Annotated in this window: 52 protein-coding genes and 1 pseudogene (2 of these 53 running past the window's edge); 35 read left to right on the top strand and 18 right to left on the bottom strand. The window is 63.2% G+C overall.

The window, feature by feature from the left end:
• Positions 1-2,256, bottom strand: the 5' portion of a protein-coding gene (locus tag AB6802_RS24285; protein WP_371012719.1) for a sulfatase-like hydrolase/transferase. 159 nt of this gene lie to the left of the window's left edge; the window shows 2,256 of its 2,415 coding nt (coding positions 1-2,256); it begins with the start codon at positions 2,254-2,256; the stop codon falls past the left edge of the window.
• A 42-nt stretch (positions 2,257-2,298) separates the two neighbouring features.
• Positions 2,299-4,185, bottom strand: coding sequence for a glycosyltransferase family 2 protein (locus AB6802_RS24280; protein WP_371012718.1), 1,887 nt, complete (start codon positions 4,183-4,185; stop codon positions 2,299-2,301).
• A gap of 557 nt (positions 4,186-4,742) precedes the next feature.
• Between AB6802_RS24280 and AB6802_RS24275 the strand changes: the two genes are divergently transcribed.
• Positions 4,743-5,651 (top strand): glycoside hydrolase family 26 protein, encoded by a 909-nt coding sequence (locus AB6802_RS24275; protein WP_371012717.1) that lies wholly within the window; start codon positions 4,743-4,745, stop codon positions 5,649-5,651.
• Positions 5,652-5,780: 129 nt separating this feature from the next.
• Positions 5,781-6,299 (top strand): DUF995 domain-containing protein, encoded by a 519-nt coding sequence (locus AB6802_RS24270; RefSeq protein ID WP_371012716.1) that lies wholly within the window; start codon positions 5,781-5,783, stop codon positions 6,297-6,299.
• A 39-nt stretch (positions 6,300-6,338) separates the two neighbouring features.
• Here AB6802_RS24270 and AB6802_RS24265 read toward each other — a convergent pair whose 3' ends face one another.
• Together AB6802_RS24265 and AB6802_RS24260 are read right to left on the bottom strand one after the other, a co-directional pair.
• Complete coding sequence (locus AB6802_RS24265) at positions 6,339-6,788, bottom strand: DNA polymerase III subunit chi (protein WP_371012715.1); 450 nt, start codon at positions 6,786-6,788, stop codon at positions 6,339-6,341.
• Between the two features lie 11 nt (positions 6,789-6,799).
• Positions 6,800-8,323: a leucyl aminopeptidase gene (locus AB6802_RS24260; RefSeq protein WP_371012714.1), complete on the bottom strand. Its 1,524-nt coding sequence runs from the start codon at positions 8,321-8,323 to the stop codon at positions 6,800-6,802.
• Between the two features lie 389 nt (positions 8,324-8,712).
• Between AB6802_RS24260 and lptF the strand changes: the two genes are divergently transcribed.
• From lptF to AB6802_RS24215, 9 genes and pseudogenes are all read left to right on the top strand, one after another.
• On the top strand, positions 8,713-9,909 hold the full coding sequence (lptF, locus tag AB6802_RS24255) for an LPS export ABC transporter permease LptF (RefSeq protein ID WP_371012713.1): 1,197 nt from the start codon (positions 8,713-8,715) through the stop codon (positions 9,907-9,909).
• Between the two features lie 2 nt (positions 9,910-9,911).
• Positions 9,912-10,994: an LPS export ABC transporter permease LptG gene (gene lptG, locus AB6802_RS24250; RefSeq protein ID WP_371012712.1), complete on the top strand. Its 1,083-nt coding sequence runs from the start codon at positions 9,912-9,914 to the stop codon at positions 10,992-10,994.
• On the top strand, positions 10,994-13,417 hold the full coding sequence (locus tag AB6802_RS24245) for an LPS-assembly protein LptD (RefSeq protein WP_371012711.1): 2,424 nt from the start codon (positions 10,994-10,996) through the stop codon (positions 13,415-13,417). Before lptG ends, AB6802_RS24245 begins: the two co-directional genes overlap by 1 nt.
• Positions 13,418-13,583: 166 nt before the next feature.
• Entirely contained in the window at positions 13,584-14,507 is a 924-nt protein-coding gene (locus tag AB6802_RS24240; protein WP_371012710.1) for a SurA N-terminal domain-containing protein, read from the top strand.
• A 191-nt stretch (positions 14,508-14,698) separates the two neighbouring features.
• Positions 14,699-15,727 carry a 4-hydroxythreonine-4-phosphate dehydrogenase PdxA gene (gene pdxA / locus AB6802_RS24235; protein ID WP_371012709.1) on the top strand — a complete coding sequence of 343 codons (1,029 nt, stop codon included), beginning with the start codon at positions 14,699-14,701 and terminating at the stop codon, positions 15,725-15,727.
• Between the two features lie 9 nt (positions 15,728-15,736).
• Positions 15,737-16,585 carry a 16S rRNA (adenine(1518)-N(6)/adenine(1519)-N(6))-dimethyltransferase RsmA gene (gene rsmA / locus AB6802_RS24230; RefSeq protein ID WP_371012708.1) on the top strand — a complete coding sequence of 283 codons (849 nt, stop codon included), beginning with the start codon at positions 15,737-15,739 and terminating at the stop codon, positions 16,583-16,585.
• A 73-nt stretch (positions 16,586-16,658) separates the two neighbouring features.
• On the top strand, positions 16,659-16,952 hold the full coding sequence (locus AB6802_RS24225; protein ID WP_371012707.1) for a DUF1330 domain-containing protein: 294 nt from the start codon (positions 16,659-16,661) through the stop codon (positions 16,950-16,952).
• A 63-nt stretch (positions 16,953-17,015) separates the two neighbouring features.
• Positions 17,016-17,324 (top strand): type II toxin-antitoxin system RelB/DinJ family antitoxin, encoded by a 309-nt coding sequence (locus AB6802_RS24220; RefSeq protein WP_371012706.1) that lies wholly within the window; start codon positions 17,016-17,018, stop codon positions 17,322-17,324.
• Positions 17,321-17,658, top strand: a pseudogene (locus AB6802_RS24215) (type II toxin-antitoxin system RelE/ParE family toxin). The gene AB6802_RS24220 and the pseudogene AB6802_RS24215 overlap by 4 nt, the downstream one beginning before the upstream one ends.
• A 92-nt stretch (positions 17,659-17,750) precedes the next feature.
• Here AB6802_RS24215 and gmk read toward each other — a convergent pair.
• The 7 genes from gmk to fabD all read right to left on the bottom strand — a co-directional run bounded on the left by gmk (position 17,751) and on the right by fabD (position 24,369).
• Positions 17,751-18,425 carry a guanylate kinase gene (gene gmk / locus AB6802_RS24210; protein ID WP_371012705.1) on the bottom strand — a complete coding sequence of 225 codons (675 nt, stop codon included), beginning with the start codon at positions 18,423-18,425 and terminating at the stop codon, positions 17,751-17,753.
• Between the two features lie 5 nt (positions 18,426-18,430).
• Positions 18,431-19,321, bottom strand: coding sequence for a YicC/YloC family endoribonuclease (locus AB6802_RS24205; protein WP_371012704.1), 891 nt, complete (start codon positions 19,319-19,321; stop codon positions 18,431-18,433).
• Positions 19,322-19,477: 156 nt separating this feature from the next.
• Positions 19,478-20,734, bottom strand: coding sequence for an endolytic transglycosylase MltG (mltG, locus tag AB6802_RS24200; protein WP_371012703.1), 1,257 nt, complete (start codon positions 20,732-20,734; stop codon positions 19,478-19,480).
• A gap of 162 nt (positions 20,735-20,896) precedes the next feature.
• Complete coding sequence (fabF, locus tag AB6802_RS24195; protein WP_371012702.1) at positions 20,897-22,159, bottom strand: beta-ketoacyl-ACP synthase II; 1,263 nt, start codon at positions 22,157-22,159, stop codon at positions 20,897-20,899.
• 35 nt (positions 22,160-22,194) lie between these two features.
• The gene (locus AB6802_RS24190) at positions 22,195-22,431 is read right to left on the bottom strand and encodes an acyl carrier protein (RefSeq protein WP_006203723.1); all 237 of its coding nucleotides are present in this window, start codon (positions 22,429-22,431) and stop codon (positions 22,195-22,197) included.
• Between the two features lie 199 nt (positions 22,432-22,630).
• Positions 22,631-23,368 (bottom strand): 3-oxoacyl-[acyl-carrier-protein] reductase, encoded by a 738-nt coding sequence (gene fabG / locus AB6802_RS24185; RefSeq protein ID WP_371012701.1) that lies wholly within the window; start codon positions 23,366-23,368, stop codon positions 22,631-22,633.
• Between the two features lie 59 nt (positions 23,369-23,427).
• A complete protein-coding gene (gene fabD / locus AB6802_RS24180) occupies positions 23,428-24,369 on the bottom strand; it encodes an ACP S-malonyltransferase (protein WP_371012700.1) in 942 nt (313 codons plus the stop codon).
• 273 nt (positions 24,370-24,642) lie between these two features.
• Here fabD and AB6802_RS24175 point away from each other — a divergent pair, with 273 nt between their 5' ends.
• From AB6802_RS24175 to AB6802_RS24165, 3 genes are all read left to right on the top strand, one after another.
• Positions 24,643-26,571 carry an LTA synthase family protein gene (locus AB6802_RS24175; protein ID WP_371012699.1) on the top strand — a complete coding sequence of 643 codons (1,929 nt, stop codon included), beginning with the start codon at positions 24,643-24,645 and terminating at the stop codon, positions 26,569-26,571.
• A gap of 453 nt (positions 26,572-27,024) precedes the next feature.
• The gene (locus AB6802_RS24170) at positions 27,025-27,648 is read left to right on the top strand and encodes a hypothetical protein (RefSeq protein WP_371012698.1); all 624 of its coding nucleotides are present in this window, start codon (positions 27,025-27,027) and stop codon (positions 27,646-27,648) included.
• On the top strand, positions 27,645-29,555 hold the full coding sequence (locus AB6802_RS24165; RefSeq protein ID WP_371012697.1) for a caspase domain-containing protein: 1,911 nt from the start codon (positions 27,645-27,647) through the stop codon (positions 29,553-29,555). The genes AB6802_RS24170 and AB6802_RS24165 overlap by 4 nt, the downstream gene beginning before the upstream one ends.
• A gap of 316 nt (positions 29,556-29,871) precedes the next feature.
• Here the strand turns inward: AB6802_RS24165 and AB6802_RS24160 are convergent, their stop codons facing one another.
• A complete protein-coding gene (locus AB6802_RS24160) occupies positions 29,872-31,500 on the bottom strand; it encodes a pilus assembly protein TadG-related protein (RefSeq protein WP_371012696.1) in 1,629 nt (542 codons plus the stop codon).
• 573 nt (positions 31,501-32,073) lie between these two features.
• Here AB6802_RS24160 and rpsF point away from each other — a divergent pair.
• From rpsF to AB6802_RS24095, 13 genes are all read left to right on the top strand, one after another.
• Positions 32,074-32,559: a 30S ribosomal protein S6 gene (gene rpsF / locus AB6802_RS24155; RefSeq protein ID WP_371012695.1), complete on the top strand. Its 486-nt coding sequence runs from the start codon at positions 32,074-32,076 to the stop codon at positions 32,557-32,559.
• Positions 32,559-32,807 (top strand): 30S ribosomal protein S18, encoded by a 249-nt coding sequence (gene rpsR / locus AB6802_RS24150; protein WP_006203718.1) that lies wholly within the window; start codon positions 32,559-32,561, stop codon positions 32,805-32,807. Before rpsF ends, rpsR begins: the two co-directional genes overlap by 1 nt.
• Before the next feature lie 205 nt (positions 32,808-33,012).
• Positions 33,013-33,597, top strand: coding sequence for a 50S ribosomal protein L9 (gene rplI, locus AB6802_RS24145; protein WP_371012694.1), 585 nt, complete (start codon positions 33,013-33,015; stop codon positions 33,595-33,597).
• A 235-nt stretch (positions 33,598-33,832) separates the two neighbouring features.
• Positions 33,833-35,128, top strand: coding sequence for a class I SAM-dependent methyltransferase (locus tag AB6802_RS24140; protein ID WP_371012693.1), 1,296 nt, complete (start codon positions 33,833-33,835; stop codon positions 35,126-35,128).
• A gap of 70 nt (positions 35,129-35,198) precedes the next feature.
• On the top strand, positions 35,199-35,522 hold the full coding sequence (locus AB6802_RS24135; protein ID WP_371012692.1) for a YnfA family protein: 324 nt from the start codon (positions 35,199-35,201) through the stop codon (positions 35,520-35,522).
• Between the two features lie 3 nt (positions 35,523-35,525).
• Complete coding sequence (locus tag AB6802_RS24130) at positions 35,526-36,491, top strand: small ribosomal subunit Rsm22 family protein (RefSeq protein WP_371012691.1); 966 nt, start codon at positions 35,526-35,528, stop codon at positions 36,489-36,491.
• Positions 36,492-37,094: 603 nt separating this feature from the next.
• Positions 37,095-38,585 carry a replicative DNA helicase gene (locus tag AB6802_RS24125; RefSeq protein WP_371012690.1) on the top strand — a complete coding sequence of 497 codons (1,491 nt, stop codon included), beginning with the start codon at positions 37,095-37,097 and terminating at the stop codon, positions 38,583-38,585.
• A gap of 15 nt (positions 38,586-38,600) precedes the next feature.
• Entirely contained in the window at positions 38,601-39,206 is a 606-nt protein-coding gene (locus tag AB6802_RS24120; protein ID WP_371012689.1) for a hypothetical protein, read from the top strand.
• Positions 39,206-40,609, top strand: coding sequence for a DNA repair protein RadA (gene radA, locus AB6802_RS24115; RefSeq protein WP_371012688.1), 1,404 nt, complete (start codon positions 39,206-39,208; stop codon positions 40,607-40,609). The genes AB6802_RS24120 and radA overlap by 1 nt, the downstream gene beginning before the upstream one ends.
• 47 nt (positions 40,610-40,656) lie before the next feature.
• The gene (locus tag AB6802_RS24110; protein ID WP_371012687.1) at positions 40,657-41,349 is read left to right on the top strand and encodes a CvpA family protein; all 693 of its coding nucleotides are present in this window, start codon (positions 40,657-40,659) and stop codon (positions 41,347-41,349) included.
• A 111-nt stretch (positions 41,350-41,460) separates the two neighbouring features.
• Complete coding sequence (purF, locus tag AB6802_RS24105; RefSeq protein ID WP_371012686.1) at positions 41,461-42,942, top strand: amidophosphoribosyltransferase; 1,482 nt, start codon at positions 41,461-41,463, stop codon at positions 42,940-42,942.
• Between the two features lie 57 nt (positions 42,943-42,999).
• Complete coding sequence (locus AB6802_RS24100) at positions 43,000-43,743, top strand: SDR family NAD(P)-dependent oxidoreductase (RefSeq protein ID WP_371012685.1); 744 nt, start codon at positions 43,000-43,002, stop codon at positions 43,741-43,743.
• Positions 43,744-43,868: 125 nt separating this feature from the next.
• A complete protein-coding gene (locus AB6802_RS24095; RefSeq protein WP_027165524.1) occupies positions 43,869-44,093 on the top strand; it encodes a hypothetical protein in 225 nt (74 codons plus the stop codon).
• A gap of 146 nt (positions 44,094-44,239) precedes the next feature.
• Here the strand turns inward: AB6802_RS24095 and AB6802_RS24090 are convergent, their stop codons facing one another.
• On the bottom strand, positions 44,240-44,746 hold the full coding sequence (locus AB6802_RS24090; protein WP_371012684.1) for an OsmC family protein: 507 nt from the start codon (positions 44,744-44,746) through the stop codon (positions 44,240-44,242).
• Positions 44,747-45,045: 299 nt separating this feature from the next.
• On the opposite strand from AB6802_RS24090, the gene AB6802_RS24085 reads away from it, so the two are divergent.
• The 3 genes from AB6802_RS24085 to AB6802_RS24075 all read left to right on the top strand — a co-directional run bounded on the left by AB6802_RS24085 (position 45,046) and on the right by AB6802_RS24075 (position 48,539).
• Positions 45,046-46,545 (top strand): S10 family peptidase, encoded by a 1,500-nt coding sequence (locus AB6802_RS24085; RefSeq protein ID WP_371012683.1) that lies wholly within the window; start codon positions 45,046-45,048, stop codon positions 46,543-46,545.
• A 133-nt stretch (positions 46,546-46,678) separates the two neighbouring features.
• On the top strand, positions 46,679-47,566 hold the full coding sequence (locus AB6802_RS24080) for a DMT family transporter (protein WP_371012682.1): 888 nt from the start codon (positions 46,679-46,681) through the stop codon (positions 47,564-47,566).
• A gap of 70 nt (positions 47,567-47,636) precedes the next feature.
• Entirely contained in the window at positions 47,637-48,539 is a 903-nt protein-coding gene (locus AB6802_RS24075) for a DMT family transporter (RefSeq protein ID WP_371012764.1), read from the top strand.
• Between the two features lie 131 nt (positions 48,540-48,670).
• On the opposite strand, the gene AB6802_RS24070 is transcribed toward AB6802_RS24075, so the two are convergent.
• Complete coding sequence (locus tag AB6802_RS24070) at positions 48,671-49,522, bottom strand: LysR substrate-binding domain-containing protein (RefSeq protein WP_371012681.1); 852 nt, start codon at positions 49,520-49,522, stop codon at positions 48,671-48,673.
• A 111-nt stretch (positions 49,523-49,633) separates the two neighbouring features.
• Between AB6802_RS24070 and AB6802_RS24065 the strand changes: the two genes are divergently transcribed.
• Positions 49,634-50,041, top strand: a complete 408-nt coding sequence (locus AB6802_RS24065) for a 4-oxalocrotonate tautomerase family protein (RefSeq protein ID WP_371012680.1) — start codon at positions 49,634-49,636, stop codon at positions 50,039-50,041.
• Here the strand turns inward: AB6802_RS24065 and AB6802_RS24060 are convergent.
• Both AB6802_RS24060 and AB6802_RS24055 read right to left on the bottom strand, forming a co-directional pair.
• Positions 50,016-50,585 (bottom strand): RES family NAD+ phosphorylase, encoded by a 570-nt coding sequence (locus AB6802_RS24060; protein WP_371012679.1) that lies wholly within the window; start codon positions 50,583-50,585, stop codon positions 50,016-50,018. The genes AB6802_RS24065 and AB6802_RS24060 overlap by 26 nt on opposite strands.
• A complete protein-coding gene (locus AB6802_RS24055) occupies positions 50,582-51,067 on the bottom strand; it encodes an antitoxin Xre/MbcA/ParS toxin-binding domain-containing protein (RefSeq protein ID WP_371012678.1) in 486 nt (161 codons plus the stop codon). Before AB6802_RS24055 ends, AB6802_RS24060 begins: the two co-directional genes overlap by 4 nt.
• 221 nt (positions 51,068-51,288) lie before the next feature.
• Between AB6802_RS24055 and AB6802_RS24050 the strand changes: the two genes are divergently transcribed.
• From AB6802_RS24050 to AB6802_RS24040, 3 genes are all read left to right on the top strand, one after another.
• The gene (locus AB6802_RS24050; protein ID WP_371012677.1) at positions 51,289-53,511 is read left to right on the top strand and encodes an AMP-binding protein; all 2,223 of its coding nucleotides are present in this window, start codon (positions 51,289-51,291) and stop codon (positions 53,509-53,511) included.
• Between the two features lie 140 nt (positions 53,512-53,651).
• Entirely contained in the window at positions 53,652-54,449 is a 798-nt protein-coding gene (locus tag AB6802_RS24045) for an SDR family oxidoreductase (RefSeq protein WP_371012676.1), read from the top strand.
• On the top strand, positions 54,446-55,129 hold the full coding sequence (locus AB6802_RS24040; protein ID WP_371012675.1) for a TetR/AcrR family transcriptional regulator: 684 nt from the start codon (positions 54,446-54,448) through the stop codon (positions 55,127-55,129). The genes AB6802_RS24045 and AB6802_RS24040 overlap by 4 nt, the downstream gene beginning before the upstream one ends.
• Here AB6802_RS24040 and pssA read toward each other — a convergent pair.
• Together pssA and AB6802_RS24030 are read right to left on the bottom strand one after the other, a co-directional pair.
• Complete coding sequence (pssA, locus tag AB6802_RS24035; protein ID WP_371012674.1) at positions 55,126-55,941, bottom strand: CDP-diacylglycerol--serine O-phosphatidyltransferase; 816 nt, start codon at positions 55,939-55,941, stop codon at positions 55,126-55,128. The two genes, AB6802_RS24040 and pssA, sit on opposite strands and share 4 nt — an antisense overlap.
• A gap of 3 nt (positions 55,942-55,944) precedes the next feature.
• On the bottom strand, positions 55,945-56,670 hold the full coding sequence (locus AB6802_RS24030) for a phosphatidylserine decarboxylase (protein ID WP_371012763.1): 726 nt from the start codon (positions 56,668-56,670) through the stop codon (positions 55,945-55,947).
• 141 nt (positions 56,671-56,811) lie between these two features.
• Between AB6802_RS24030 and AB6802_RS24025 the strand changes: the two genes are divergently transcribed.
• Positions 56,812-57,230, top strand: the 5' portion of a protein-coding gene (locus AB6802_RS24025) for a lysozyme inhibitor LprI family protein (protein WP_371012673.1). Its footprint extends 316 nt past the window's final position; 419 of the gene's 735 nt are visible here — the first part of the coding sequence; its start codon is at positions 56,812-56,814; its stop codon lies beyond the right edge, outside the window.

Here is a 57,230-nt window from a genome sequence, read left to right as displayed (position 1 = left end):
GTTCCGATCGCCGCCTTTGCCATCTCCGGCCCACAGATCGTTGATGAAGCGAACCTCTATCCTCCTCGGATCAGGCACGCTGCTGATATCGATATCGAAGGGCTTGGTCTGAGAGGACGCCGCCTGCAGTTCAGCGACGATCGCTTTGGGTGTCGATGCTGTGCTTTCCTTGCCCGGAATATCGAAGCGGCCAAGCGACTTGCCATTCACAAGAACTTCAAGTGTCGGGGGACCCTGGTAGCTGGTGCCCGCCGCGTCGAACTCGAGGCTGGCAACCGAACATAGCGACTTGTCCTTCCTTTCCGAGGCAACCATCTCGGCGACCCGCCGCCTTTGCGACTGCACCCATTGGGCAATTGGTTGGATCAGGGCATCCCTGGCGCTCTCATCGCCGGCAAAAAGGTTGGATTTTTCTCCAGGATCGCTCTTGAGATCGTATTGTTCCAACTTGCCGGTCGAAGAGTTGAACAGGACTTTCCGGTCGTTCTGCCGGTAGCCGAACTGATATCCATTCCAGGGCGCGAAGAAGAAGGTGCGGTTCGGGCGCTGCTCACTGAACAGGCTGTGTCCCTGCCAGGATTTGGGGAGCGGATAACCAAGCACGTCAAGGATGGTCGGCGCCAGGTCGACGATTCCGCCAATCGAATGATCGACTTCGTCATGGAACAGCTGCCGGTTGATCAGGATCAGTGGAATGTGGACGTTCTCCTCATAGAGGGCGCTTGCATGAACATAGGTGCCGTGCTCACCGAAGGCTTCGCCGTGATCGCCGAGAATAACGACAAGAGTGGAATCCAGCTTTCCGGATTGCTTCAGGGAATCGAGAACCTCTCCAAGCGCGGCGTCGCCAATCTTCAACGCGGTGAGATAGGCATTGAACTTCTCGTCATCGGAATAGTGGCTTTCGGTTCCAGCTGTGGATGCGAGAGCGTGCGCCGAAAACATAGGATTGTTGACGATGTACGGGTAATGCGTCATCGCCGTGAACATGATCCCAAAGAACGGCTTGTCGGTTTTGACGTTCATCCAATCAGAGATCGACTGCGCGGAGCAAAAGTCGCTGATATAGTCGAAATTCTTCCATTCCTTGGTACTGAGTTTGAAAGTGGGTTCCGCGCACTTTTGCCCTCTGAAGTCCTGGACAACGTCGAGGCCCTTGTTGAGAAGAAACTCGTCAACGCGCTGGAAGCGCGAATCCGCGCTCCAGAAGAAGGCCGTGCGAAAACCTTTCGCCGACAATGTGTTGGAGATGGAATCCAGTCGCAGGTAAGGGTGGCTGTAAGTCATCCCGTAATACGAGATGTCGTTGTACATCGAACTGAAAAGTGAGAACAACGTGTAGTTGGTGGATGGCGCATGGGCATAAATATTGTCGAAGCGGATCGAACTGCCCGCATAGCTTTTTATGGTAGGCGTGACCGGGTACTTGCCTCCGAAAGTTTCCACATATCGCGCCGGCACCGATTCCATCATGAACACCAGCACATTCTTTACCGGGTTCGGTGAAGGTGCCTTGAAACGCGACGTTTCGGCAGGCCGCTCGCCGACCGTGGCGACGTCGGCTTCGTCGGCGTTCGTCTTCATCGTTAGAACGACCGGCGTTTCGTTGAACAACGCCGATGCCGCGAAATGAACGATCGGGTTCTCGATCTTTGCGGAAGGCAAGCCTTCCGCCCTTACATAGGATCGCGTGCCGAAGAGGGCGGCCGCGAAACAAAGCAAGACAGCCGCGAGCACGAACCGGTGCGCGGCAGGCCTAAGTCCCAATGAAAGCCTGGCAGCTATTTGCCCGAGCGCCAGCACCACCAGCACCGAGGCGGTGATGATCGCGAGATCGTGCAGATTGAAGGCATCGCCCATTGCATTCTGGGCGTCCGCGTTCTGGAGGAAATCGCCGTAGACAAGCCACTGAAAAGTAAATGGCTCGCCGAGGATCTTGACGAGATTGATGTTGGCGAAGCCCCAGCATAGGGAAACGGCTACCGTGACATAAAACAGACCGAGGATAGCGCCGGTCGCCAGCCGACTGGCCCTGACGCCAACCAGCAACAGCAACGTGACCGCGGCAAGGCTCGCAAGAAAAAGAAGGTCAAGGTAGCTCGACGCCACGCCTACGGGCACCGCTTTAAGGAAACCCTCGAACGTCGTTTGCGGGTCGACGACACTGCTTCTGAAAGACCCAAGAAGCAACCATGCAAACAACACGGTGAAAATGACGATCGCCCCGGCGCGAGCGAAGCGAGTGTGGTTGTCCAAGGATGGCTTCCCCGTGCGGTAAGGGCTTGTTGTACTGGTGGCTTATCTGAGACTATTGTTGTCCCAGCGTGGGTCGAAATAAAAGTTGCGTGAGCGGATGTCGCCCATGCCGGCGCCGGAAACGACGTAGGCGATCCTGACGATGCGCAAGCCGCCGGCGCCCTGCTGCAGGCCGTAAATACCCTCAAGCCCGCGGTCGTAGAACCCAGCCGCGGGGACGCCAAGCGCGACCAGTGCCAGTGATGCATGCAGGGCAAATTTCGCGGCGTTGGCGCGCAGCGATATCCTGTTCTCCGAGATGTGCCTGGCGATGACGACCAGCACCAGCAGGCCGTAGAGGAACGCGTTGAAGGTCGCGAACCAATAGAAGCCCGTCGCCTCGAATGGATGTTTCACCAAAAGCACTGGCAGGGCAGCGCCAACCGCCAGCGCCACATAAGGCGCAAAAGCGCGTGCCGGCAGCAGATGTTTCGGGCCGCTGCCCTTCGGCGTGACGCGGAAGTCGACAAAGGATTTGGTGACGTAGTCCCGGATTGCCGACAGCGTGCCCCATAGAACCCATGGCCAGCGCGCGAAGAACAAAAACAGCGTGCCTTCCCAGCTCAGCGTTTTCGCTGTCATCGGCCGCGACAGACCGAAGGCCTTCAGCACGATGACCAAGCCGACCAGCGCCAGCGAGTTCGGCAGATAGTAACAGACAAACTCGGCATACATGACATTGGCGAAGTTGCGCCCCGTAAGCAGAGCGTAGATCGGCATGGCGTACATCATCAGCGCGAAAACCGCGAAGAGCGGATACCAGAGCTGGCAGAACAGGAACTGAAACTTCAGCCGCGGCGGCAGCTTGTGGAAGTAGTGCGGCGTGTATTCAAGCAAGATGGTCATCAGGCTGCGCGACCACTGGAATTCCTGGGTGACAAGGTCGGCAAAGGTCTGCGGACCATCGCCATTGGCGATGGCGTCGATTGCATGCACGCCGCGCCAGCCGGCGGCATTGATCAGCATCGAGGTGGAATGATCTTCCGCCAGTTCCGGACCAAGGCCACCCGCCTCGCATAGCGCCCTTGTCCTGACCGCATAGTGCGAGCCGATGCAGAGCGGGGCGCCACCGCCTGTGTGGCCGGACTGCAAGGGACCATGGAACATGCCCTCCGGGAACAGACGTCCGCGCGCGGCCCAGCTTTCATCGGCATTGTTGTCGCAAATGCTGGGCGCCGAGACATAGCCCACGGCGGGGTCGGCGAAGGGGTAGAGGATTTCTCTCAGATAGGTCGGCGACGGCACATGATCGGCATCCATCTGGGCGACGAAGTCGTAGCGGTCATAGCCGTAGTGGTCGTAGAAGAAGGCGAGATTGCCTTCCTTGCAGCGGGTCCGGCGCGGCCAGGTCTTGCGGTGATAATCCTCGCGCCCTCGCCTGGTCGAAATCAGCACGCCATGCGCATTGCACCATTGAACGGTCGCCTCCGATGGATCCTCGTCGGCAAGCCAGGTATCGTGCGGGTAATCCTGCGCCAGCATTGCCTCCAGCGTGCGCTGAACGACGGCAAACGGCTCGGACGGCGCCTTGGTGACCACCATGGCGACGCGGGAGCCCTCCGGAATGGTGCGCAGCTTCGACGGCTTTCTGGATGCATGCACGTTGAGCAGGAAATACATCGGCATCAGCGTCAGCCATGCCAGCACGATCGTGGCGAAGGCATATGGCCCAACGTGCTCGACGTGGGCGGGTTTCAGCCACCATGACCAGAAGACGACAAGCGTGACGAACCAGAAGGCGAGACCAAGCCGCAGGATCAGTTGCTGGCGACCGGTGAGTACCGGCACAAGGTAAGGGCTTTCGGGGCATATGCCGGTCGGCGCCGGATCCGGCTTGCCCGATGGCCCTGTTTTGCCGCCGACAATGCCGGCATCCACTGATACGCCCATGCTACCCGCCGCCTTACGCATCCGGCTAAACCGGCTGAACCAACCCGGCTATAGAATCAGCGCATGCTAATGCGAAGTCAACCGGATTAAGCTTGCGTTAACCAAGCGTCTTCAGAACTGGTTAACCTAAGGCTTTGACTTCACAGCCCTTTGGCGCAATCGCGATGGCCAGGCCAGCGATCCTTCGCCGGCTTCGAAGAGGACGGCCCGACCGCCCAAGGCCAGGCTGTCAGCCCCGCCCGTTAACCCTGTCAAGAGCAACAAGGTTAAGTAACTGTTAATTACGCTTGACTCCAACGTGTCATAGGCCCTTATATCAGCAAGGGTTAATATCGTAACGTTGACGCGAATTTGTGAGTATCGCGGCGACCTTCTCTCTGGGTCTCAAGGCCTTGGAGAGATCACCTTTGTGGACGGCCCTGCGTAGAATGCGCCCGTCCCAGTCGCTCAGAAAACCCGCGGTTCACGTCGGCCGACCGATTGGTGGGTTCGCGTTCCGGTGACACCGGAACGCGTGGCGCTTCGACATCTAGTCATGTCGAAGCAAGGAGGCGGATATGAGATACTTCACTGCTTTGTGGTCAGCATTTCTGATCGGCGGCCTTGCCATGCCGGCTTCGCCGGGATCGCCCGCCGGTACGGATCCGGTACAGACGAATTCGGCGGCGTCGGCGTTCGGTTCTTACGACCCGTATGGGGATTTCACGAACGACAAGACGGCGAGCATCGAGGAGCTGTTCTTGCCCTGGGAAGACGTCGATCTATCGACGCTGCCGCTGGCCGATGCCTACGCCCTTCAACGTGGCCGCTCGCTGCTGATCACCATCGAGCCTTGGACCTGGTCCAAGGACTGGCGCATCACTCCGCCCGAACTGCGCGATGGCATATTGGGCGGCAAATATGACGCCAACATGCAGGCGATCTGCAGCCTGGCTGGACAGATGAAGAGCCCGGTCACCATCCGCTGGGCACAGGAAATGGAAGACAAGAACGGCCGCTTCACTTGGGCCAACTGGGCTCCCAAGGATTGGATCGCCGCTTACAAGCGGGAGGTCGATGTTTGCCGCAAGGTTGCGCCCGCGGCGAAATACATGTGGTCGCCCAAGGGTAGCGAGGGCCTCGAGAAATACTATCCCGGCGACGACTATGTCGATGTGATCGGCCTGTCGGTGTTCGGCCTGCAGAAGAAGGACAATGACGAAGTCGGCCGCGACCGTACCTTTGAAGAGACGCTGAAGCCGGGTTACGACCGCGTGGCGAACTTCAAAAAGCCTGTGATCGTGGCCGAGCTCGGCTATGTCGGCAAGCAGGAATACGTGGCGAAATGGGCGGAAGACTCGCGCAAGTCCTATGCGGAGTTTCCAGCTCTGACCTCGGTCGTCTACTTCAACCAGAAGGAAGTGTGGCCGTGGCTCGGAGGCTACGGGTTGCCCGATTGGCGGGTTACCCAGCACGTCCTGCCGTAAGGCGCGCAAAAGCAATACGTCCCGGCTTCGACCGGGACGGTCTCCCGGTCTTCAGTTCAAAAGTGATCCTTTTCCAGGGGTAACTCTGGAAGCGTTTGGCGTGGCGTGAATCATAAGCGGAGTAGAGTCGTGAAACGGGTATTGAGTAAGTTAGCCGGGGCAGCGATCGCTTGCGCCGTTTTTGTCTTCGCCTCACAGGCTCCTGTGATGGCCAAGACCGCGGACCGGATCGCCGAGCAGGCGAAAAAGGCCGCTGTCGTTCCGGACGAAGGCGTCTACAACATCTATCAGAACCATTCTTGGCTGTGGGGCAAGAACGGTGCCGGGTTCTTTGCCGTCAGGCAGCGGGCCTTCGACGCCTGGACCTCCGACAAGGGCAAGCAGGGCTATGGCGAGGGAATATGGTTCCTTCCCGGTGGCGGAAAGCTATGCTACCGCGCGACTTGGCACGGCTCCTGGGGCGCCTCGAGCTCAATGAGCTGTTTCGAACACCGCCAGGCAGGCAGGGTGATCTACCAGCGCAAGTCGCCAAACGGCGACTGGTACGTGTTCAGGAGTTCGCACCGCAATCGGGATGACGTATTTACGAAGGTCAAGTACGGCGACTACGTGACCCGGAAACAGAAACGGATCAAGGCAAGGCATTAGAGCCCCGGCCAACCGACAGGCCGTTCGGCTGCGATTGCGCTAGGCCTTGCGCTCCCACCTCCGGTCGGGCGTCTGCTGCCAATAGGTCACGGCGTGGCCGGCATTCTTCAACGTCTTCCAATGCGTGCGCGCGTCTTCGAGTTGCGCCGTGTCGTGGCCGTCGAACAGGAAAACCGCTCGCTCGTAGCCTGAAAGCTCGGGCGGCGCCGCGCCGTCGACCAGGAAGCGGATCTGCGCGGCGTTGGCATTGCCATCGCCCGTGGTGAGCAGGATCGGCTGCTCGGCCGGATGAGCCTCACGATCGGTGGCGTGCGCGAGGAAGGAATCGTCGCGGAAAATCCACAGATGCTGATCGAGCGCGTCGCGCCGCTCCTCGGTGCCGGTCTGCACCACCACATGCCAACCGCGATCGACGCTGCGCTCGAGCAGGCCCGGCAGCGCTTCTTCCAGCGTCGATTCGGTCAGGTGGTAGAACAGGATGTCGGCCATCCCCGGAAGCCCTACCCTTCGTAATGATCGCGCACAAGCCGGTCGAGAAGACGCACGCCGAAGCCGGAACCCCAGGACTGGTTGATTTCGCTCGACGGCGCGCCCATCGCGGTGCCGGCGATGTCGAGATGCGCCCAGGGCGTATCCTTGACGAAGCGTTGCAGGAACTGCGCGGCAATGATGGCGCCGCCATAGCGGCCGCCGATGTTCTTCATGTCGGCATTCTTGGAATCGATCAGCTTGTCGTATTCGGGGCCAAGCGGCATGCGCCACAGCCGCTCCTGACTCGCCTGACCGGCATTGAACAGCCGGCCGGCGAGTTCGTCATTGTTGGAGAACAGGCCGGCGTAATGCTGCCCGAGCGCGACCATGATGGCGCCGGTCAGCGTCGCCAGGTTGACCATGAATTTCGGCTTGAAGCGATCGTTGGTGTACCAGAGCGCGTCGGCCAGCACGAGGCGGCCTTCGGCATCGGTGTTGAGCACCTCGATGGTCTGGCCCGACATCGAGGTGACGATGTCGCCGGGGCGCTGGGCATGGCCGTCGACAGCATTCTCGACCAGGCCGATAACGCCGACGACGTTGGCCTTGGCCTTGCGCGCGGCCAGCGCATGCATCAGCCCGGTGACGGCGGCGGCACCGCCCATATCGCCCTTCATGTCCTCCATGCCGGAGGCCGGCTTCATCGAATTGCCGCCGGTATCGAAAGTGACGCCCTTGCCGATGAAGGCGACCGGCGCGTCCTTGGCCTTGCCGCCATTCCAGCGCATGACGGCCATACGGGCGCCGCGTGGCGACCCTTGAGCGACGCCGAGCAGCGAACCCATGCCGAGCTTCCTCATCTCTTTTTCGGTGAGGATCTCGACCTCGACGCCGAGCGCTTCCAACTGTTTGGCGCGGTCGGCGAATTCGATGGGACCGAGCGCATTGGCGGGCTCGTTGACCAGATCGCGCGCCAGCAGCACGCCGTCGATCACCGCCACCTCGTCGGCGAAGGCCTTTTTCGCGGCGGCCGGGTCGGCGCAATGGATCGTTACCTTGGCGGCCTTCGCGTCGATTTTTTTGGCGCCCGCGCCTTTTGCCTCTGACTGCCCATCGTCCTTGTCCTTCCTGGTCTTGTATTTGTCGAAGGAATAGCTGCGCAGCAGAATGCCGGCGGCAAGGCTCGCCGCCTGGCACCCATCGGGCTGCAAGTCCGGCAGGTCGAGGACGACGGCGACTTCGCTCGCCTTGCGCAGCGCGGCGGCAACGGCGCCGCCGAGCTTCAGCCAGGCATAATCATCGAGGCTCGCCGCCTTGCCGGCACCGATCGCCACCAGCCGGTCGAGGGAGGAGCCTTGCGGCGCCAGCACCTCGGCCGAACTTGCGAACTTGCCGGAGAAATCGGCGACCGGAAAGGCGCGGGCCAGCGCGCCGGCGGGATCGCAGGCGAGCGCTGCTTCGCCAAGCCCGCCGCCGTCGGCCGCAAATACGAAGGCGCTGCCTTTTTTGGGCGCGGCGAATTTGGCGAAGGCGATGGTGGGTCTCAACGTCATCAGGTCCTGCTTTCGGGGATGGCCGTAAGGTGCCGGCAAAGGGAATTTCTAGCGTGCAAGAGGTCGTGCAAAAGGTTCGGCAAGCGTGCGCGACATTTGGTCGTTTTCAGCCATTTGGCAAGACTTTGGCCAAAATCCCTGTCTATATCAGCGCCGTCGACGACAAAGGATTCGCCTCGGCACGACCTTAGTTTCCTGCCGCAACCTGCTGTTAACCATCAATGTTTTGCATTTCTTATCCATTGGCGCGGACACTCCGCCGCGCCGGGGCACGCGGTGTGGGGCGACAAACCGGAAGAAGCCGCCGATGACCCAGTTGTGCGCGCGCCGCCGGATCACTACTTTGTCGGCGGGCATGATGCCGTTCGGCAAAATCGAGAAAAGCCTTCATGAAGGTCGTTGAACGTTACATCATGCGCCGCGCGCTGACGATGTTCCTGGCGGCGCTGGTCTGGACGCTGGCGATCGTTTGGACCACACAGGTGCTTGCCAAGATCGACCTCGTCACCGACAACGGCCAGTCGGCGCTGACTTTCTTCGAGGTCGCCGCGCTCATCATCCCGTCGATCATCCCGATCGTGGTGCCGTTCGCGCTGGTGGTGGCGGTGGCGCAGACGCTGAGCGTCATGAACACCGATTCGGAGCTGGCGGTGCTCAGCGCCGCCGGCGCGTCGCGCTGGACGATCGCGCGGCCGATCCTTTTGCTGGCGATCGCGGCCTGCGCCTTTTCCTTCATCGTCGACAACGGCATCGACCCTTATGCCAGGCAGAAGAACCGCCAGCTGGTCGCAGCCTCGCGCGCCGATCTTTTGTCGCTGATCATCCAGGAGGGCACCTTCCGCAAGATCGACGAAGGCCTCTATCTGCAGATCGGCGAGCGGCTTCCCGGCAACAGGCTGGGCGGCATCTTCGTCGCCGATTCGCGCGAGGAAGGCGCCAGCCTCACCTACTACGCCAAGAGCGGCAGCATCGTCGAACAGAAGGGCGAGAAAGTGTTGATGATGAATGACGGCGTCATCAACCGCAAATCGGTGACCGGCGACCTCTCGGTCATCCGCTTCACCTCCTATGCCTTCGACATGTCGGCCTTCATGTCGGCGGCCAACGACATCACGCTGCTGCCCAAGGACCGGACGACGCAATATCTGCTCAATCCGAATCCCAACGACAAGATGTTCCAGCGCGACCCGGGCAGCTACCGGGCCGAGCTCAACCAGCGATTCGCCGAATGGTCCTATTCGCTGGTGTTCGCGCTGATCGCGCTGGCGGTCGCCGGCGACGCGCGATCGCATCGCGAGGCACGCATCAATCCGCTGATCACGGCAATCTCGATCGCGCTGTTCGTGCGGTGGCTGGGCTTCTTCGCCGCCGGCAAGGCGGACAAGGTCTGGTATTTCACCTATCTGCTTTACGGCATACCGCTCATCGCCTCCATCGTTTCGATCTGGTTCATCGTCTCCTCGCGCAGCATGGAGTTGCCGGCAGCGTGGGCCGACTGGCTTACCAATCTCGCCGGCCGCGCCAGCAGCAACTGGGCGGCGTTGAAGCTCTGGTTCGTCCGGCGCACTTCCGGCCAGGGAGCTTGACGATGGGCTGGACGCTGGGCCGCTATTTCTTCTTCCGTTACGTCACCATCACCTTCTGGTTCTTCCTCGGCCTTTTGGCGTTGGTGTTCCTGATCGACTTCACCGAGCTTTCCGGCCGCACCACCGGACTGCCGGGCTTCACCTACGGCACGGCTTTCGCGATTTCGGCGCTCAGGATGCCGATGATCATGCTGCAGACGGTGCCGTTCGTCGGGCTGTTCTCGGCGATGGCGACACTGGTTTCGCTCAACCGTCGCTACGAGCTGGTGATCGCGCGCTCGGCCGGGGTCTCGGCCTGGCAATTCCTGTTTCCCTGCTGCATCGGCGCGCTGATGTTCGGCGTGCTGTCGGTCGCCGTGATCAACCCGATCGCCGCGCACGGCTTTTCCTGGTCGGAGCAGATGGAAAACGGCCTCAGGGCCGGCAAATCGAGCACCGTCACCACCACCGAAACGCCCTGGCTCAGGCAGAAGACCGAATCCGGCGACACCATCATCGGCGCCCGCGCCATCCTCAATCAGGGGCTGGAGATGGCGGACGCGGTGTTTTTCATCCTCGACCCGCAAGGCAACATCGCCGAGCGCAAGGATGCCGCCAAGGCCTTCCTGCGCGACGGCTACTGGGAACTGCAGGACGTCAAGATCTTCAAGGGCGGCAATATCCAGACGCTGGCATCCGACAAGGTGCCAACCAATCTGCGGCCTGAATTCGTGCAGGAGCGACTGGCGCGCCCGGAAACCATCCCCTTCTATGAGCTGCCGCGCAAGATCGAGGTTGCCCGCTCCTTCGGGCTCAAGGCAAATGCCTTCGCCATGCAGTTTGATTCGCTGGTGGCGTTGCCGTTCCTTCTCGTCGCCATGACGCTGATTGCGGCAACAGTTTCAATGCGATTTGCGCGAATGGGGCAGTCGGCGACGATGATTCTGGGTGGCGTCGTGGCCGGCTTTCTGCTTTATGTCGTTTCGGTACTGGTCAAGGCATTCGGTGTCGCCGGATTCGTGCCTACAGTGGTGGCTGCATGGGTTCCGGTTGTCGTGGCTATGTTCTTTGGGGTGACGTTTCTGCTATACAAGGAAGACGGCTAGTGAGGGAGGCTGGATTGCGCAGCCATAGGCAGGCCGGTTTGGCACGCCTCTATGGGGCGACCGCCTTGGCATGTCTGCTTGCTTGCGTGGTGCCGGCGGTACCGGCGCTGGCACAGCAGATCACCGCCGCGCCCGTCCCATCCGGCTCGCAGATGCTGCTGGCCGCCGATACGCTTGTCTATGACAACGACAAGCATACGGTGACCGCCGTTGGCGCCGTGCAGATCGACTATGGCGGCAACAAGCTCGTCGCCCAGCGCGTGGTTTACAACCGCGACACCAAGCGCCTGGTCGCCAGCGGTGCGGTCGAGCTGATCAACAGCGACGGCACCAAGGTCAATTCCGAGCATATCGACATTACCGACGATTTCGCCGACGGCTTCGTCAACGCGTTGCGCGTCGAGACGATCGACAAGGCCTATTTCGCCGCCGAGAGCGCCGAGCGCATGGGCGGCGTGCTGACCACCTTCCACAACGGCGTCTATACCGCTTGCGAACCCTGCGAGGACAAGCCCAACAGCGCGCCGACATGGCGCGTCAAGGCGCGCAAGATCATCTGGAACGGCGAGAAGAAAACCGTCCGCTTCGAGAATGCGAATTTCGAATTCTTCGGTTTCCCGCTCGCCTATCTGCCGGCCTTCGAGATCGCCGACCCGACGGTGAAGCGCAAGAGCGGTTTCCTGCTGCCAGGTCTCGTCTTCAACGACCATCTCGGCACCGGCGTCAAAATCCCCTATTATTTCGCCCTCTCCCCGACCTATGACCTGACCGTCACCGGCAGCGGCTACACCAAGCAAGGCTTCATGGGCGAGGCCGAGTGGCGCCAGCGCTTCAACAACGGCCAGTACACGCTGAAGATCGCCGGCATCAACCAGAACGACCCCAACGCGTTCATCGATTCCGGCCGGCGTGTCGTCGATTCCGGCGATGCAGGCGATCCGAACAAATTCCGCGGCATGATGGGCACCAAGGGCCAATTCGCCATCAATGATCGCTGGGACTTCGGCTGGGACGCGCTGCTGCAGACCGACAAGAATTTTTCGCGCACCTACAACATCGACGGCTACACCGACACCGTCCACCAGTCGTCGATCTATCTGACCGGACTGCACGACCGCAATTATTTCGACATTCGCGCGATGCGCTTCGAGGTGCAGGAAGACACGCTGTCGAGCGACCCGACGGCGCGCGCCGCCAAGCAGCCCTGGGTGCTGCCATCGTTCGATTATGCGTATATCCCCGATATGCCGGTGGCCGGCGGCCAGCTGTCGTTCAACGTCAATGCCCGCGTCATCAGCCGCGACCGGCTCGACGCGGTGCTGGCCAACCCTCTTGACAAAGATTCCATCAACAATGTGCGCGGCATCGAAGGCCAGTCCAGCCGGCTGACCGCCGAAGCCGAATGGAAGCGCACCTTCACAACCGATGATGGCCTGCAGCTGACGCCGCTGCTCGCGTTCCGCGGCGATGCCGGCTATGTCAACGCCAATTCCGCGTCGATCGCCGCCGTCAACCAGATGGCGACGAATCTCGGCGAAGACGCGGATATGCGCACATCGCTCGCGCGCTACATGGCGACGCTCGGCCTCGAGGCGAGCTGGCCGCTGCTGTTCTCGATGGCAAATTCCAGCCACGTCCTCGAGCCGACCGCGCAGGTGTTCGTGCGTCCGAACGAGCAGTATGTCGGCGGGCTGGCCGTGCCTAACGAGGACGCGCAGAGCTTCGTCTTCGACGCCACCACGCTGTTCGAGCGCGACAAGTTCTCAGGCTATGACCGCATCGAAGGCGGCACGCGCGCCAATGTCGGTTTCCGCTACTCCGGCGCCTATGACAGCGGCTGGGGCACCAATGCGATCTTCGGCCAGTCCTATCAGCTCGGCGGCGAGAACTCCTTCGATGCGCCGGATCTGGTCAATGTCGGCGCTTATTCGGGCCTGCAGACTTCCAAATCCGACTATGTCGGCCTGGTCGGCTTCAACAGCCCGAGCGGCTTCTCCGGCTCGGTCAGCGGCCGTTTCGACGAACAGAGTTTCGAGGTCAGGCGCGCCGAAGTGAAGGCCGCCTATTCGGGCCTGCCGATATCACTCAGCGCCAAATACGCCTTCATCCAGGCGCAGCCCGACTACGGCTTCACCACCGATCGCCACGAGGTCACGCTCGGCGCCTCGGCGCATCTCAGCCAGAACTGGCGGCTGTTCGGCACTGGCACTTACGACCTCGAACAGAACGTGCTGGTCAATGACGGCGTCGGCTTTGCCTACAACGATTCCTGCTTCACCTACATCATGACCTACTCGCAGACCCGCGATATCGTCACCAAGGAAGTGTCGCAGAATATCGGCTTCAACCTGTCGTTCCGCACGCTTGGCGATTTCGGCTCCTCAACCAGCGCGGTCGATAAATTCCAGTCGAACTCGAATTGACGCCGCGGGCCTTGATTTGGCGTGTGATCCTTCGAAAATGACTTGATTCGCGGGTCATATGCCGGCGACATCGTTTCGCCGCATAAGATGGGCATGGGGTTGACCACACAGCGCATACGTTCGGAGGACGTGCGGCGCCATCGTGGTGGGAAAATGGGAAGGTGATATGAGGAAATACCTGTTTTCAGCAGGCTTCGCGCTGCTGGTGGCGGCAACCTCGGTTTCGATGGCGGCAATGACGCCACCCGCATTCGCCAGCGGGGTTAAATATATCGTCAACAACATGCCGATCACCACCGGCGACATTCAGCACCGCGCGGCGTTTTTGAAGCTGCAGCACAAGAAGGGCGATGCCGGGCAAGAGATGATCGAGCAGACGCTGCGGCTGGCCGAGGCCAAGCGGCTCGGCATCCGCATCTCCGACCAGCAGGTCGATGCCGCCTACCAGCGCTTTGCCTCGGGCAACAAGATGCCGCTGGCCAAGCTCGACGCCGTCATGACGCAGTCGGGCGTCACCAAGGAGCATTTCAAGGAATTCATCCGCGCGCAGATGGCCTGGAACCAGGCGCTCAGCGCCCGCTACCGTTCCGGTGACGGCGGCGCGGTGACCGAACAGGACGCGGTGCGGCGCATGCTCGATAAAGGCGGCTCCAAGCCGACCGCCATGGAATATATGCTGCAGCAGGTGATCTTCGTGGTGCCGGCTTCCGAGCGCAGCGCCACGCTTGCCAAGCGCAAGCGCGAGGCTGACGCCATGCGCGCGCGCTTCAACGGCTGTGCCACCACCCGCGAATTCGCCAAGGGTCTGATCGACGTCACCGTGCGCGATCTCGGCCGCGTGCTGGCGCCGCAATTGCCACCGGACTGGGCCGAGCAGATCAAGGCGACCAAGGTCGGCGGCGCGACGGTGACGCGCGAGACCGATCGCGGCGTCGAGTTCATCGGCATCTGCTCCTCGCGCGAGGTTTCCGACGATAAAGCCGCGCAGATGGTGTTCCAGGCCGAAGGCAGCAACGACAAGGACGCCGACGCGCTCAGCAAGAAATATGTCGACGAACTGCGCAAGAGCGCCAAGATCGTTGAACGCTAGAGCGTTTCACCGTTTCAAAGAAACGGCGAAGCGCTCTAACTCGTTGTTTTGACGCAATTCCGGACGGAAAGCCGCTCACACTTTTCCTGGAATTGCTCCAGGGTGGGTCACCGTTTCGCGAAAACGTCGAACCACTCTTTGATTTAACGCCACTCCTGGCGGAACGAACGGCCTGGCGCAAACGGCATAAGATGAGCAAGACCGATGCGCCGCTGGCGCTCAGTGTCGGCGATCCTTCCGGTATCGGACCGGAGATCGCCATTGTCGCCTGGCAGGCGGGCGACAGCGCCGGCGTGCCGCCCTTCTACCTGCTCGCCGACCCCGACCTGATCGAGGCGCGGGCGCGCCGGATCGGCGCCGCGGTGACGATCGCCGAGACCTTGCCGGGGCATGCGGCGCATCATTTCGCCCGGGCGCTGCCTATCGTGCCGCTCCATGCCCGCCATGTCGACAGTCCGGGAGAGCCCGATCCTGCCAATGCGGCCGGTACCATCGAGGCCATCGACCGCGCCGTCGCCGACTGTTTCGCCGGCCGCGCCGCAGCAATAGTCACCTGCCCGATTGCCAAGAAGCCGCTCTATGATGCCGGCTTCGGCTTTCCCGGCCACACCGAATATCTCGCGCATCTGGTCTCGCGCCACACCGGCGCCGAGGTGATGCCGGTGATGCTCTTGGCCGGGCCCGAACTGCGCACCGTTCCGGTGACCATACATATCCCGCTGGCGGATGTGCCGAAGCGGCTGACAACGGAGCTTATCGTCGCCACGGCGCGCATCACCGCCGCCGACCTTCGCGACCGCTTCGGCATTGCGCGGCCAAGGCTTGCCATTGCCGGGCTCAACCCGCATGCCGGCGAAGGCGGTGCGATGGGATCGGAGGATCTGGCCATCGTCCAGCCGGCCGTCGAGATGCTCAAGGCCGAAGGCATCGATGCGATCGGACCGCTAGCCGCCGACACCATGTTCCATCCGCGCGCGCGCGCCTCCTATGACGCCGCGCTCTGCATGTATCACGACCAGGCGCTGATCCCGGCCAAGACGCTGGCCTTCGACGAGGCGGTCAATGTCACGCTCGGCCTGCCCTTCATCCGCACCTCGCCCGACCACGGCACCGCCTTCGACATCGCCGGCAAGGGCATCGCGCGCGCCGACAGCCTGATCGCGGCGCTCAGGCTGGCGCGCCGGCTGGCCGACAGCGGCCGCCAAGCCGCGGCCGAATGAGGACGTGAGGTGAACGAGGGGCGCACGACCATCGACGGCCTGCCGCCGCTGCGCGCGGTGATCGAGCGCCACGGCCTGCAGGCAAAGAAGGCGCTCGGCCAGAATTTCCTGCTCGACCTCAATTTGACGAGCAAGATCGCGCGCGCGGCGGGCGACCTCGGCGCAGCGACCGTGATCGAGGTCGGACCTGGACCCGGCGGGCTGACCAGGGCGCTGCTGTTGAACGGCGCACGCCGCGTCATCGCCATCGAGCGCGACGAGCGCTGCCTGGAGGCGCTTGCCGAAGTCTCCAACCATTATCCTGGACGGCTGGAGGTCATTCCCGGCGATGCGCTGAAGACGGATTTTTCCGCACTTGCCGCCACGGCGGACGGCGCTCCGGTCAAGATCGTCGCCAACCTGCCCTACAATATCGGCACCGAGCTTCTGGTCCGCTGGCTGACGGTGGCCGACTGGCCGCCCTTCTACCAGTCGATGACGCTGATGTTCCAGCGCGAGGTGGCCGAGCGCATTACCGCCGGCCCGGAGAGCGATGCCTATGGTCGGCTCGGCGTGCTCGCCGGCTGGCGCACCGAGGCCAGGATAGCCTTCGACGTGCCGCCGCAAGCCTTCACGCCGCCGCCCAAGGTCACCTCCTCGGTCGTGCATGTGGTGCCGCGCGCCACGCCCCTGCCCGCTGACGTCAGAAAGCTCGGCCGCATGACCGAGGCGGCCTTCGGCCAGCGCCGCAAGATGCTGAGGCAAAGCGTGAAGAGCATGGGCGGCGAGGCGCTGCTCGCCCGCGCCGGCATCGACCCGACGCGCCGCGCCGAGACGCTCAGCGTCGAGGAATTCGTGCGGCTGACGAATTCGGTTTGATCGCCGCTGCCGCGGCGCTGGTATCCAGAGACTCGCGACATAGATAGGCAGGCGAAACAGCCTGGAGCCTGCGATGCCTGCCTATGTCATTTCCGACGTCACAATCCGCGACGAAGAGACAATCGAAATCTATCGAGCCCGCGCGGCTGCTTCCATCGCAGCGCATGGCGGACGCTACCTGGTTCGCGGCGGCGAGGTAGAGACGCTGGAAGGCAATTGGAAGCCCGGCCCGCTGATCGTCGTCGAATTCCCCGACATCGAAACGGCGCGACGCTGGTATCGCTCGGACGAATACGCAGCCGCGCTTGAGGTCCGCGATGCAGCGCTTAGCCGCAACCTCATTCTGGTCGATGGGATCAAGGTGTGATGCGCAACGAAGGTATGGCAATCGTCATTCAAACGCATTACATTGTTGACAAAGGAGATCGCCATGCCGGCGAACGCACTTGTCCAGACGCGTATCGATGCCGACATCCGGGATCGGGCCTCCGCAGTGCTCGAAAGTATGGGGCTGACGGTGTCGGATGCGGTGCGGATTCTGCTTACCCGAACCGCCAACGAAGGTGCGCTACCCATCGATCTCGTCACAAACAACGAGGCCTACGACGTATGGTTTCGCGCCAAGGTGCGAGAGGCCCTCGATGACACGCGACCCGACATCCCCGACGAACAAGTCGAGGCGCATTTTGCTGAAAGACGCGCGGCTGCGCGTCGCAAGGCTGGTGAACCTAGATCTTGAAAATCGTCTGCTCGCCATTCGCGTTATCGGACCGCGACGGGATTTTTACGCATGTCGAGGCTGACAACCCCGCCGCCGCGATCGCCATCGATGCGCGAATTGTCGCCGCTATCAGCCGCCTGCGAGACTTTCCCGAAGCGGTCGAATCGGCAGGCTTGCCGGAACACGAGAGCTCGCGATCGTCGGCACGCCGTACATTACAGCCTATCGGCTGGCCGAGGACAGGATTCGAATTTTGCGCGTGCTTCACGGAGCACAGCGTTGGCCGGACGATCTCCCTAAAGCGCGTCGCGCTGAAACGGATTCAGACGACGCGCTTAAGTCTTTGTTTTGATGCATGTCGCCGTCCCAGAACCGCTGCACACTTCTGGGCGACATGCATTAGGCTGATGCGATTATCGGTTTAGCGACGCAACGGCGCCCGGCTTACGGCGTCTTCTCGTCCAGCAACCCGGATACAAAATCGAACAAGCCGGGCCGCCGGTCGCGCCTAAGCCGCTCGGCGGCGACGATCGCGCGGACTTCGGCGAAGGCGCGATCGAGATCGTCGTTGACGATGACGAAGTCGTATTCCTTCCAATGCTCGATCTCGAGGCGGGCGTTCTTCAACCTGGTCTCGATGACGGATTCCTGGTCCTCGGCGCGGCGCTTGAGGCGCGCCTTCAATTCCTTCATCGACGGCGGCAGGATGAAGATCGAGACGATGTCGGCGCGCATCTTCTCCTTGAGCTGCTGGGCGCCCTGCCAGTCGATGTCGAACAGCATGTCGCGTCCCTGGGCCAACGCCAGCTCCGCCGGTTCGCGCGGCGTGGCATAGCAATTGCCGTGCACCTGCGCCCATTCGAGCAGCGCGTCGGAATCGCGCAGCCGCTCGAACTCGCGCATGGTGCGGAAATGATAGTGGACGCCTTCGATCTCGGAGCCGCGGCGCGGCCTTGTGGTGACGGAGACCGACAGCTCCAGACTTCCATCGCTTTCCAGAAGATTGCGCGCAATCGTCGACTTGCCGGCGCCCGACGGCGACGACAGCACAAGCATCAATCCGCGGCGGCGGATGCGGGACCCCAGATCCCGGGCAGCCGTCGGCTCCTTGGCAACCATTCCCGTCACTCCAGATTCTGGACCTGTTCGCGAAACTGATCGACCACCGTCTTGAGTTCCAGTCCGATCGCGGTGACCGCGGCGGCGTTCGACTTGGAGCACAGCGTATTCGATTCGCGGTTGAATTCCTGCGCCAGAAAATCGAGCTTGCGGCCGACGGCGCCATCGCCGCTTAGCAGCGCCCGCCCGGACGCGACATGGGTCTTCAGCCGGTCGATCTCCTCGCGGATGTCGGCCTTGGTGGCGAGGAAGGCCGCCTCCTGATGCAACCTGGCGGCATCGAGATTGGCCGCGGCGTCCATCAAAAGCCGCACCTGCTCGGCAATGCGCTCGCGGATCGCGGCCGGCTCGCGCGAGGGGTCGGCCTCGGCCTTTAGCGTCAGCGCCTCGATGGCGTCGATATGGCCGGCAAGCAGCGCGCCGAGTGCCGCGCCCTCGCCGCGCCTTGCCTGCTCCAGCCCGTTGAGCGCCGCGTCGAGCGCCGTCAGGATCGCGGCGTCAAGCACTGCCCGCTCCTCCTCGGTCTCGACGGCCTCGGGAATGTCGAGCACGCCGCGCAGCGACAAGAGGCCGTCGGCGGTGGCGGGCTCGATGCCGTATTGCTCCTGCAAGCGCTTCGCCAACCCCGCCAGGTCCTTGAGGAACGCTTCGTTGACCACCGGCAGCACCTGCTTGGCCGCGGCGCGGCCGACCGTCAATGTCGCCTGGAAATTGCCGCGCGCGAAGCGCTTTTGAACCGTCTGCCGGACGACGGTCTCCAGCCGGTCGAAACCTGGCGGCAGTCGGAGCCTCACTTCGACGCTCTTGCCGTTGACCGATTTCACCTCCCAGGCGATCGAGGTCCCGTCGCTTTCGGCGACGGACCGCGCGAAGCCGGTCATGCTTTGCAGGTTCATTGTGCCTGTCATCCCCTGTCGTGGCCCGCGCGTTCTATGCCAGGCGCCGCGCACCCCAGAAATCGCCGGTCCGATGCCCGGACGGCGGATCCCCTCAAAACATGAATATGGCCCCGCGTCAAAGGACGCGAGCGGGCAGGCTGAAGATGGCGTTGCCTATTGCGCGGCGTCGCCGCCGGCATCGCCGTTCTCGCCTGCATCGCCTCCGGCGTCATTGCCATCGGCGTTGTCGTCGGGAGCGGCGGGCGCCGTGGTCTGGCCGGAAGCCTTGGCGGCCGCATCGGCCTGCTTCTTCTGCAGCGCCCGGTAGCGGGCGACATTCTGATTGTGCTCTTCCAGCGTCGCGGCAAAGACGTGACCGCCATTGCCGTCGGCGACGAAATAGAGATCGTCGGTCTTCGACGGGTTGGCGACCGCTTCCAGTGCCGCGCGGCCCGGGCAGGCGATCGGCGTCGGCGGCAGGCCCTTGATCAGATAGGTGTTGTAAGGCGTCTGCTTGTCGATATCGGACTGGTAGATCGGCCGGTCGGCGGGTTTACCCTTGCCGCCGAACAGACCGTAGATGATGGTCGGATCGGACTGCAGCCGCATGCCCTTGGCCAGGCGGTTGAGGAAGACGGCGGCGACGCGCGAGCGCTCGTCGCTTCGGCCCGTTTCCTTCTCGACGATCGAGGCAAGGGTGACGAAATCATCGATGTTGGCGATCGGCAGATCGGGCGCGCGATGCGACCAGACATCATCGACCAGCTTCTTCTGGTCGGCAACCAGCTTGTCGATCATCTGCTGCCTGGTGGCACCACGGGTGAAGCGCAGCGTGTCGGTGGATATGCTGCCCTCCGGCGGCAAGGTGGCCGGCATGGCGCCGGTCAGCGCCTCCTGATCGGCGACCCGCTGCAGCGCCTGCTCGACCGTCAGCCCTTCCGGGATGGTCAGCGAGTACATCACCGACTTGCCGCTCTTGAACAGATCCATGATGTCGCGCATCGAAGCGCGCGGCTTGATGGCATATTCGCCAGCCTTCAGCGCCGTTTCATTGCCGGTAGCGCGCACGCCCATCCTGAAGATGCGGGCATCGCTGATCAGATTGCGACGCTCGAGCTGATCGGCGATCTCCTGCACGCCGGTGTTCGGCTTGATCATGAAGGTGTCGCCATTGGCCGACGGACCAGCCTCGGTGAAGGCCTGCATGCCGAAATAAAGCGCGGCGCCCGAGGCGAGCACGAGCAGGATGACCACGGAGAGGAAGAAGTTCAGGAACACGACGACCTGGCTGCGCGAAGCACGCGAGCGCTTTGACGGCGGCGGTGGTGTGCCGGCCTCCGGACGCAGCGCCTCGGCCGCCGTCTTGGGCACGATGGGCCCCTTTGTGCCTTGCCGTCCGAAATCCCCGCCGCCGCCTGGATTTGTGTTCATGGCCCTACCGTCTGATCTTGCAACGAATCCCCCGCGGCAAAGCTAGGGGCGAATTTGGCAAAAATGACGGCAGTTGGCGGACTGCCGGTCAGCTGTCTGTTTTTGGGCAATCCCGGGCGGAAAACCGCTGCGCAATTTTGCCGGGATGCCCTGCCTGGCTGCTCAGCCACTGTAACGCTGGAACACGAGCGATGCGTTGGTGCCGCCAAAGCCGAAGGAGTTCGACAGCGCGACATCGATCTGGCGCTGGCGTGGTTTGTTCGGCACGAGATCGATCGCCGTCTCGCGTTCGGGATTGTCGAGATTGATGGTGGCTGGGGCGATGTTGTCGCGGATGGCGAGGATCGAGAAGATCGCTTCCGCCGCACCCGCGGCGCCCAACAGATGGCCGATCGACGACTTGGTCGACGACATCGATATCTTCGAGGCGGCATTGCCGACCAGCCGCTCGACGGCGCCGAGCTCGATCGTGTCGGCCATGGTCGAGGTGCCATGCGCGTTGATGTAGTCGATGTCGGCCGCCGTGAGCTTGGCGCGGTTCAGCGCCGCCGTCATGCAGCGGAACGCGCCGTCGCCGTCTTCGGCCGGAGCGGTGATGTGATAGGCGTCGCCGGTGAGGCCATAGCCGGTGACCTCGGCATAGATCTTGGCGCCGCGCGCCTTGGCGTGTTCCAGTTCTTCCAGGACAACCACGCCGGCGCCTTCGCCCATGACGAAGCCGTCGCGGTCGCGGTCATAAGGACGCGAAGCGGTTTCGGGCGCGTCGTTGCGGTCGGTGGAAAGCGCCCGGCATGCGGCAAAGCCGGCGAGCGACAGCCGGGTGACCGGCGCCTCGGCGCCGCCGGCCACCATGACGTCGGCGTCGCCCCACATGATCAGCCGGGCGGCATCGCCAATGGCATGCGCGCCGGTCGAGCAGGCGGTGACCACCGCATGGTTCGGGCCCTTCAGCCCGTGGCGGATGGAGACCTGGCCGGAGACCAGGTTGATGATCTGTCCGGGGATGAAGAATGGGCTGATGCGGCGCGGGCCGCGTTCCTTCAGGATCATCGCATTTTCGGCGATGCCGTCGATGCCGCCGATGCCGGAGCCGATCAGCACGCCGGTGGCGCATTGATCCTCATGCGTCTCGGGCTTCCAGCCGGAATCGGCCAGCGCCTCGTCGGCGGCCGCGATGCCATAAAGGATGAAGTCGCCGATCTTGCGCAGCTCCTTCGGCTCAAGCACGGCTTCCGGATTGAAGGTGCCGTTGGAGCCGTCGCCGCGCGGAATGATATGGGCGATCTTGCAAGCAAGATCGTCCACCTCGAATTCGGTGACGCGGCGGGCGGCACTGCGGCCGGAAAGCAATTCCCGCCAGCTGTGCTCGACACCCATGCCAAACGGCGAAAGCAGGCCAAGGCCCGTGACGACGACACGCCTCATCGCAGGTCCTCCCCCGGTGATGCCTGCGGAAAGGCTCAGGCCGAGGCCTTGTCGATGTACTTCACGGCATCGCCGACGGTCAGGATCGTCTCGGCGGCATCGTCCGGAATCTCGACGCCGAACTCTTCTTCGAACGCCATGACGAGTTCGACCGTATCGAGGCTGTCCGCGCCCAGATCGTCGATGAAGCTCGCCTGCTCCGTCACCTTGTCGGCATCGACGCCCAGATGCTCGATGACGATCTTCTTGACGCGCTCTGCGGTGTCACTCATTTGGGGCAATCCTCGTCTTATGTTGTCTATCTTCGTTAGCGGGCGGAATGCCGCTAATCAAGCTGAAAGATGGTCTTGCGGGAAACGCAACGCCACAGGACCGGTTTTTGCCCGAACCGCCGGGTTGCGGGCCGCATTACACGAAAAAAGCCGGGCGTCCAAGCCGAAATGGCTGTTTTCACAGGCGCCCGGCCTTACCTCAGATCATCGCCATTCCACCGTTCACATGAATGGTCTGGCCGGTGACATAGGCTGCTTCGTTGGAGGCGAGATAAGCGACGGCCGACGCCACTTCAACGCTGGTGCCCATGCGCTTGGTCGGGATCGCAGCCATGATCGCCTCCTTCTGCTTGTCGTTGAGCTTGTCGGTCATGGCCGATTCGATGAAGCCCGGGGCGACGCAGTTGACGGTGATGTTGCGGGTGGCGATCTCCTGCGCCAGCGACTTGGAAAAGCCGATCATGCCGGCCTTGGAGGCGCAGTAATTGGTCTGGCCCGGATTGCCGGTGACGCCGACCACCGAGGTGATGTTGATGATGCGGCCATGGCGGCGGCGCATCATCGGATGGGTCAGTTCGCGGGTCAGCCGGAACACGGCGGTCAGGTTGACCTCGATCACCGAATCCCAGTCGGCGTCGGACATGCGCACGAACAGGCCGTCCTTGGTGATGCCGGCATTGTTGACCAGGATGTCGACGCCTTCGAGCTCGGCTTCCGCCTTCTGGCCCAGCGCCTTGACCGCGTCGCGGTTCGTCAGATCAGCCGGAAACAGCTTTACACGATCGCCGAGCTCGCCGGCCAGCGCCTCGAGCTTCTCGACGCGCGTGCCATGCAGGCCGACGATGGCGCCCTGGCTGTGCAGCACCCTGGCGATCGCCTCGCCGATGCCTCCCGATGCGCCGGTGACGAGCGCCTTGCGGCCGGTCAGTTCGAACATTTTTGTCTCCTGATCTCAGAGCGCACCCTTGCCACAGGTGCCGTCAAATCGCCAGCCCGTCACCCCAACGCGGCCAGCGCCGCCTCGACGTCCGCCGCCGTGCCGACGGCCCCGGTGGTAATGTCGCGGTTGATGCGGCGCGCCAGGCCCGACAGCACCTTGCCGGCGCCGACTTCGTAGAGGCTCGACACACCGTTGGCGCCGAACCATTCCACCGTTTCGCGCCAGCGCACGCGGCCGGTTATCTGATCGACCAAGCGCCGGGCGATCTCTTCCGGATCGCTGGTCGGCGTCACGGTGACGTTGGACACGACCGGGACCACAGGCCCACGCTTCGCCACGCCGGCCAGCGCCTCGCGCATGATGGCGGCGGCCGGCGCCATCAGCGCCGAATGGAAGGGAGCCGAAACCTGCAGCATCAGCGCGCGCTTGGCGCCCTTTTCGGTGCACAGCTTCGCCGCCAGCTCGACCGCCGCCTTGGCGCCGGAAATCACCAGCTGGCCGCCGCCATTGTCGTTGGCGACCTGGCAGACGGAGCCCTTGGCGGCCTCGGCGCAGGCGGCTTCGACATCGGCCTGCTCCAGGCCGATGATGGCGGCCATGGCGCCCTCGCCCGCCGGCACCGCGGCCTGCATGGCGTTGCCGCGCGTGCGCAGCAGCTTCGCCGCATCGCCGACCGAGACGAAGCCGGCCGCGGCAAGTGCGGAATATTCGCCCAGCGAGTGGCCGGCGACATAGGCGACCCTGTCCTTGAGCGAAAAGCCGCGCGCTTCCAGCGCCCGCATCGCCGCCAGCGACACCGCCATCAGCGCCGGCTGTGCGTTGGCGGTCAGCGTCAGCGTCTCTTCCGGCCCTTCCCAGATCAGCTTCGACAAATTCTCGCCGAGTGCCGCGTCCACTTCCTCGAACACGCGGCGCGCTTCGGGGAACGCATCGGCAAGGTCCTTGCCCATGCCGACGGCCTGGCTGCCCTGGCCCGGAAAAGTGAACGCGACGGCCATTTTGGTCTCTCCAGAGGCTGGTTTTCCTTGCCTCTGGCGCAAGGCGGACGGCCAAGTCAAGCCCGTGGAAGTCCATTCCGCCGCTATTTCAACCTACAAAACCGGCTGACTACCTGTTCCAAAAGGCTTTTTGGCGATCACACCTGATGAAAACCGCTCACGTTTAGTTTGCTGGCTCTTCTTATTTCCGCAACAGGCGCTAGCTTCGCGTGACAATTCGATGACAGAACCGTGACGCGCGTGGAAGGCGCGTTGCGGGGGCTGGGGGAAGTAGTGGCAAGGATCAGGAAAGGCACGGCCAAGCCCGTGCCGCAGTTTTTGGAAGACGATCCGTCCACCGGCTATCTGCCGGGCCGGCCTTGGCCAACCGTGCGTTACGGCCTGGCGACACTGCTTGCCTCGGCCTTGCTTGTGTTTGCCGTCGAATGGATCGTGCGCGGCGACTTCTTCGGCACGGTCGACTTCTTCCTGCAACCCTTCAAGCCGGGCTGGACCACGATCATCGTCTTCGCGCTGGTCATGGTCGGTTTGGACGCCATCCTCGGCCGCAGCTACCAGAACCTGATGATCGTGGCGCCGTTGACGCTGGCGCTGGCCTTTGTCGGCCACCAGAAATCGCATTATCTCGGCGATCCGCTCTATCCGACGGATTTTCTGTTTGCCCGCCAGATCATGGCCTTGATGCCGCTTCTGGTGCGCGAGCGGCCATGGACCGCCGTAATGCTTGTCGTCGGTATCGTCGGCGGCCTGACGCTCTTGGTCTATGGCTGGCGGCTGTGGCGCCGGCGCGTGCCGATCCTCAGTCGCAAGGGCCGCCTGGCACGACTGGCGCTGGCCGTGCCGCTGCTCGCCTTCTTCGTCTCCATCATGGATTACGCCACCTTCTCGTGGACGCGCGACCGGCTGCAGATCATTCCGATCATGTGGGACCAGAAGGAAAACTACGCGTCCAACGGCTTTGCGCTGGCCTTCGCGATGAACGTGCCGATGGCGCATGTCTCGGCGCCGCCCGGCTATTCCGACAAGACCATGGCGGCGATCCAACGTCCCGATGTCGCGGCTTCCGTGCCTGACGAAAAACCCGATATCATCGTGGTGATGAGCGAATCCTTCTGGGATCCGACGCAGCTTCCCGGCGTCACCATCAAGCCCGATCCGATCCCGACGGTGCGCGCCTTGCGCTCCGGCTCGATGTTCTCGCCCGAATTCGGCGGCATGACCGCCAATATCGAATTCGAGGCACTGACTGGCTTTTCCAACGCCTTCCTGCCGGCGGGCTCCATTCCCTACCAGCAATATGTGCGCACGCCGACGCCGTCGCTGGCGACCTTCCTGAAAAGCGAAGGCTATAATGCGCGCGCCATCCATCCCGGCACCAATTGGTTCTGGAACCGCGGCGCCGTCTATGCCGATTTCGGCTTCAAGGACTTCAAGTCGGAAGAGACGCTGCCGCCGATGGAAAAGCGCGGGCCGCTGGCCTCCGATGCTGCGATGACCGACGAGATCATCCGCGAGGCCGATGCCAGCGACGACCCGGTGTTCTTTTTTGCGGTCAGCCTGCAGAACCACGGGCCCTACGAACCCTATCGCTACAGCAATCCGACGCATACGGTCGACGCGCAGATCAGCCCCTGGGCGCGGGAATCGCTGCTCTCCTACGCCGAAGGCTCGGCCGACGCCGACCATGGCCTGCAGCGGCTGGTCGAATGGGCAAAGAAGCGCCAGCGGCCGACCATCCTCGCCTTCTTCGGCGATCATTTGCCGCCGCTCGGGCCGGTCTATGTCGAGACCGGCTTTCTCAAGGACAATGTCGCGCCGCGCAAGGAGCCGACGGCCGAGGCAGCACTCGATCACCACGATACGCCCTTGGTGATCTGGTCGAACCGCTCCGGTCCGGTCCAGAACATCGGCTCGGTGAGCCCGGCCTTCCTGCCCTACCACATCCTGACCACGGCAGGCATCACCCACCCCTATTACACAGGCTTCCTCGGCGCGCTGCGCGAACACTACCGCGTGGTCGACCGCAACCTGCTTTTGTCGCCGACGGGCGAAGCGACGCCGGACTGGGCGCGGCAGAAGCAGATCGACCCGAAGATCAACGATTTCCGGCTCATCCAGTACGACATGATGTTCGGCAAACGGAACTCGGCGCCCGATTTCTTCCCCGAGACGGTAGACAAGCTCGTCGCGCATACGAGTTGAGGCGAGCGGCGGTTGGGCCCGGCGGACAGTTGGGGCCAATCAATCAGCGCCGTTGCCGTGAACCATCAGACCATCAAGCATTCAGAGGTCGGTCAAACAAACTGGCCGATCTGCCTGTTAAAGATCATCGCCGAAGCAGTGATTGAATGGCGTTTATTGGGGCCGTTACGAGACTGTCTGCTTTTCGGGTGCAGAATCAGAAAGCAGACGTGCGAGAAAATAGAGGTCCGAGTCTCGAACGGTGCGCCGCACGGGGTAAAGAAGAAAATAACTTCGTCTACTCGATAGCCCTCTAAGACGATCTTTTTGAAAGAAGCGCGGCATCTCGAAGATGCTGTGGGCAACATGCTATTGGCGCGCCTTTCACCTCGGAATCGTCAAATCCGCAACGTTGTCCGGACGTAGCTTCACGATTATATCGATGTGAACACCACCGCAACCACGAGTCCCCAAGTGACGCCATTCAGATACCGCAGCGGCATCAAGGAATTCAACGAGGCGTTCACCAAACAAGTTGCGGCCGAGCTGCAGAAGCGGCGCGACGAACTCATCTCCCCCCGGAATGCGCAGAAATTCCAGCATGGCCGAATGTGGAAGACAAAGCCTACGGAGCACGGCGACGACGCCGGCGAAATGCAGGCGCATTCTTTCGAGTTCTTGTCCCACTTCAACGACATCGTCAATCACGACCTTACCAAGTTCGTTGAGGCGAGAAACCGTTTGGTCGAGGGGCTGACGACGCAGTTCCAAGCTTCCCTTTACCAGACGATCAGCCAGTCTACCGAGAAATCGGGAAATACAGTTGTCGTCGGCCCGGGGCAGTCTCCTGCCGAGGCCTTCCTAGCCGCCCTTGAGATGATCGAATTTGGCATTGACGAGAATGGCCAGGTCAGTCTGCCGCAATTTCACATGGGACGAGAACGCTTCGAAAAGACCATAGCTGATCTCGAAGCGCAGGGACCGGAGTTCACCGAGCGCATCGAACAGGTGAAGGCCGAGAAGTCCGAACTCGCCAGACAGCGGGAAAGCGAGCGACATGCGAAATTTCCTCCGGCTTGGGAAAGAGACTCGCTTTGAGAGTGCTGATCGCCATCGGTTGCGACGTCTACGACAATCCGCCCCTCCAGCCCCTTGCGGGCGCGGAGAACGACGCCGCGACAATCTTCGAGCACCTCGCGGCGAAGAACTGGGGTGAGTACGATCAGGCGCAGTCTAAGCTGCTACTGTCGCCGACGATGGCGGAGTTGCGATCGACCATCGAAGCCGCACTCTTCTCCGGCCCGCCCATCGAGGAATTGACGTTCTTCTTTGCCGGACACGGCGGCGTGAAGGACAACGCCTACTTTCTCTGTCTGAAGGATACCGACGTCAGCAGGATGTCGCTGAACGCGCTGTCGATGCCACAGCTCTTCGGCTGGATAACCGAGGCAAAGATCCGTCACACCAACCTGATCATCGACGCCTGCCACGCGGGCGGGGTCGTCCATGACATCGGCGTCCTGCTCAACCCTAATGTGATTGGGAAGGCAGGATCATTGGCCATTTCGATCCTGGCGGCGGCGGGTTCCGACGAATATGCAGGAGAATCGGATGGAACCGGGCACTGCACGAGCGCGCTGATGTCGTGCCTGAAAGGAGAAACACCCGTTCAGACCACCCGACCGTCGTTTGACCTAGTTGAGGTCGGACAAGTCGTGTCAAGGCTGATGCATGGCACAGGCCAGTCCCCAGTCTGCTGGGGGATCAATCTCTTCGGTATTTCCCAACTCGCTAAGAATCCTCGCTTCTCCGGAGGTAGTGCACACATCAGCGAGACGTTCCCGGATCTGGCTTCGGACGGCGCAGGCAACGAGCATATCCGCGCCGCGTCGGATGCACTCTGGGAGCAGTACCTGTCGCTCACCAGAGAGTTTGACGCCGAGCGGTTTCTGGATGTCGTCCAGCCGGTCTGCGCAAACCTAGAGGACGAGCCCGCGGTCGCTTCCGCCTTCATAATGGGGTTGGCCGCGACCTTCGGCGCCCGCATTGCTGCAACGGGCGATCACTTCGACGTTGCCAGACTCCGGTCTGCGTGCGCGGTCGCGCTTCTGCCAATGGCGGTTTCCAGCACGCACTGCGCCGATGCCATCATGCAACTATCGAAAGAGGTCGTTGCGTCGATTGGCGAGGGGACCGATCAGCTTTTGGCCGACTTTACCGAAAGCACCTATGCGTTGCTCTCGAAGGACGGCGGCATTGCCGACTTCTACTTCCTGCCGCTGCGGCTGATGAGCATCCTGGGTTGGCTCGGTGCCGCGGCGCACATCCAGACTATGTCCGGCGAGAGCACAGCGGTGATCGCTCCGAAGGCGGCCGACCTCGTGCGCCTGATAATGGCGCATTACAGTAATTCGATCGTGCCAGTTTCTGACGAGATGACCCCGTTCTACGTGTCTTTTGCGGGTGCCGCCGATGTCTTGGGCTGCGAAGAGGAGATGGAATCGATTTCTGGCCTGCTGCTCAGGATTCTTCATCAACGGGGCGGGCGGATCGCCGCTCCGGGGCTGAATGGCGAGGACGCGCTACGGTTTCTGACTGCCGTTGCCGACGGGCGTTGCGATGACTTTCGAAACATTCTGGCGAATCCGACGAGCCTCTTGCCAGCGGTGCTTTTGGTCATGGACCGAAGCGGGCTCGGTTATATCGCCGACGGTGCGATGAAGGGCTTCGACCACATAAACATCAACATCTTCGTCCCCACCGACTTCAGCACATTCGGAGCAGGCCTTATCGAGGACGGGACGAACTTCTCGTTAAACATAGGCCACACCGTGTTCAGCGTCCGTGATCTCGTGGCCGAATGGTCGAAGATCAAAGCGCATCTGAGCGCTGACACTGTACTGGCGTCTCCCGCGGTCCGGATTTCCAGCGTTCTTGCTTCCCTGCTGCGTCCGGATCGCGTCGCATGGTTTCTGGTCGCCGGACAGGCCGCCAAGCCATCCTAATCGGTCAGGGTTATTTCTACCGCGGAAAACGGCAAGACCTTGGGCTCCCAATCGCATATCTGCGCGGGCTGATGGCTCTGAGCCAATTGGAATAAGATTGGTCCGCTTTGGGGAGCGCTGATTATATCCTGAATGTCCTAAATAGGCGCAAAGCGGACATTTCTGACGCTCGCAAACTTTAGGCTGAAGGTCACCCAGACCGACAACCCGATAGGCATTTCTGCGATGCCCGCACGGAAGTGCCTGTGTTACATGGCAACGGTCGCGGCGGAACTACTCCGCCATCACCGCTCTCATGCCACGCGCGCCACACTCATCAATTCGTAAGCTGCAACCTCGAGAACTTGTTGGCGATCGTCTGGAAGACGTTCGGCAATTTGGCTGGGTCCTCGACGGCGTAGTAGTCGCTCGGGTCGGACGCGCAGCCGCTGTAGAGCGAGCGGTTGGCGGCGGTGTCGGCCTGCAGCACCATGGTGTAGATTTGGACGCCCTGGTTTTTCAGCTGCGTGCAGACATCCTTGGTCCAGCCGTCGACATTGCGCGCCGCCGACGTCTGGTTCTCCGAGCCGAAGCGGCCGCTGGCGAGATAGCCGTAGGATGTGTAGTCCGATTTCTGCGGCGTGTTCGAGGCGCCATAGACGACGTTCTCGCCATCGGTCAGAAGCATCACAATCTTGGTGACGCCCGGCGTCTTGTAAGGCGAAGCGTCGGTGTAGGGCGGCTGCGGCGACAGCACCCGCATGCCCCAGGCCAGACCCTCCGAGACATTGGTGCCGGAACCGTTCCATTCACTCATCTGCGCGGCCGCGGTGCGCAGCTGGTCGAAATCGGTGGACAGCGGCACGATCGGCGTCGGGCAGGCGCGGTTCGGGCCGATGGTCACCGGGCTGCCGGTTTCGGTGATCAGCGTGGTGGTCGAGGCGACGTATTTTGCAATCGTCTTCAGATCGGCGCTGAGCAGCGCATTGAGAAGGCCGGTGAGCAGCCCGCTGAGATCGATGCCCAGGATGTTGCCGCCCAGCTTGCTGTTGTCGATCGTGTCGTCGAGATAGGAATTGTTATAGCCGGTCGCCGAATTGCCGTAGGAGGCCGACGGCTTCCTGGCGATATCTGGGTCGTCCGGCGCGAAATAGGGCACGAACAGCGTTTCCGGCTTCGACGGGTCGGGCGGCGTGTCGGCGATGTTCAACGCGCCGGGACGAGCCTCGACGCAGCCTTTCCATCCGGTGTTGCTCCAACCGCCGTTGCGGCCAAGCTGCTTGAAGAGCGCCATATGGTTCGGGCGCTTGCCGTTGACGACCGGGAAATTGACGCCGTTGGTCGGCGACTTGCCGTCCATGTCGATCCAGGACGGATCGAATTCGGGGCCATCGACATTGACGGCGGTGACGAAGGGCACCAGGGCGGCGCGCACCTGGCGCGTCGGCGACTTGACCGCTTCGAGATAATCGAGCAGCGACTTGGTCGCCGTGCGAAGCGCCGTGATGCGAGCGCCGGCCATCGAGCCGGTGTTGTCGAGCACCAGCACCACTTCGAGCTGGTTGTTGGATTCCACCGCGCCGGCGTCGACGCTGATGTGCTTTTCGGCCCCGAACAGGAAGGCGAAGTTGAGATTGACGTCGGCCGAGGCGACGGCCTTGGTCTTGACGAAGTTGACGCCCCTGTCGACGGTCAGCGTGGCCTTGGCGTTGGAAAGCTCGCCATGGCTGGCGACATTGGCCTGGAAGTAGCTGTTGAAGGCGTCGTTGCGCGTCGTCTCGGCATCGCCGAGATGCGAGGAGGCAAGGTTCGCGGCATCAAGCGCGTTCTGCAGATTGCTTTTGGCGCGCATCAATGTCGAGACGTCGGTAGCGAACGCCACCGCGCCGAGGATCGCCGGCACGCCGAGCGCCAGCATCAACGAGAAATTGCCGCTCCGCGAGCGCCAAAATTGCCTGAGAAGCATTTCCTACCCCCGGAATTGCCCAATTTTCCGCCGCCATGCGGCCCGCGGGGGAGTTCATGCGCCTTTCATGATAAACGGGTGGTTACAACCCGGCACAACCTTATGGGGTGGTTAAAGTCGGATTACCGGAAAATCGATAAATTCGACAATTTTGAAATGTTGGCGTTTTTCCCTAAAGCGCTCTGCGCCGAACGCTGAAACAGGCTCAAGCGACGCGCTTCAGGTCTTTGTTTAATGCATGTGTGTTTTCCCAAAACTGAGGTCACTTTTGGGCGACATGCATTGGCTGCGACATGTTGGAGCCCGGCCCGGCGGTCTCCTAGCCTTGCCTTCGGCTGAAATTGCTGTATAGACCCGCGCAATCTGCCGGTCCTTGCTGGGGGCTGAACGGAGGGCCGTGGTTTTCAAAAGCCACGACACGAAGCGACAAGCGCTTCCAGCCTCCCGTGTCTCCGCTCTCGACCGTCTCGTGATGCTCCTTTCTTCTCCGCTCGTTCGCGACCGGGTCAGACAAGTTGCAGAGGCTTAGCCGCGAGGGCCGGTAAGAGAAACGAAGAAAGGCACTTAAACATTATGGCTCTTTACGAACATGTGTTTCTTGCCCGGCAGGACCTGTCGCAGCAGCAGGTTGACGCGCTTGTCGAACAGTACAAGGGCGTCATCGCAGCAAATGGCGGATCGATCGGCCGGATCGAGAACTGGGGACTGAAGTCCCTCACCTACCGGGTCAAGAAGAACCGGAAGGCTTACTACACGCTGATGGACATCACTTGCCCGCCGGCCGCGCTCAACGAAATGGAGCGTCAGATGGGGCTGTCGGAAGACGTCCTTCGCTTCCTCACCATCAAGGTCGAGGCGCATGAGGAAGGCGCTTCGGCGATGATGCAGAAGCGCGAAGAGCGTTCCGAGCGCGGCAGCTTCGGCGACCGCGATCGTGGCCCGCGTTCGTTCGGCGATCGCGACCGTGGCGACCGTGGCCCGCGTTCTTTCGGCGACCGTGAAGGCGGCGACCGTGGCCCGCGCCGTCCGCGCGAAGGCTTTGAAGGGGGTGCAGAATAATGGTCGACATCAACCAGATCCCGACCCGGCGCCCGTTCCATCGCCGCCGCAAGACCTGCCCGTTCTCCGGCGCCAACGCTCCGAAGATCGACTACAAGGACGTGCGTCTGCTGCAGCGCTACATTTCCGAGCGCGGCAAGATCGTGCCGTCGCGCATCACCGCCGTCAGCCAGAAGAAGCAGCGTGAACTCGCCAAGGCGATCAAGCGCGCCCGCTTCCTCGGCCTGCTGCCCTACGTGGTTCGCTAACCTCTTCAGCGGGCGGCTTGCCGCCCGCGCATTCACCGGCACGGCGGGCGTGTCGGCTTGAACATTAAATCCCGAGTTGAGGCCACAAACCTCTAACTGCCACGCAGGCAGGACAGCGACACCGGCGCCACGCCCCTTTTGCTTCCTGACCTGTTCCAAAGAATCCGACGCCATCCCGGATGGCGCCAAACGAAGGAACGAAACCATGGAAGTCATTCTCCTCGAGCGCATTTCGCGCCTCGGCCAGATGGGCGACACCGTCAAGGTCAAGGACGGGTTCGCCCGCAATTTCCTTTTGCCGCAGGGCAAGGCGCTGCGCGCCAACGAAGGCAACAAGAAGAAGTTCGAGGGCCAGCGCGCCCAGCTCGAAGCCCGCAACCTCGAGCGTAAGTCGGAGGCCACCCAGGTCGCCGAGAAGCTCGACGGCAAGAGCTTCATCGTGGTCCGTTCGGCCGGCGAGACCGGCCAGCTCTACGGCTCGGTGTCGACGCGCGACATCGCCGACCTTTTGACCGCCGAGGGCTTCTCCGTCAGCCGCACCCAGATCGAGCTCAACCAGCCGATCAAGACCATTGGCCTGACCAATGTGGCGATCGCGCTGCATCCGGAAGTCGAGGTCACCGTGACGCTCAACATCGCCCGCTCGACGGAAGAGGCCGAGCGTCAGGCCAAGGGCGAGGAACTGACCACCGCCGAGGCCATCTACGGCGACGACATCAACGACAACGCCCGTCCGGAAAATTTCTTCGACCCGAACGCCGAGTTCGAAGGCGGCGAAGACAACGCCTGATTTCAGGCCTGCTGCCGGGGCAGAGCTCCGGTTTGCAAGCCTCCAGATTTTTCTGGACCAACGCCCGGGTCTCCGACCCGGGCTTTTTTGTGCCAAATGGAACTTTTCTAAACCCTATATCTTGGTGCACATTGCAGCGTGGCGCGTCGATAGGACGCGGGCGATGCGCTGCGGTACTTTTGATTTGGCATTCCAGTCCGACTGCCGGATGGTCCGACTGAGGGGACATTTGGTCATGAATATCCTGCTGAACCACGTTCTCGAGCGCCTCGTGCATGTGGGCAATCTCACGGTAACCGGCCCGAAAGGCTCGACGCACAAATTCGGCGACGGCAGCGGCGAGCCGGTGCACATCCACATCAAGACGCCGCATGCCGAGCGCGCCATCACCTTCGACCCGATGCTGGCGGTGCCGGAAGCCTATATGGACGGCGAGTTGGACGTGCTCGAAGGCGGTGTTCTCGGTCTGATGCGCATCGCCTTCCAGAACATGGGCTCGAGCGGCATCGACGTGGCCTGGTCCAAGGCCATCGAGGGCTTGCGCCATGCCTTCCGCCGGCTGCAGCAGATCAACACGGCGGCGCGCTCGCGCCGCAACGTGCAGCGCCACTACGATCTGTCGGGCGAGCTCTACAAGCTCTTCCTCGATGAGGACATGCAGTATTCCTGCGCCTATTTCGAACAGCCGGACATGACGCTGGACGAGGCGCAGCTCGCCAAGAAGCGCCATATCGCCGCCAAGCTGAGGCTGAAGTCCGGCCAGACCGTGCTCGACATCGGTTCCGGCTGGGGCGGACTTGGCATCTATCTCGCCAATGCCTTCGACGTCGACGTGCAGGGCGTGACCTTGTCGACCGAGCAGCACGGTGTCGCCACCGACCGCGCGCACGCGCAAGGCTTGCAGGACCGTGTGCATTTCGAGTTGAAAGACTACCGCGCGCTCAACGAGCGGTTCGACCGCATCGTCTCGGTCGGCATGTTCGAGCATGTCGGCCTCAACCACTACCGCACCTTCTTCGACAAGGCGGCGACGCTTCTGAAGCCCGACGGCGTGATGCTGCTCCATACCATCGGCCGTTCCGGCGTGCCGTGGGCGACCAGCGCCTTCATCCGCAAATACATCTTCCCCGGCGGCTACGTCCCGGCGATGTCGGAAGTGCTGCCGGCGATCGAGAAGTCGGGCCTCGTGGTCACCGACGTCGAAATCCTGCGGCTGCACTATGCCGATACGCTCAAGCATTGGGGCGAGCGCTTCGCCGCCAACCGCGACAAGGCCAGGGCGATCTATGACGAGCGCTTCTGCCGCATGTGGGAGTTTTACCTCGCCGCCTCCGAAGCCGCCTTCCGCTGGCAGGACCTGGTCATCTTCCAGTTCCAGATCGCCAAGGTGAACGACACGCTGCCGGTGACGCGCGACTACATGGCCAAATGCGAGAAGGCGCTGGAACTGCGCGACCATGGCCGTGAGGAGCCGGCGGCAGCACCCGCAGCCGCCCCCAAATCGACCCGCCGCCGCAAATCGGTGGAGTGAGCTCTACGCATTGCCGCTTGCCATTGCGGCCCGACGACACGAAAAAGGTCTCGTTCGCGAGACCTTTTTCATGACCTACCTCATCTACATCGCAGCCGCGCTTGCCGAGATCGCCGGCTGCTTTTCGTTCTGGGCCTGGTGGCGGCTGGAGAAGTCGCCGCTCTGGCTTGTTCCGGGCCTGGTCTCGCTGGCGCTGTTCGGCTTCCTGCTGTCGCTGGTCGAAACGGACGCCGCCGGCCGTGCCTACGCCGCCTATGGTGGCATCTACATCGCCGCCTCGCTCGGCTGGATGTGGCTGGTCGAAGGCGTGCGCCCCGACCGCTGGGACATGGCGGGGGCGGCGCTCTGCATCGCGGGTGCTTCCGTCATCCTCCTGGCACCGCGCGGAGCGTAGGCCATGGAACTCCCCGCCCCGCTCCGCCAAGGCGTCGACGGCCTGCTCGAAAACGTGCCGCTGCCGGCGTTGAAGCAGGCGGCAAAGACGCTTTCGGAACGCTACCGCGCGGAGCTGCGCGACGGCCGCCTGCATATGGGCGAGGACATGGCGGTCAAGGCCTATCTGGCGACAAGGCTGCCCGCCACCTATGCCGCCGTGCGCGCCAGCCTGAATGCGTTGGTGGCAACGCGGCCTGATTTCCAGCCGAAGACGCTGCTCGATATCGGCGCCGGGCCTGGCACGATGCTTTGGGCCACCACCGACGCCTGGCCGGAGCTGGAACAGGCTGTGCTGGTCGAGGCAAGTGCCGCCGTGCGCAAGGTCGGGCAATCGCTTGCTGCCGGCATGATCGCCGTCCGCACCGACTGGATTGCCGGCGACGCCACCATCGACCTCGATGGCCTCCAGCCTACCGACCTCGTCAGCATTGCCTATGTGCTGGACGAGGTCGCGCCGGCCTCGCTGCCAAAACTCATCGATCGGCTCTGGCGGCTGACCGCCGACACGTTGCTCATCGTCGAACCCGGCACGCCGGCTGGCTGGCGGCGCGTGCTGACCGCCCGCCAGCAGCTGATCGAGGCGGGTGCGCATCTCCTGGCGCCCTGTCCGCACCGGGCGCCCTGCCCGCTGACGCCGCCCGACTGGTGCCATTTCGCACGCCGCGTCGCCCGCTCGCGCCTGCATCGCCTCGTCAAGGACGCGGATGTGCCGTGGGAAGACGAGAAGTCCATCTATCTCGCCGCCTCGCGGCAGCCTGCGCCGGCGCGCCCGGCGCGGGTGATCGCGCCGCCGAAGGCAGGATCGGGAAAGGTCGTGCTCAAACTTTGCCAGCCGGACGGCAGCGCCGGCGAGCAGTTGTTCAGCAAGCGCGATGGCGAGGGTTTCAAGGCTGCGCGGCGGGTCGATTGGGGCGATGCGTTGGGATAGGTCCCGGCGGACGCCGGTGGCGTCGGCCTCGAGAAAGGCCGCAGCGGCGGTGCCTTGGCAGATCGCCGACTTTGGAGATTAGCCGGAAGCACCCGAACTTCGTCATCCACGGGCGGAGCGGGAGCGAAGCGGACGCGCAGACCCGAGGATCCATGCCGGGACATCAGCCGAAGAAGTAAGGCGGCGCAGAATGGAGTTCGTTCTGAACCGCTGCAACGCTCGTAAGTAATGGCATGGATCCTCGGGTCTGCGCGCGTCGCTTCTCTCCTTGCTCCGCCCGTGGATGACGACTTGACGGGTGTTTCGGCTAATCTTGAACGCTCGTGCCACCTGCCCCGAATGCACATAATGGATCCGCTGCAAGCGCGTCCCCCAGCGACCGGCTATCCAAATTGTTCTTGCTTTGTTCGATAACGCCGAATAAGAATCACCGCTTGCCGAGTCAACCGGAATCGGGCCACCGGAATTCTGTCCTGTGGATGGTTTGCCGTCCCTGTGAACAACGTGAAATCAAGGTCGGTTGGCTGCGCGGTGATGCAGAAAGGTCAGCACCCAATCGTCTCGTTCTGATATCGAGAAAGCGGGATCGAAATCGGGGACATCATGGCAGAGGCGGCACGGAAATTCGGCGCGGCGGAAACGCCGCTTTATCGCGAGGCACCGAACAACATCGAGGCCGAGCAGGCGCTGCTTGGCGCCATCCTCGTCAACAACGACGCTTTCTACCGTGTCTCCGATTTTCTGAAGCCGGCGCATTTCCATGAACCGCTGCACCGCCGGATCTTCGAGGTCGCGGCCGAGCTCATCCGCATGGGCAAGATCGCGACGCCGATCACGCTGAAGACCTTCCTGCCGGCCGACGAGAAGGTCGGCGAGATGACGGTGGCGCAATATGTCGTGCGGCTTGCCGTCGAGGCGGTCACCGTCGTCAACGCCACCGACTATGGCCGCGCGATCTACGACCTTGCCACGCGCCGGGCGCTGATCACCGTCGGCGAGGATATGGTCAACATCGCCTATGATGCGCCGGTCGACATGTCGCCTTCCGACCAGATCGAGGATGCCGAGCGCCGGCTGTTCGAGCTGGCCGAGACGGGCCGCTACGACGGCGGCTTCGAAAGCTTCAACGATGCGGTCAAGACCGCCGTCGACATGGCCAATGCCGCCTTCATGCGCGACGGCCATCTGTCGGGCATCGCCACCGGCCTGCGCGATCTCGACCGCCGCATGGGCGGGCTGCAGCCATCCGACCTGATTGTGCTTGCCGGCCGCCCCGGCATGGGCAAGACCTCGTTGGCCACCAACATCGCCTTCAACATCGCCGAAGCCTATGTCCCGGCACAGCAGGCCGACGGCTCCTTCAAGGCGGCCAATGGCGGCGTCGTCGGCTTCTTCTCGCTGGAAATGTCGTCGGAGCAGCTCGCCACCCGTATCATCTCCGAGCAGACCGAGATCTCATCGTCGAAAATCCGCCGCGGCGAGATCACCGAGATGGATTTCGAAAAGCTCGTCGCCTGCTCGCAGACCATGCAAAAAATCCCGCTGTTCATCGACCAGACCGGCGGCATCTCGATCGCGCAGCTTTCGGCCCGCGCGCGGCGCTTGAAGCGGCAGCGCGGCCTCGACCTCATCGTCATCGACTATATCCAGCTGATGCAGGGCTCGAGCGCGCGCGCCTCGCAGAACCGCGTGCAGGAAATCACCGAGATCACCACCGGCCTGAAGGCCTTGGCCAAGGAGCTCGGCGTGCCGATCATCGCGCTGTCGCAGCTGTCGCGTCAGGTCGAAAGCCGCGACGACAAGCGCCCGCAGCTTTCGGACCTGCGTGAATCCGGCTCCATCGAGCAGGACGCCGACGTGGTGCTGTTCGTCTATCGCGAGGAATACTACCTCAAGAACCGCGAGCCGAAGCTCGGCACCGAGGAATACGTCAAATGGGAAAACGAGATGAACGAGATGCGCGGCAAGGCCGAGTGCATCGTGGCCAAGCAGCGCCATGGGCCGACCGGCTCGGTCAGCCTCGCCTTCCACGGTGAATTCACGCGGTTCTCCGATCTGGCGGAAGAGCATCATATCGCGGAGAGGTTCGAGTAGGTTTGGAGCAGCCGATTGGATTTCAGTGACATCTATCAGCGAATGAAATTCGAGGCGTACCAAATCTCTGAAGAAGAACGCACGCAACTGACTGAATATTTGAAATCATCCGGCTCAACTTCTCACTTAGATTCGAACACCGCCTTACTGGTATTCTGCTATTCGAGTGATCCGACACCCCAGAACGTCGAATTGGTGAGGAAATTCCTTGGCAATCAAGCTAAAGACTACATTCGCAGCGCAGCAGTGACTGGCCTATATCGGATTTGGCGCCTGAGCACTCCATCCGATATCGATGATCTGTTGAGGCTTTTGGCGCTGTGGTCGGTGGAATCTCGATACGACAGCTCTCTGGCCGCTATTGGGTGCGCATTCAATCTGATGCATCTGCTTCAAGATCGCCGCCTCTCCGTAGCGCTGCTGCAGTTGTTGGAAACGCTGCACGAAGACGTCCGACAAGTGAATGATGTGGCGGTTGGCTTATTCCGCTACGCGTGCTGGTCAGCCTACGACAATTGGGCTCAAAGAAACGAAGAGCGTCGCATCCATTTCGATACGATCGAGGAGGCCTTGCCGATTTACTGGGATCGCCAGAAATATCTCTTGGAACCGATAAACTGATGGCCAAATCGCGCGTTCAGTTCATCTGCCAGAGTTGCGGCTCGGTGCATCAGCGCTGGGCCGGCAAATGCGACGCCTGCGGCGAGTGGAACACGCTGGTCGAGGAAGGCACGTCCGGCGGCATCGGCTCGGGACCGGCCAACACGCGCAACGCCCGCAAGGGTCGCGCGGTGGTGCTGACCAGCCTTGCCGGCGACATCGAGGACGCGCCGCGCATCGTTTCGGGCATTGGCGAGCTTGATCGCGCCACCGGCGGCGGCTTCGTGCGCGGCTCGGCGCTGCTGGTCGGCGGCGATCCCGGCATCGGCAAGTCGACGCTGCTCACGCAAGCGGCCGCGGCACTTGCTTCGAAAGGCCATCGCATCGTCTATGTCTCGGGCGAAGAGGCCGTCGCGCAAATCAGGCTGAGGGCACAGCGGCTCGGCGTTGCCGGCGCACCGGTGGAGCTCGCCGCCGAAACCAATGTCGAGGATATCCTCGCCACCATAGCCGACGGCAAGCGGCCCGATCTCGTCATCCTCGATTCCATCCAGACGCTGTGGACCGACCTTGCCGATTCGGCGCCGGGAACCGTCACCCAGGTGCGCGCGTCCGCCCAGGCGATGATCCGCTATGCGAAATCCACAGGTGCGGCGATCGTGCTGGTTGGCCATGTCACCAAGGAAGGCCAGATCGCTGGACCGCGCGTCGTCGAACACATGGTCGACGGCGTGCTCTACTTCGAGGGCGAAGGCAATCACCACTTCCGCATCCTGCGCACGGTGAAGAACCGTTTCGGCCCGACCGACGAGATCGGCGTGTTCGAAATGTCGGACAAGGGCCTGCGCGAAGTCTCCAACCCGTCCGAACTATTCCTTGGCGAACGCCACGCGAAATCGCCGGGCGCCGCGGTTTTCGCCGGCATGGAAGGCACCAGGCCGGTGCTGGTCGAGATCCAGGCGCTGGTCGCGCAATCCTCCCTCGGCACGCCGCGCCGCGCCGTTGTCGGCTGGGACGGCGCGCGGTTGTCGATGGTGCTGGCGGTGCTGGAAGCGCATTGCGGCGTGCGCTTCGGCCAGCACGATGTCTACCTCAACGTCGCCGGTGGCTACCGGATCAGCGAGCCGGCCGCCGACCTCGCGGTCGCCGCTGCACTGGTTTCGTCGCTCACCGGTCTTGCCCTTCCCGCCGATTGCGTCTATTTCGGCGAAATCAGCCTATCGGGCGCGGTGAGGCCGGTTGCGCATGCGCAGCAGCGCCTCAAAGAAGCCGAAAAGCTGGGTTTTGGAAGCGCCGTGCTGCCGCTCGGCAGCGAGGAAGTTGCCGGGGGGATCGGGGCCGGTGCGTTCCAGCCCACCGAGCTTGCCGACCTTGTGGCGCGCATAGCCGGCTCACGGCGCAGCCGCGCCGACGAGACGGACTGATACGGCTCGACGGGCCGTGAAAACGAGATCGGAGTGGGGCCAAAAACATGCCGATTACGCTGCTTGACGGAATCCTGGTCGGCTTCACCCTGGTCTCGGCAATGCTTGCCATGGTGCGCGGCTTTTCGCGCGAAGTGCTGTCGGTCGTATCCTGGGCGGCGGCGGCCGCGGCGGCGTTCTTCTTCTACAAGCCGGTGCTGCCCTACATCAAACCCTATGTCGACAACGACAAGATCGCGATGGCCGCGTCGGCCGGCGCCGTCTTCCTCATTGCGCTGATCGTCGTGTCCGTCATCACCATGAAGCTCGCCGACTGGATCATCGATTCGCGCATCGGCGCGCTCGATCGCACGCTGGGCTTCCTCTACGGCGCGGCGCGCGGCATCCTGGTCGTCGCGGTGGCCCTGCTGTTCTTCAACTGGCTGGCCGGCGCCAAGGCACCCGCCTGGATCGCCAACGCCAAATCGCGGCCGCTGCTCGAGACGATCGGCGCCAAGCTCGAAAGCGTGCTGCCCGAAAACACCGAAGAGCTGGTCAACAAATACACCCACAAAGGCACGCCGCAGGCAGGCGCGCCGGCAACGGGCGACCAGCCCGCGGCAGAGCCGCCGGCAGCCGGCGACGACAACGCCCCTGCGCCCGACGACAGCGAGGGCGATGCTCCGGCCGACAACGAGCCGGCGCCTGCCACGCCAGCACCTGCTCCTGCCCCCGCGCCTGCTCCAGCGCCGGCAAACTGATTTCGCCGGCGCGCGCCGGCGACCGAGCCAATTTGTGAATGCAAGAAAGCGTGCGTTGCGTTCGGCGAGCGATCACATTATATGGCGGCTTTAGCGGAGCTTGAGCACCAGATGGCAGACTCAACGGCAGATAGAGGCCAAGTCCTTTCCGCCGAGGCCGACGACCATTTCCATGACGAATGCGGCGTGTTCGGCATCTTCGGCCGCCAGGACGCGGCGGCGATCGTCACACTCGGCCTGCACGCGCTGCAGCATCGCGGCCAGGAAGCGGCCGGCATCGTCTCTTACGACGGCACGCAGTTCCACGTCGAACGCCATGTCGGCCTGATCGGCGACACATTCACCAAGCAGCGCGTCATCGACAGCCTGCAAGGCAATCGCGCCATCGGTCACACACGCTACGCCACGACCGGCGGCGCCGGCATGCGCAACATCCAGCCTTTCTTCGCCGAGCTTGCCGATGGCGGCTTCGCGGTCGCCCATAACGGCAACCTCACCAACGCCATGACGGTGCAGCGGGCCCTGCAGAAGCAGGGCGCGATCTTCTCGTCCACCTCCGACACCGAGACGTTGCTGCATCTGGTTGCGACCAGCAAGGAACGCGACCTCAATTCCCGCTTCATCGATGCGGTGCGCCAGGTCGAGGGCGCCTTCTCGCTGGTGGCGATGACGGCCAAGAAGATGATCGGCTGCCGTGACCCGCTCGGCATCCGGCCGCTGGTGCTTGGCGATCTCGACGGCGCCTGGATCCTGGCTTCCGAGACCTGCGCGCTCGACATCATCGGCGCCCGCTTCGTGCGCGACCTGAAGGCCGGCGAGATGGTGGTGATCACCGCCAAGGGCATCGAGAGCCTGTTTCCGTTCGAGCCGCAGAAGACCCGCTTCTGTATCTTCGAATATGTCTATTTCGCGCGGCCGGATTCCTCGGTCGAGGGCCGCAATGTCTATGAAGTGCGCAAGCGCATCGGCGCCGAGCTGGCGCAGGAAAACCCGGTCGAGGCCGACATCGTCGTGCCGGTGCCGGATTCCGGTACGCCGGCGGCGATCGGCTTTTCCCAGGCCGCGGGCATTCCCTTCGAGCTCGGCATCATCCGCAACCACTATGTCGGCCGCACCTTCATCCAGCCCGGCGATTCGATCCGCCACATGGGCGTGAAGCTGAAGCACAACGCCAACCGCCGCATGATCGAGGGCAAGCGCGTGGTGCTGGTCGACGATTCCATCGTGCGCGGCACCACCAGCCAGAAGATCGTGCAGATGGTGCGCGACGCCGGCGCCAGGGAAGTGCATATGCGCATCGCCTCGCCGCCGACCAGCGCGTCGTGCTTCTACGGCGTCGACACGCCGGAGAAATCGAAGCTGCTCGCATCGCGCATGTCGGTCGAGGAAATGGCCGAGTTCATCCGCGTCGATTCGCTCGGCTTCCTGTCGATCGACGGACTCTACCGCGCCGTCGGCGAGGCAGGCCGCGACAATGAGCAGCCGCAATTCTGCGACGCCTGCTTCACAGGACAATACCCCACCCGCCTGCTCGACTTCGAAGGCCACGACAATGTGCGCACGCTGTCGCTGCTGGCGAACAACGGGGTGTAGGTCGCCGGACTGACATTTGCCTGCGCCAAGTCACCCTCGCGCTACGGAAATCCTCGCATGACCCTCGACCTTTCCGGCCGCGTGGCGGTCGTTACCGGCGCCTCGCGCGGCATCGGCTATTTCATCGCCAGGGAACTGGCGGCGGCCGGCGCGCATGTGATTGTGGTTGCACGCACCGTCGGCGGGCTGGAAGAGCTTGACGACCAGATCAAGGCCGATGGCCGCGGTCAGGCGACGCTGGTGCCGCTCGATCTTGCCGACATGCCCGGCATCGACCGGCTGGGCGGCGCCATCCATGAGCGCTGGGGCAAGCTCGACATATTGGTCGCTAATGCTGGCGTGCTCGGCGTCATCTCGCCGATCGGCCATGTCGAGGCAAAGACCTTCGACAAGGTGATGACCATCAACGTCACCTCGACCTGGCGGCTGATCCGCTCGGTCGATCCGCTGCTCAGGCTTTCCGACGCCGGCCGCGCCATCATCCTTTCCTCCAACGCCGCGCATTCGGCGCGCGCCTTCTGGGCGCCTTATGCGGCTTCCAAGGCCGCTGTCGAAACAATGATGCGTTCCTGGGCGCATGAGACTGAGAGCCTGCCGCTCAGGGTCAATGCCGCCGATCCCGGCGCCACCCGCACCGCCATGCGCGCGCAGGCGATGCCCGGCGAGGATCCGGAAACGCTGCCGCACCCTTCAGAGATCGCCCGGCGCATCGTGCCGCTGGCCAGCCCCGCGCTGAAGGAAACCGGGCTGATCTTCCAGGCCAAGCACAACCGGTTCGTTGCGTACCGGCAGCCGGAGTAGCATCCCCCGCGTTCACGGGTCTGTGAACGGCGCGGCGGAAGCGTTCCTCGCGGCCAGCTTTCGCCACGGATGGGGAATTGCTAGGATCGACCCGACTTCGACATCCAGCAAAGTGAGGAATTCCCATGGCTGCTACTCCCAGCGTGGCGTTGGTCTGGTATCTGGTGATCGCCGGCCCGCAAGGCGGCATGGTGGTGCTGCCCAGCACCTTCGACACCCGCGAACAGTGCACCAACGCCGTCACCGAATACCAGAAGCAGCCGACGCCGCAGGGCTGGGCCGTGCAATGCGTGCCGAGCGCCTCGCCGTTCACCGATGAGGGGGACGCGGAGACGCCGTCGGCACAGTAGCGGGCTGCCCCTCACCCGGCCTCCGCTTCGCTCGGCCGACCTCTCCCCGGCGGGGAGAGGAGTTCGTGAGCGCCGGCGCCAGTCTCTTCTCCCCGCCGGGGAGAAGGTGGCCGCGTAGCGGCCGGATGAGGGTGCGTCGCGGCGCTTCAGCGCTGCGCGCTCACCGTCAACACCGGTTTGTTGTTGATCGTCTGGAACACCACGCAATAGCGTTCGGTGAGCTTGATCAGCGAATCGATGCGCTCCTGCGGCTCGTCGGTGTCGAGGTCGAATTTCAGCCTTATCTCGCGAAAGCCGACCGGCGCATCCCTGGCGACACCCAGCGTGCCGCGAAAATCGAGGTCGCCCTCGGCCTCGACGGTGGCGTTGCCGAGCTTGAACTCCAGCGCCGTGGCCACCGCATTCAGCGTCACGCCGGCGCAAGCGACCAGCGCTTCCAGCAGCATGTCGCCGGAGCACAGTTCGAGGCCCGAACCGCCGGTTGCTGGATGCAGGCCGGCCACGCTAAGCGCCCTGCCCGTCTCCACCTTGCAGGCGATCGACTGGTCGTCGAGCGTGCCGCGGGCTTTCAGCGTGATCAGCGCCTTGGCAGCGTCCTCGCGATAGGCATCCTTCAGCGGCGCCTGCATGGTTTTCAGCGCGGTCGCGTCCATTTGGAGTTCCTTTCGATCGATCTTTGATGCCTTGATAGCACCGTTACACCGGCGGGACAGCACCCCTCTCTGTCCTGCCGGACATCTCCCCCACGAGGGGGGAGATTAGCAGTTTCGCCGGCGGCGCCCTTCTGCGTCGAAGATTGGCGAAAGCCGGCGCGACATCTGATCTCCCCCCTCGTGAGGGAGATGGCCGGCAGGGCAGAGAGGGGCGCGAAGGATCGCAACGTTTGCGATTGTTGCTTTGACTTCACCCGCCCAGGCCATACCTTTGCGGTGTCATTCCCCCCGGAGCCGTCATGCGATCCAAACTCTTCCCCCTCGTCCTTCTCACGCTCGCCGCCTTCGCCCAGCCGGCGTGGACCGCCGAAACACCGCAGCGCCCGGCGCCAGAGGGTGGCGTGCTGTCGCTGCTGCCGGCGCCGCAGGTCACCACCCATTCGATCACGCTTGCCGGCCGCAAGCTCGACTACCAGGCCAAGGCGGGCACGCTGTCGCTCTTGTCGGCCAAGGGCGACGTCAGCGCCGAGATGTTTTATGTCGCCTATACGCAGCAGCCGGCGACCGCGGCAAAGGACCGGCCGATCACCTTCGTCTTCAATGGCGGACCGGGCGCCGCCTCGGCCTACCTGCATCTCGGCGCCATCGGGCCGCGTATCGTCCAGACTTCGGCCGACGGCGAATTCCTGCCGCCACCGCAAAAGCTGATCGATAACCCCGACAGCTGGCTCGACATGAGCGATCTGGTCTTCGTCGATCCGGTCGGCACCGGCTACAGCCGCGAGGCGCCGGGGCATGAGGGCAAGGAGTTTTGGGGCGTCGACGCGGACGCCAGCTCGGTCGGCGCCTTCATCCGCCTTTATCTGGCGCAGAACGGGCGTACGGGGTCGCCGCTGTTCCTCGCCGGCGAAAGCTATGGCGGGTTCCGCGCCGCGCTGCTTTCGCGCACGCTGCAGGAGGATGTTGGCCTCAGCCCGAGCGGCATCGTGCTGATCTCGCCGGCGCTGGAGTTCATGCTGGTGCGGCCGGACCAGTTCGACCAGTTGCACTGGGCGCTCGAACTGCCTTCGCTGGCGGCGGCAAAACTCCGCAATGACGGTGTCAGCGGCGATGCGCTGCGCGAAAAACTCGCCGATATCGAGCATTACGCGCTCGGCGACTATCTGAGCGCGCTGAACAGCGGCCTGGAGCAAGGCGGCAAGCTGGCGAGCGGGCGCGTGGCCGAGATCACCGGCCTGCCGCTCGATCTCGTGCAGCGCAATTTCGCCCGCGTGCCGACCGGCCTCTTCGCGAAGGAATTCCAGCGCGCCAAGGGCAAGGTGCTCAGCCCCTACGATGCCACCGTCGGCGGCGCCGACATAGAGCCCGAGAGCGCCCGCGATACCGGCCCCGATCCGGTGCTCGACCGCAGCGTGCCGGCGCTGACCTCTGCCTTCGTCGCCTATGCGCGCGACGAGCTGAACTACCATACCGATGTCAGCTACCGGCTGCTCAGCGGCGATGTCGGCCACAATTGGGACTACGGCACGCAAGGGCAAGGCTATGCCGGCGTGATGAACGATCTGCAGCGGGCGCGCGCGCTCAACCCGTCGCTCGGCGTCGTCATCGTCAATGGCTACACCGACCTCGTCACGCCCTATCTCGGCTCGCGCTACCTGGTGAACCAGATCCCGACGCTCGCCGGCGCCAAGCCGATCCGGCTCGACGTCCTTGAAGGCGGCCACATGATGTATCTGAGGCCGGACGGACGGCGCGCGCTGAAGGATGCAGCCTCGGAGCTCTACCAGGCGACGCAATAGGTCTGATCGGCTCACACACAGCCCTGCGCCAACGCAAGCGCCACGCTGGAGCAGCGCCGGGCAAGCATTCACCCGTATAGCAGGGGCAGCGGCTCCAGCAGGGGCGGAGCCGCCTTTACGCAAAGCAAGCCGCATGGTCGATATCGTCGTCCTCGATAGCCGCGAAAGGGTGCTGGCCGGCATCCTGTTCACGGCTGTCGCCTATTTCCTGTTTTCGGCGCAGGACGCTTCGATCAAGCTGCTCGTCGTCGGCATGAGCGTGTGGCAGATCATGTTCTTCCGCTCGGTCACCGTGCTCGTCGCCTGCGGCGCGATCGGCGGCAAGCGGCTGTTTGCCGATACGGTCAACTCGTCGATCGTCAAGCCGATGCTGGTGCGCAGCGCCTTCACGCTCGCCGCCTGGCTCTGCTACTACAACGCCGCGCGCTCGCTGCAGCTCGCCGAGCTCACCACCATCTATTACGCGGCACCCATCATCGTCACCGTGCTGTCGGTGCTGATCCTGGGCGAGAAAGTGCCGCTGTTGCGCTGGATCGCCGTGTTCATCGGCTTCGTCGGCGTCTTCATCGCCTGCGACCCGACGCGCCTCGGCCTGTCGCTGCCGGTGCTCTTGGTGCTGGCCGCCGCGGTCTTATGGGGCATCGCCGTGGTGCTGCTGCGCAAGACCGCGATGCAGGAGCGCACGATGATCCAGCTGGTGCTCAACAATTTCTATTTCCTGCTGTTTTCGGCGATACCCGCGCTCTTGTGGTGGCGCATGCCCGATGGCGTCCAGCTCCTGCTCCTGATCAGCGTCGGCGCGCTCGGCGGTGTCGCGCAATACATGTTGTTCGAAGGCATGCGGCGGGCGCCGGTATCGATCGTGGCGCCGTTCGAATACACCTCGCTGATCTGGGCCTTCGCGCTGGGCTACGTCATCTGGGGCGACGTGCCGCGCCGAGAAGTGTTCATGGGCGCGGCCCTGATCGTCGGCGCCGGCCTGCTCATCGTCGGCAACGAACGTTTCCGCAAACGGACATGAGGCTGCCGCTCATGACAGAAGGTTGTCAGCAGCAACGCGGTAGTCTTTCGCCATGACCGATACGCTGGACATGCCGGAGAAGCGCGCGCCAAGTGCTGCCGCGGATGTGGCGGCGGAACGGACGCTCGGCATCATCCTGGTGTCGGCCTCGGCCATCGCCTTCGCGCTCACCGGCGTGCTGACCAAGTCGATCCATGCCGACCCGCTGACCATCACCTGCTGGCGCGGTTTCGTCGGCTCGATCCTGATCAGCCTCTATGTGCTGTGGCGCCGGCGCCGCTCGGGCGGGCGCGAAAGCCTCAAGCTCGGCTGGCGCGGCTGGCTGCTGGCGATCGAGGGGGCGGCGGCCAGCATCGCCTTCATCTCGGCCTTCAAACACACCTATGTCGCCAATGTCGCGGTGATCTACGCGACCTCGCCTTTCATCGCGGCCGTGCTTGCCTTCCTCCTGGTGCGGGAGAAATTCCGGCTGCAGACAATGCTGGCTGCGGCCGTGTCGCTCTGCGGCGTCGCCATCATGGTCGGCGCCGGCTTCGGCAGCGGCCATCTGCTCGGCGATGGACTGGCGCTGTTGATGACCGCCGGCAGCGCGCTCTACATGATCATGGTGCGCGCTTTTCGCGACTCGCCCGTCGTCTGGGCCGGTGCGGTGTCGGCCTTCCTGCTCTTCGTGCTCGGCTGGTTCGTCACCGATCCGCTGGCGGTCTCGGCCCACGACGCGGTGCTGCTCGGCGCCTTCGGCTGTTCCTTTGCGCTTGCCTCGATCCTGTGGACGGAAGGCTCGCGGCTCATTCCCGCCGCCGAGGCCGGTCTGCTCGGCTCGGCCGAAGTGCCGTTCGCCATCCTGTTTGCCCTGGTTTTCCTCGGCGAAGTTCCGCCCGTGGCCAGCGTCATCGGCGGCGCGATCGTGCTTTGCGCGGTGTTTGCCCATGCCGGACGCGACTGGTGGAAGGCAAAATCGGCGCGCTCGTAAAAATATTTTTCCAGTCACGGAACCATCATCCGGCTCAGGCATTATCAATGCGACGGGTCACCCCCCAAGTCCCCCCAAACCCCTCGACCCGTCCGACTAAAAGCCGACCCAAAAGGTCGGCTTTTTCTTTTTTAGGATGGCACCAGGCCGCTGGCGAGCAGGTCGGCGAGGTCGCGTGCCGGAGCTTCCGCCTCCCGTGCGATGCGAATAGCGAAGTTGGCCATCGGCAGCGGCGGCAGCTCAAGCTCGTATGGCGCCTCCACGATGCCGGAATGGGCAAAGCGCCTTGTGCGCGGCGTCAGCGCGATGCCGGCATTGACCGCGGTGCGCAGGCCGGCAAGGCTGGCGCTGCCGGCGGCGATGCGATAGCGGCGGCCGGCAGCGTCGAGCGCCATGAGCGCGGCCTCGCGGAAGCCGCAATAAGGATCGAGCAGCGCCAGCGGCAGCACCTCCTGCCGCGTTGCCAGCCCTTTTTCCGAACAGAGCCACAGCATCGGTTCGCTGATCAGCGCCACTTCATCGGGCGACGGCGCATGGCGCATGAGAATAGCGATGTCGAGCTGGCCCGCTTGCAGCGCCGAGCCGAGCTCTTGAGAGCGGCCGACGCGCAGCTCGATGCGCACACGCGGGTGGCTGACGGCAAAGGCTCGGAGCAGGTCCGGCAGGCCGTGGTCGGCGAAATCCTGCGTCGTGCCGATGGCGATGCGGCCGCCGGCGCGCGCGCCTTTCAACGCCAGCCAGGCCTCGGTGTGGACGGCGAGGATGCGTCGGGCATGACCGACAAGGTCCTCCCCGGCCGGCGTCAGGCCGCGCCCCCTGCCCTGCGGCGTCAGCAGCGGCTCGCCGACGATCTCCTCCAGCCGCTGCATCTGCGCGGTCACCGCCGAAGCCGTGCGTCCAACGGCGGACGCCGCGTTGGCGAGTGAACCGCCGTCGACGAAGGCGAGGAAGGTTTTCAGCAGGTCGGGATCGAGGGTTTGCATAATTCGATTTTATCGAAGTGTTTGTCAAAAACAATTCGATTTTTTTGATGTATGCAAGAGCCCATATCTCTCCCATCGAAGGCGCGACGCGCCAAACCAAAGGAGAGAAAAATGCCGATCATCAATGTCAGCGTCACCGGCAAGCCGGACGCCAAGCTGTCCGCCAATATCGCCAGGGAAGCCACCGAAATCACCGCCAAGGAGCTGCGCAAGGATCCGACGATCACCGCCGTCGCCGTCACCTATATCGACCCGGAACACTGGTTCGCCGGCAGCAAGTCGCTGGCCGAGCATGGCACCAATACATTCTGGCTGGACATCAAGGTCGTCGACGGCACCAACACCAAGCTCGAGCTCGAAGCCTATCTCAAGGCGATCTTCGAGGCCTTCGGCCGGCTGCTTGGCGGCGTGCATGAGGAAAGCTACGCCTTCGTGCACGAAGTCCCGGCCGCGGCTTACGGCTATGGCGGCAAGACGCAGGAGTTCCGCTTCATCAGCGGGCGGCTGAAGGCGGCTTAGGCGGTCTTCGCCCCTCCGCCCGCTCGGACTGTGCGCTATCTCGCAAAGGAGGATGCAGCCTTGTATCCAGGGCGAAATCCTCCTGAAGATGCAGCTTGTAAAGGCCGCTGGCCTGGCCTGGATCGAACACCAGGTTCCAGCTATGCAGGGATACAGCGCTTGGAATCAGAAACAAGGAATGCTCTGCCAACAGACCGTCGCCAAATTGCTGCTGGCCGGCGCCGGGAATGCCCGGCCGCAGCCAGTTCGCGTTTGGAATATCGTCGATTTTCACCACATGAAGCTTCGACGGATCGGTAATCTCGAATGCGGTCAGCACGTGGCGGACCGTATCAAGCGTCCGAAACCCCTTGTGGACGGCCACCTCAAGAATGGCGGTCGAGGGGTCAATGGAGGCGTACACGGCCCTCACACCTTTGCTATTCCACCTTCCTCCGAGCTTGAAGGCACCCTCGCCGCTGTCCCAGGTCGCCTGAAAGCGCTGATGGTCAAGCCTCCAGCCGAGGACATCTCCTTTTCCAAGAGAACCCGGCAATGGCGTCACGCGTAGACACCGTAGTCGAGGCGCTCGAGAAATTCCTGTACAAGGATAGTCCCCGCCGCGGTGGCCAGCAGATCGATCGGCCTCCGGTCGTCTAGACCCATGGCCGGCTCAATCATCCATTTTTCGGCCGCTTCCTGAGTTCCAAGAACGGATGTGGCCTTGGTGAGAACCCTGGCGAAATTCCAGGTTCTGGAGCCCTGCTCCCGATTGAGGGTCCTGGAGTGATCCGATTTGTGCCGCTGAAATGTGCGCTCGCTCATGCCGAATGCCGCCTCGAAGGCATCTGCATCAATGACTGTCAGTTGTCCGACAAGACTTTCCAGGGCCTGGCTCGGAATTCCATGCAGTATCATTTCGTGTGCCTCGAGCGGACTGGATAAGGAGAATCCGAGAACCTTCTGCCCGCCGAACAGATCGACCAGTCGTTCGAACTCCGGCTCCATGCGCGGTGCTTCGGCAAATCCCGTTGGAAAACTGGTCATGCTATTTCTCCGTCACGTGTCGCTTTATTTACGACATGTGTCTATGCTTTTCAAGCCGGTGCTTTTCAAATGAAGGGCGATTGCCTGGCCCATCGCTACCCAGCAAGGAATCGAGGCATCGCGTTAGCCACGCCCGCATTGACCTTGTCCTCCATTCCGCTACCCTCTGCGCTCGAAGCGGCCGCTCAAGAGCCGCGTCGAGGAGACTGGGAGAGAGCGGCATGATCCTGACCCTGGCGCTGCTGGCGGGCCTTGTCTTTGCCTGGCTGCTGATCGGCGCGATCGAGACCTTCCGGCTTGACCTGCGCTTTACCCAGGCCCTGCTCTACGTGCCGTTCAAGCTCGCCTACCGCATTGACGACGGCCGCATCCGCATCGCCCGCGGCGCAAAAACGCCGGTCATCTATGTCATCTCGCATCAGTCGCGGCTGGAGCCGGCGCTGATGCTGTCGCTGCTGCCCGACGACACGCTGCATATACTCGACGAGGCTTCGGCCCGCTCGCCCTGGCTGGAGCCGTGGCGCGAGCTTGGCCGCACCATCGCCTTCAACGCCGAACATGTCTTCGTCAGCCGCCGGCTGGTGCGGGTGCTGAAGGGCAAGGGCCGGCTCGCCGTCTATCTGCCCGACGACGTCGAGCCCGACATGAAGTCGTTCCGGCTGTTTCGCGCCGTCACCCGCATTGCCATGCAGGCCGATGCCCGCATCGTACCGATCTTCGTCGCCGGCGCGCGCGATCTGCCGGTGTCGCTGACGCCGAAGGAGAAAGCACCCCGTCACTGGTTCCAGCGCCTGTCGATCAGCGTGCTGGAGCCGATGACGATCGCCGAACTGGTGGCGCGCAACCCCGACATGGCTTCCAACACCAATGCGCTGTTCGACCGCTATGCCGAGGCGCGGCTCTATGGCACCAATCTCGACCGCGGCCTGTTCCTGGCGATGCGCGACGCCGCCGACCGCATCGGCCCGTCGCGGCCGATCATCGAGGACGTGATCTCGGGCTCGCTCAGCTACCGCAAGATGTTCATCGGCGCGCGCGTGCTCGGCCGCCGCTTCGAGGCGGTGACGGCGCCCGGCGAAGCGGTCGGCGTGCTTTTGCCCAACGCCAATGGCGTGGTGCTGACCTTCGTCGGCCTGATCTCGGCGGGGCGCGTGGCGGCGATGATCAACTACACCGCCGGGCCGGCCAGCGTGACCGCCGCCGTCCGCACCGCCGTCATCCGGACGGTGGTTTCCTCCCGCGCCTTCATCGAGAAGGCAGCCATCGACGACATCGTCGCCGCCGTCGAGGCGGGCGGCGCCAAAATGCTGTGGCTGGAGGATATCCGCGCCAGCGTGACCACCCTGGACAAGGTTGCGGCCGCGCTTTTGTGGCGCTTGCCGCTGCAGCGGCAGCTGGCCGCGAAGCCGGCCGTCATCCTGTTCACGTCCGGCTCGGAAGGCACGCCGAAGGCGGTGGTGCTGTCCAACCGCAATCTGCTCGCCAATGTCATGCAGGCGGAGGCGCGAGTCTCGGTCTCGCCGGCCGACATCCTGCTCAACGTGCTGCCGGTGTTCCATTCCTTCGGCCTGACCGGCGGCACCATCCTGCCGCTGGTGCTGGGGATAAAGCTGTTCCTCTACCCCTCGCCGCTGCACTACAAGATCATTCCGGAGATCGCCCGCAAGGTGAAGCCGACGGTGATGTTCGGCACCGACACTTTCCTCGCCAATTATGCCCGCACCGCCAAGGACGGCGATTTCTCCAGCCTGCGCTTCGTGGTGGCCGGCGCCGAGGCCGTGAAGCCGGAAACGCGGCGCACCTATCGCGACCGCTTCCAGGCTTCGATCGTCGAAGGTTTCGGGCTGACCGAGGCCGCCCCCGTGGTGGCGGTCAACACCGCCATCCATGGCCGCGACGGCACGGTCGGACGGCCGCTGCCGGCGATCCGCATGAAGCTCGAGCCGGTCGAGGGCATCAGTGAAGGCGGCCGGCTGTGGCTCGACGGCCCCAACATGATGATGGGCTATATGACCGCCGACCGTCCCGGCGAATTGCAGCCGCTGGAAGGCTGGCACGACACCGGCGACATCGTCTCCGTCGACCGCGACGGCTTCATCACCATCCGCGGCCGGGCCAAACGCTTCGCCAAGATCGCCGGCGAGATGGTGTCGCTCGGCGCGGTCGAGATGCTGGTGCAGTCGCTGTGGCCGGAAGAACGCCACGCGGCGGTGGCCGTGCCCGACAAAAGGCGCGGCGAGCGCATCGTGCTGGTTACCACCGCCGACGACGCCAGCGCCGAGCAGTTGCGCCAGTTCGGCAAGAAAGCCGGCGCTGCGGAGCTGATGGTGCCGAACGACATCATCAAGGTGGATGAAATCCCGGTGCTGGGCTCCGGCAAGACGGACTACGTCTTGGCGCGCAAGCTGGCGATCGACCGGCTGGGGCTGGGGGTGGCGGCGTAGGCGCGTCACTCTTCTGCTGGTTCTGAATACGTTGCCTGGCGCCACCTTGGCCGCGCCTTCATGCCGCACGCCATCGAGTGGACAATCTCAGGTGAGTGACCATTTACTTACCTTAGAAAACGCAACGCGAGGAGGAGACCATGGCAAAAATCCTTGTCACCGGGGGCACCGGGCACCTCGGGCGCGATCTGGTGCCGACCCTGATCAAATCGGGACATGGCGTCAGACTACTGGCCAGAAAAGCACAACCAGACATGGCCGTTGAGTGGGCAATTGGCGATCTGGCGACCGGAGACGGCCTGGAGGACGCACTGCTTGGCATCCACACCGTCGTGCATGCCGCGACTCTATCGCCTATCGCCAAGCGAGGCATGCGGCTCGTCGATTTCTTCTCCAGCCCGTCTGATGTCGACGTCGACGGCACGCGGCAACTGCTTGCCGCTTCGCAACGAGCTGGCATTGCCCATTTCATCTTTGTGTCGATCGTCGGCCTGGAAGGCAGCACCCTACCCTACAGTCGAGTGAAGCTGGCGGGCGAGCGCTTGGTGCGCGAGTCGTCGCTTTCCTGGTCTGTCATCCGCGCAACGCCGTTCTACTACCTTCTGGCAAAGATGCTTGGCGGGTTGACATGGCTGCCGGTTTGGCCGCTGCCGACGTCTGCGTCGAACCCGGTCGATACGCGCGACGTCGCCACCTACATCGCGCAGGCCGTCGATGACGGGAAACGCGGCATGCGGCCCGAGATCGGAGGCCCTGACATGATGCCGTTCTCGACCTTCGGCAGGCGATATCGAGATGCGTTGGGCCTCCGCCGTCTGGTAGTACCGTTACCGGTCAGCCGGAGGATAAGCCTTGCCATGGGTCTGGTCGAGACGGCCGAGCACCTTGGCAAAAGACACTGGACGGACTGGCTTTCAGAGCACGAACGTCGAACGTGACCATATCGATATCGGCGGACTTCGCTGACGCGATGTTATCCTCGGTCGCGAGTCCCAACGAGACAGAGCAACACAAAGGAAAGACAATGAAGCCGCCCTCAAACGGACGCGAACGGATCCTTCGTGAGGCCATTCGGCTGTTTGCCGATCGCGGATACGACCGCACGAGCATTCCCGAGATACAGGCCGCGGCAGGGCTATCGCGGGGTTCGGGCGCTCTCTACAAGCACTATCCGTCGAAAGAGGCGCTGCTCACCGAGGCGATCGACCAGTTTGTCGGCATCGCGCGCGAGGGGCGGACGGAGCTTGATGAGACATCATTGCCGATAGATCAAAAAGCGCGGCAACTCGTCGAGGGCATGCTGGCACGGCTCGGCGCCAACCGCGACGTGCTCAGGATTCTGTGGCGCGATCTGGAGCATTTTCCGGATCTCAAGGCCACCGCACGGGACGAGATCATGCAAAGGACATATCTCGCCGTCGCGGAGTGGCTGCAAGAGCATCAAGAGAGCGGCCAGCTACGCCCGCATGACAGCGAAGCCGTGTCTGCCGTCATCGTCGGCAGCGCCGCCATGTTTCGCGTCTTTGAAGCGATCTGGGGCGAGCGCGCGATCGACATCAGCGACGAACGCTTCGCGCTGGCGTGGAGCGATCTGCTTCTGCGCGGACTGCAACGTTAACCGATATCCGAAGGCGGCACCTTCTCGCCTTCGCGCATGGCCCGCTTCGAATAAGCGCGCACGGAGAACGGCAGGAACAGCAGATACCCCGCGACGGAAGCCGTCAGCGTGTACCAGGGATAGGTCATCAGGAGCAGGATGTAGAGCACGACGCCAAGGATGATCGGCAGCACCCTGTCGCCCGGCACCTTGACGCTCTTGCCGGAATAGACCGGCAGCCGGCTGACCAAAAGGAAGGCGACCAGCACGGTGAAGCCGGTGGCGATGAAGGCGACCGGACGGCTTGGCTCGATGCCCAGTCGCAGGAAGGACAAATAGAGCGGCAGCATGACCAGCACAGCGCCCGCCGGCGCCGGCACGCCGACGAAATACTCGGTCTGCCATGCCGGCTGGTCGTGGTCTTCGGTGAGCACGTTGAAGCGGGCAAGCCGCATGCCGCAGGCGATGGTGAACAGAAGGGCGGCAATCCAGCCCGGCGATCCGGCGCGGTCGAGCAAGTAGGCATAGAGCACCAGCGCCGGCGCGACGCCGAAATTGACGATGTCGGCCAGCGAATCCATCTGCGCGCCGAATTTCGAGGTCGCCTTCAGCATGCGCGCCAGCCGCCCGTCGATGCCGTCGAGAAAAGCGGCGAGCAGCACCATGACCACCGCCGTCTCGAAGCGGTTCTCGAAGGCGAAGCGAATGCCGGACAGGCCGGCGCAGATGGCAAGCACCGTCACCAGATTGGGCAGCACCATGCGCATCGGGATCTCGCGGATGCGCGGACCGCCGCTGGCATGGGCCTCGAACTTCTTGAAGGGCGCGCCCACCGTTCAGGAAATCCTGACCAGTGGCGTGACCGCCGTGCCGCCGAATTCGGCCAGCACCGTCTCGCCGCCCACCGCCGTCTGGCCGACCGCGACGCGCGGCACGGCGTTCTTCGGCAGGAAGACGTCGACGCGCGAGCCGAAACGGATCAGGCCGAAACGCTCGCCGATGGCGATGGTGCCGCCCTGCTCGGCCCAGCAGACGATGCGGCGCGCCACCAGGCCGGCGATCTGGACAGCGGCGATCGTGCCGTTGGGGCTGTCGATGACCAGGCCGTTGCGCTCGTTCTCCGAGCTTGCCTTGTCGAGCTCGGCATTGAGGAATTTACCCGGTTTGTGCTCGATGCGCGTGATGCGGCCGCGCACCGGGGCGCGGTTGATGTGGCAGGAAAACACATTCATGAATACCGAGATGCGGGTCATCTCGCCCGAACCGAGGCCAAGCTCGCTCGGCGGTACGGCCGGGCCGACCGCCGAAATCAGGCCGTCGGCGGGGCTCACCACCAGCCGGTCGTCAACCGGCGTGACGCGCTCGGGGTCGCGGTAGAAATAGACGCACCAGGCGGTCAGGATCAGGCCGATCCAGAACAGGACCGAGGAGAAATAACCGAGAAACAGCGTCGCCGCGCCGAAGGCGGCGATGAAGGGATATCCCTCGCGATGGATCGGAACGAAGGTATTCTTGACCGAGTCGAGAAGGCTCATAGGGCTTGGAGCGGGTCCCTGTTTCAGGTTGCGCCTCAATAGCGGAAAGCCCCCCTGCCCGCAATGTAACAATGGCGCGGCTGCAGACCGCACCCTTGCTTGTCCCTAGCGTTGCCGCCAGAATTGCGGCCACCGCCGGTTCATGGAGTGGGGAAAGGCCGGCGGCCGATGATCTCAAAAGCGAGCAAGGCGAGCCTGGCGGCCGCGCCGTTGGCGATAGCGGGCTCCGTTCTGGCAGCGCTGCTGCTTTCAAACGGCGACGCCAAGGCGCAGGCCAAGCCGTCCTTCGACTGCGCCAAAGCGGCAAGCATGGCGGAAAAGGCCATCTGCGCCGATCCGGCTCTCGCGCAGGCGGATGCCGATGAGGCGAAGACCTACGCCGCCGCGCTGAAGCTGCTGGACGCCCTTGCCGGCAAGGCATTGCGCGAAGACCAGAGCGATTTCATCCGCTACCGCGACCAGATCGCCGCCTTCAACGAAGACACGCCGAAGGACAAGCGGACATTCGATCTTGGCGAATTCATACGCGATCGTGCCACCTTCCTCTCCGATATCCGCAAGCCGTCGGCTGCCGGCCTCATCGGCAC

Origin of the sequence: Mesorhizobium sp. RCC_202, assembly GCF_041355295.1 — a bacterium.
Lineage (GTDB): Bacteria > Pseudomonadota > Alphaproteobacteria > Rhizobiales > Rhizobiaceae > Mesorhizobium.
The sequence above is the reverse complement of the archived record's forward strand: the minus strand, read 5'-3'. Positions and strand labels throughout refer to the sequence as shown.

Excerpts from the sequence above, each read along its gene's own strand:
- AB6802_RS24260 (WP_371012714.1), bottom strand. The coding sequence starts at position 8,323 with ATGACGTTGAGACCCACCATCGCCTTCGCCAAATTCGCCGCGCCCAAA.
- lptF (WP_371012713.1), top strand. The coding sequence starts at position 8,713 with ATGAAGGTCGTTGAACGTTACATCATGCGCCGCGCGCTGACGATGTTC.
- AB6802_RS24080 (WP_371012682.1), top strand. The coding sequence starts at position 46,679 with ATGGTCGATATCGTCGTCCTCGATAGCCGCGAAAGGGTGCTGGCCGGC.
- rpsF (WP_371012695.1), top strand. The coding sequence starts at position 32,074 with ATGGCTCTTTACGAACATGTGTTTCTTGCCCGGCAGGACCTGTCGCAG.
- AB6802_RS24140 (WP_371012693.1), top strand. The coding sequence starts at position 33,833 with ATGAATATCCTGCTGAACCACGTTCTCGAGCGCCTCGTGCATGTGGGC.
- AB6802_RS24100 (WP_371012685.1), top strand. The coding sequence starts at position 43,000 with ATGACCCTCGACCTTTCCGGCCGCGTGGCGGTCGTTACCGGCGCCTCG.
- AB6802_RS24205 (WP_371012704.1), bottom strand. The coding sequence starts at position 19,321 with ATGAACCTGCAAAGCATGACCGGCTTCGCGCGGTCCGTCGCCGAAAGC.
- pdxA (WP_371012709.1), top strand. The coding sequence starts at position 14,699 with ATGAGCAAGACCGATGCGCCGCTGGCGCTCAGTGTCGGCGATCCTTCC.
- rplI (WP_371012694.1), top strand. The coding sequence starts at position 33,013 with ATGGAAGTCATTCTCCTCGAGCGCATTTCGCGCCTCGGCCAGATGGGC.
- AB6802_RS24125 (WP_371012690.1), top strand. The coding sequence starts at position 37,095 with ATGGCAGAGGCGGCACGGAAATTCGGCGCGGCGGAAACGCCGCTTTAT.
- radA (WP_371012688.1), top strand. The coding sequence starts at position 39,206 with ATGGCCAAATCGCGCGTTCAGTTCATCTGCCAGAGTTGCGGCTCGGTG.
- AB6802_RS24275 (WP_371012717.1), top strand. The coding sequence starts at position 4,743 with ATGAGATACTTCACTGCTTTGTGGTCAGCATTTCTGATCGGCGGCCTT.
- AB6802_RS24070 (WP_371012681.1), bottom strand. The coding sequence starts at position 49,522 with ATGCAAACCCTCGATCCCGACCTGCTGAAAACCTTCCTCGCCTTCGTC.
- AB6802_RS24095 (WP_027165524.1), top strand. The coding sequence starts at position 43,869 with ATGGCTGCTACTCCCAGCGTGGCGTTGGTCTGGTATCTGGTGATCGCC.
- AB6802_RS24055 (WP_371012678.1), bottom strand. The coding sequence starts at position 51,067 with ATGACCAGTTTTCCAACGGGATTTGCCGAAGCACCGCGCATGGAGCCG.
- mltG (WP_371012703.1), bottom strand. The coding sequence starts at position 20,734 with ATGAACACAAATCCAGGCGGCGGCGGGGATTTCGGACGGCAAGGCACA.
- fabG (WP_371012701.1), bottom strand. The coding sequence starts at position 23,368 with ATGTTCGAACTGACCGGCCGCAAGGCGCTCGTCACCGGCGCATCGGGA.
- AB6802_RS24090 (WP_371012684.1), bottom strand. The coding sequence starts at position 44,746 with ATGGACGCGACCGCGCTGAAAACCATGCAGGCGCCGCTGAAGGATGCC.
- AB6802_RS24045 (WP_371012676.1), top strand. The coding sequence starts at position 53,652 with ATGGCAAAAATCCTTGTCACCGGGGGCACCGGGCACCTCGGGCGCGAT.
- AB6802_RS24220 (WP_371012706.1), top strand. The coding sequence starts at position 17,016 with ATGCCGGCGAACGCACTTGTCCAGACGCGTATCGATGCCGACATCCGG.
- AB6802_RS24240 (WP_371012710.1), top strand. The coding sequence starts at position 13,584 with ATGAGGAAATACCTGTTTTCAGCAGGCTTCGCGCTGCTGGTGGCGGCA.
- AB6802_RS24225 (WP_371012707.1), top strand. The coding sequence starts at position 16,659 with ATGCCTGCCTATGTCATTTCCGACGTCACAATCCGCGACGAAGAGACA.
- AB6802_RS24160 (WP_371012696.1), bottom strand. The coding sequence starts at position 31,500 with ATGCTTCTCAGGCAATTTTGGCGCTCGCGGAGCGGCAATTTCTCGTTG.
- AB6802_RS24110 (WP_371012687.1), top strand. The coding sequence starts at position 40,657 with ATGCCGATTACGCTGCTTGACGGAATCCTGGTCGGCTTCACCCTGGTC.
- lptG (WP_371012712.1), top strand. The coding sequence starts at position 9,912 with ATGGGCTGGACGCTGGGCCGCTATTTCTTCTTCCGTTACGTCACCATC.
- AB6802_RS24280 (WP_371012718.1), bottom strand. The coding sequence starts at position 4,185 with ATGGGCGTATCAGTGGATGCCGGCATTGTCGGCGGCAAAACAGGGCCA.
- AB6802_RS24135 (WP_371012692.1), top strand. The coding sequence starts at position 35,199 with ATGACCTACCTCATCTACATCGCAGCCGCGCTTGCCGAGATCGCCGGC.
- purF (WP_371012686.1), top strand. The coding sequence starts at position 41,461 with ATGGCAGACTCAACGGCAGATAGAGGCCAAGTCCTTTCCGCCGAGGCC.
- AB6802_RS24085 (WP_371012683.1), top strand. The coding sequence starts at position 45,046 with ATGCGATCCAAACTCTTCCCCCTCGTCCTTCTCACGCTCGCCGCCTTC.
- AB6802_RS24190 (WP_006203723.1), bottom strand. The coding sequence starts at position 22,431 with ATGAGTGACACCGCAGAGCGCGTCAAGAAGATCGTCATCGAGCATCTG.
- AB6802_RS24130 (WP_371012691.1), top strand. The coding sequence starts at position 35,526 with ATGGAACTCCCCGCCCCGCTCCGCCAAGGCGTCGACGGCCTGCTCGAA.
- AB6802_RS24050 (WP_371012677.1), top strand. The coding sequence starts at position 51,289 with ATGATCCTGACCCTGGCGCTGCTGGCGGGCCTTGTCTTTGCCTGGCTG.
- AB6802_RS24265 (WP_371012715.1), bottom strand. The coding sequence starts at position 6,788 with ATGGCCGACATCCTGTTCTACCACCTGACCGAATCGACGCTGGAAGAA.
- gmk (WP_371012705.1), bottom strand. The coding sequence starts at position 18,425 with ATGGTTGCCAAGGAGCCGACGGCTGCCCGGGATCTGGGGTCCCGCATC.
- rpsR (WP_006203718.1), top strand. The coding sequence starts at position 32,559 with ATGGTCGACATCAACCAGATCCCGACCCGGCGCCCGTTCCATCGCCGC.
- fabF (WP_371012702.1), bottom strand. The coding sequence starts at position 22,159 with ATGAGGCGTGTCGTCGTCACGGGCCTTGGCCTGCTTTCGCCGTTTGGC.
- AB6802_RS24065 (WP_371012680.1), top strand. The coding sequence starts at position 49,634 with ATGCCGATCATCAATGTCAGCGTCACCGGCAAGCCGGACGCCAAGCTG.
- AB6802_RS24075 (WP_371012764.1), top strand. The coding sequence starts at position 47,637 with ATGCCGGAGAAGCGCGCGCCAAGTGCTGCCGCGGATGTGGCGGCGGAA.
- fabD (WP_371012700.1), bottom strand. The coding sequence starts at position 24,369 with ATGGCCGTCGCGTTCACTTTTCCGGGCCAGGGCAGCCAGGCCGTCGGC.